This is a genomic window from Pontibacter litorisediminis, assembly GCF_029360645.1.
Classification (GTDB): domain Bacteria; phylum Bacteroidota; class Bacteroidia; order Cytophagales; family Hymenobacteraceae; genus Pontibacter; species Pontibacter litorisediminis.
This window is the reverse complement of sequence record NZ_JARDUA010000001.1, coordinates 574,672-632,116: the sequence shown is the minus strand read 5'-3', so window position 1 is coordinate 632,116 and position 57,445 is coordinate 574,672. Positions and strand designations below refer to the sequence as shown.

The 57,445-nt window shown below is 53.5% G+C and carries 52 protein-coding genes and 1 other RNA gene (1 of these 53 cut by a window edge); 25 read left to right on the top strand and 28 right to left on the bottom strand.

Annotation, left to right across the window (positions count from 1 at the left end):
* A protein-coding gene (locus PXG97_RS02760; protein WP_276496192.1) for an ATP-binding protein crosses the window boundary here: on the top strand, positions 1–2,030 show its 3' portion. 205 nt of this gene lie to the left of the window's left edge; the window shows 2,030 of its 2,235 coding nt (coding positions 206–2,235); its start codon lies beyond the left edge, outside the window; its stop codon occupies positions 2,028–2,030.
* 37 nt (positions 2,031–2,067) lie between these two features.
* On the top strand, positions 2,068–2,364 hold the full coding sequence (locus PXG97_RS02755; RefSeq protein WP_276496191.1) for an antibiotic biosynthesis monooxygenase family protein: 297 nt from the start codon (positions 2,068–2,070) through the stop codon (positions 2,362–2,364).
* A gap of 863 nt (positions 2,365–3,227) precedes the next feature.
* On the opposite strand, the gene PXG97_RS02750 is transcribed toward PXG97_RS02755, so the two are convergent.
* Entirely contained in the window at positions 3,228–3,560 is a 333-nt protein-coding gene (locus tag PXG97_RS02750) for a tetratricopeptide repeat protein (RefSeq protein ID WP_276496190.1), read from the bottom strand.
* Between the two features lie 65 nt (positions 3,561–3,625).
* Between PXG97_RS02750 and PXG97_RS02745 the strand changes: the two genes are divergently transcribed.
* The 4 genes from PXG97_RS02745 to PXG97_RS02730 all read left to right on the top strand — a co-directional run bounded on the left by PXG97_RS02745 (position 3,626) and on the right by PXG97_RS02730 (position 7,384).
* Positions 3,626–4,366: an electron transfer flavoprotein subunit beta/FixA family protein gene (locus PXG97_RS02745; RefSeq protein ID WP_276496189.1), complete on the top strand. Its 741-nt coding sequence runs from the start codon at positions 3,626–3,628 to the stop codon at positions 4,364–4,366.
* 2 nt (positions 4,367–4,368) lie between these two features.
* Entirely contained in the window at positions 4,369–5,349 is a 981-nt protein-coding gene (locus PXG97_RS02740) for an electron transfer flavoprotein subunit alpha/FixB family protein (protein ID WP_276496188.1), read from the top strand.
* Between the two features lie 19 nt (positions 5,350–5,368).
* A complete protein-coding gene (locus PXG97_RS02735) occupies positions 5,369–5,971 on the top strand; it encodes a bifunctional nuclease family protein (protein WP_276496187.1) in 603 nt (200 codons plus the stop codon).
* Between the two features lie 111 nt (positions 5,972–6,082).
* Positions 6,083–7,384, top strand: a complete 1,302-nt coding sequence (locus PXG97_RS02730; RefSeq protein WP_276496186.1) for a NupC/NupG family nucleoside CNT transporter — start codon at positions 6,083–6,085, stop codon at positions 7,382–7,384.
* Between the two features lie 82 nt (positions 7,385–7,466).
* On the opposite strand, the gene PXG97_RS02725 is transcribed toward PXG97_RS02730, so the two are convergent.
* Entirely contained in the window at positions 7,467–8,246 is a 780-nt protein-coding gene (locus PXG97_RS02725; RefSeq protein WP_276496185.1) for an ABC transporter ATP-binding protein, read from the bottom strand.
* A 69-nt stretch (positions 8,247–8,315) separates the two neighbouring features.
* Complete coding sequence (locus tag PXG97_RS02720; RefSeq protein WP_276496184.1) at positions 8,316–9,047, bottom strand: MlaE family ABC transporter permease; 732 nt, start codon at positions 9,045–9,047, stop codon at positions 8,316–8,318.
* Between the two features lie 111 nt (positions 9,048–9,158).
* Between PXG97_RS02720 and PXG97_RS02715 the strand changes: the two genes are divergently transcribed.
* The 6 genes from PXG97_RS02715 to dnaN all read left to right on the top strand — a co-directional run bounded on the left by PXG97_RS02715 (position 9,159) and on the right by dnaN (position 15,467).
* Complete coding sequence (locus tag PXG97_RS02715; protein ID WP_276496183.1) at positions 9,159–9,866, top strand: SDR family oxidoreductase; 708 nt, start codon at positions 9,159–9,161, stop codon at positions 9,864–9,866.
* Between the two features lie 118 nt (positions 9,867–9,984).
* Entirely contained in the window at positions 9,985–10,689 is a 705-nt protein-coding gene (locus PXG97_RS02710) for an SDR family oxidoreductase (protein WP_276496182.1), read from the top strand.
* Between the two features lie 142 nt (positions 10,690–10,831).
* Positions 10,832–11,749, top strand: coding sequence for a gliding motility-associated ABC transporter ATP-binding subunit GldA (gldA, locus tag PXG97_RS02705; protein ID WP_276496181.1), 918 nt, complete (start codon positions 10,832–10,834; stop codon positions 11,747–11,749).
* A gap of 72 nt (positions 11,750–11,821) precedes the next feature.
* Positions 11,822–12,550: a gliding motility-associated ABC transporter permease subunit GldF gene (gldF, locus tag PXG97_RS02700; RefSeq protein WP_276496180.1), complete on the top strand. Its 729-nt coding sequence runs from the start codon at positions 11,822–11,824 to the stop codon at positions 12,548–12,550.
* Complete coding sequence (gene gldG / locus PXG97_RS02695) at positions 12,544–14,235, top strand: gliding motility-associated ABC transporter substrate-binding protein GldG (protein WP_276496179.1); 1,692 nt, start codon at positions 12,544–12,546, stop codon at positions 14,233–14,235. Before gldF ends, gldG begins: the two co-directional genes overlap by 7 nt.
* Before the next feature lie 107 nt (positions 14,236–14,342).
* Entirely contained in the window at positions 14,343–15,467 is a 1,125-nt protein-coding gene (gene dnaN / locus PXG97_RS02690; RefSeq protein ID WP_276496178.1) for a DNA polymerase III subunit beta, read from the top strand.
* A gap of 108 nt (positions 15,468–15,575) precedes the next feature.
* Here dnaN and PXG97_RS02685 read toward each other — a convergent pair whose 3' ends face one another.
* Positions 15,576–16,643, bottom strand: a complete 1,068-nt coding sequence (locus PXG97_RS02685; RefSeq protein ID WP_276496177.1) for an endonuclease/exonuclease/phosphatase family protein — start codon at positions 16,641–16,643, stop codon at positions 15,576–15,578.
* 52 nt (positions 16,644–16,695) lie between these two features.
* On the opposite strand from PXG97_RS02685, the gene gldC reads away from it, so the two are divergent.
* A complete protein-coding gene (gldC, locus tag PXG97_RS02680) occupies positions 16,696–17,049 on the top strand; it encodes a gliding motility protein GldC (RefSeq protein ID WP_276496176.1) in 354 nt (117 codons plus the stop codon).
* Positions 17,050–17,150: 101 nt separating this feature from the next.
* Here gldC and PXG97_RS02675 read toward each other — a convergent pair whose 3' ends face one another.
* From PXG97_RS02675 to guaA, 5 genes are all read right to left on the bottom strand, one after another.
* The gene (locus PXG97_RS02675; RefSeq protein WP_276496175.1) at positions 17,151–17,606 is read right to left on the bottom strand and encodes a hypothetical protein; all 456 of its coding nucleotides are present in this window, start codon (positions 17,604–17,606) and stop codon (positions 17,151–17,153) included.
* A gap of 177 nt (positions 17,607–17,783) precedes the next feature.
* On the bottom strand, positions 17,784–18,320 hold the full coding sequence (dcd, locus tag PXG97_RS02670) for a dCTP deaminase (protein WP_276496174.1): 537 nt from the start codon (positions 18,318–18,320) through the stop codon (positions 17,784–17,786).
* 120 nt (positions 18,321–18,440) lie between these two features.
* Positions 18,441–19,739 carry a glutamate-1-semialdehyde 2,1-aminomutase gene (gene hemL / locus PXG97_RS02665; RefSeq protein WP_276496173.1) on the bottom strand — a complete coding sequence of 433 codons (1,299 nt, stop codon included), beginning with the start codon at positions 19,737–19,739 and terminating at the stop codon, positions 18,441–18,443.
* A 32-nt stretch (positions 19,740–19,771) separates the two neighbouring features.
* Positions 19,772–21,472: an ABC transporter substrate-binding protein gene (locus PXG97_RS02660; protein WP_276496172.1), complete on the bottom strand. Its 1,701-nt coding sequence runs from the start codon at positions 21,470–21,472 to the stop codon at positions 19,772–19,774.
* A gap of 98 nt (positions 21,473–21,570) precedes the next feature.
* Positions 21,571–23,100, bottom strand: a complete 1,530-nt coding sequence (guaA, locus tag PXG97_RS02655) for a glutamine-hydrolyzing GMP synthase (protein ID WP_276496171.1) — start codon at positions 23,098–23,100, stop codon at positions 21,571–21,573.
* A gap of 899 nt (positions 23,101–23,999) precedes the next feature.
* Between guaA and ffs the strand changes: the two genes are divergently transcribed.
* The 4 genes from ffs to PXG97_RS02635 all read left to right on the top strand — a co-directional run bounded on the left by ffs (position 24,000) and on the right by PXG97_RS02635 (position 25,881).
* An RNA gene (gene ffs / locus PXG97_RS02650) (signal recognition particle sRNA small type) lies at positions 24,000–24,094 on the top strand.
* Between the two features lie 110 nt (positions 24,095–24,204).
* Positions 24,205–24,861: a fructose-6-phosphate aldolase gene (gene fsa, locus PXG97_RS02645; RefSeq protein ID WP_276496170.1), complete on the top strand. Its 657-nt coding sequence runs from the start codon at positions 24,205–24,207 to the stop codon at positions 24,859–24,861.
* A 96-nt stretch (positions 24,862–24,957) separates the two neighbouring features.
* Entirely contained in the window at positions 24,958–25,161 is a 204-nt protein-coding gene (locus tag PXG97_RS02640; protein ID WP_092103929.1) for a fructose-6-phosphate aldolase, read from the top strand.
* A 9-nt stretch (positions 25,162–25,170) separates the two neighbouring features.
* On the top strand, positions 25,171–25,881 hold the full coding sequence (locus PXG97_RS02635) for a cell division ATP-binding protein FtsE (protein ID WP_276496169.1): 711 nt from the start codon (positions 25,171–25,173) through the stop codon (positions 25,879–25,881).
* Between the two features lie 43 nt (positions 25,882–25,924).
* Here the strand turns inward: PXG97_RS02635 and PXG97_RS02630 are convergent, their stop codons facing one another.
* Positions 25,925–26,605 carry a hypothetical protein gene (locus tag PXG97_RS02630; RefSeq protein ID WP_276496168.1) on the bottom strand — a complete coding sequence of 227 codons (681 nt, stop codon included), beginning with the start codon at positions 26,603–26,605 and terminating at the stop codon, positions 25,925–25,927.
* Positions 26,606–26,761: 156 nt separating this feature from the next.
* On the opposite strand from PXG97_RS02630, the gene PXG97_RS02625 reads away from it, so the two are divergent.
* Positions 26,762–27,883, top strand: coding sequence for a DegT/DnrJ/EryC1/StrS family aminotransferase (locus PXG97_RS02625; protein WP_276496167.1), 1,122 nt, complete (start codon positions 26,762–26,764; stop codon positions 27,881–27,883).
* 37 nt (positions 27,884–27,920) lie between these two features.
* On the opposite strand, the gene PXG97_RS02620 is transcribed toward PXG97_RS02625, so the two are convergent.
* The 10 genes from PXG97_RS02620 to PXG97_RS02575 all read right to left on the bottom strand — a co-directional run bounded on the left by PXG97_RS02620 (position 27,921) and on the right by PXG97_RS02575 (position 41,567).
* Positions 27,921–29,408: a lipopolysaccharide biosynthesis protein gene (locus PXG97_RS02620; RefSeq protein ID WP_276496166.1), complete on the bottom strand. Its 1,488-nt coding sequence runs from the start codon at positions 29,406–29,408 to the stop codon at positions 27,921–27,923.
* Between the two features lie 191 nt (positions 29,409–29,599).
* On the bottom strand, positions 29,600–31,387 hold the full coding sequence (locus PXG97_RS02615; protein WP_276496165.1) for a LamG-like jellyroll fold domain-containing protein: 1,788 nt from the start codon (positions 31,385–31,387) through the stop codon (positions 29,600–29,602).
* A 41-nt stretch (positions 31,388–31,428) separates the two neighbouring features.
* Entirely contained in the window at positions 31,429–32,706 is a 1,278-nt protein-coding gene (locus PXG97_RS02610) for a glycosyltransferase family protein (protein WP_276496164.1), read from the bottom strand.
* Between the two features lie 3 nt (positions 32,707–32,709).
* Positions 32,710–33,753 carry a pseudaminic acid synthase gene (gene pseI / locus PXG97_RS02605; RefSeq protein ID WP_420851752.1) on the bottom strand — a complete coding sequence of 348 codons (1,044 nt, stop codon included), beginning with the start codon at positions 33,751–33,753 and terminating at the stop codon, positions 32,710–32,712.
* Between the two features lie 13 nt (positions 33,754–33,766).
* Positions 33,767–35,278, bottom strand: a complete 1,512-nt coding sequence (gene pseG / locus PXG97_RS02600) for a UDP-2,4-diacetamido-2,4,6-trideoxy-beta-L-altropyranose hydrolase (RefSeq protein WP_276496162.1) — start codon at positions 35,276–35,278, stop codon at positions 33,767–33,769.
* A complete protein-coding gene (gene pseF / locus PXG97_RS02595; RefSeq protein ID WP_276496161.1) occupies positions 35,271–35,963 on the bottom strand; it encodes a pseudaminic acid cytidylyltransferase in 693 nt (230 codons plus the stop codon). Before pseF ends, pseG begins: the two co-directional genes overlap by 8 nt.
* On the bottom strand, positions 35,960–37,153 hold the full coding sequence (gene pseC, locus PXG97_RS02590) for a UDP-4-amino-4,6-dideoxy-N-acetyl-beta-L-altrosamine transaminase (protein WP_276496160.1): 1,194 nt from the start codon (positions 37,151–37,153) through the stop codon (positions 35,960–35,962). The genes pseF and pseC overlap by 4 nt, the downstream gene beginning before the upstream one ends.
* Positions 37,154–37,243: 90 nt before the next feature.
* Complete coding sequence (pseB, locus tag PXG97_RS02585) at positions 37,244–38,263, bottom strand: UDP-N-acetylglucosamine 4,6-dehydratase (inverting) (protein WP_276496159.1); 1,020 nt, start codon at positions 38,261–38,263, stop codon at positions 37,244–37,246.
* A gap of 168 nt (positions 38,264–38,431) precedes the next feature.
* Positions 38,432–40,048, bottom strand: coding sequence for an AMP-binding protein (locus PXG97_RS02580; protein WP_276496158.1), 1,617 nt, complete (start codon positions 40,046–40,048; stop codon positions 38,432–38,434).
* A 193-nt stretch (positions 40,049–40,241) separates the two neighbouring features.
* Complete coding sequence (locus PXG97_RS02575; RefSeq protein WP_276496157.1) at positions 40,242–41,567, bottom strand: glycosyltransferase family 4 protein; 1,326 nt, start codon at positions 41,565–41,567, stop codon at positions 40,242–40,244.
* Between the two features lie 192 nt (positions 41,568–41,759).
* Here PXG97_RS02575 and ffh point away from each other — a divergent pair, with 192 nt between their 5' ends.
* The gene (gene ffh / locus PXG97_RS02570) at positions 41,760–43,097 is read left to right on the top strand and encodes a signal recognition particle protein (RefSeq protein WP_276496156.1); all 1,338 of its coding nucleotides are present in this window, start codon (positions 41,760–41,762) and stop codon (positions 43,095–43,097) included.
* A 171-nt stretch (positions 43,098–43,268) separates the two neighbouring features.
* Here the strand turns inward: ffh and PXG97_RS02565 are convergent, their stop codons facing one another.
* Positions 43,269–43,754, bottom strand: a complete 486-nt coding sequence (locus tag PXG97_RS02565; protein ID WP_276496155.1) for a nucleoside deaminase — start codon at positions 43,752–43,754, stop codon at positions 43,269–43,271.
* 75 nt (positions 43,755–43,829) lie between these two features.
* On the opposite strand from PXG97_RS02565, the gene PXG97_RS02560 reads away from it, so the two are divergent.
* Together PXG97_RS02560 and PXG97_RS02555 are read left to right on the top strand one after the other, a co-directional pair.
* Complete coding sequence (locus tag PXG97_RS02560) at positions 43,830–44,279, top strand: hypothetical protein (protein WP_276496154.1); 450 nt, start codon at positions 43,830–43,832, stop codon at positions 44,277–44,279.
* A gap of 337 nt (positions 44,280–44,616) precedes the next feature.
* Positions 44,617–45,225, top strand: a complete 609-nt coding sequence (locus PXG97_RS02555; protein ID WP_276496153.1) for a hypothetical protein — start codon at positions 44,617–44,619, stop codon at positions 45,223–45,225.
* On the opposite strand, the gene PXG97_RS02550 is transcribed toward PXG97_RS02555, so the two are convergent.
* From PXG97_RS02550 to PXG97_RS02535, 4 genes are all read right to left on the bottom strand, one after another.
* On the bottom strand, positions 45,222–45,815 hold the full coding sequence (locus PXG97_RS02550) for a hypothetical protein (RefSeq protein ID WP_276496152.1): 594 nt from the start codon (positions 45,813–45,815) through the stop codon (positions 45,222–45,224). The two genes, PXG97_RS02555 and PXG97_RS02550, sit on opposite strands and share 4 nt — an antisense overlap.
* 347 nt (positions 45,816–46,162) lie before the next feature.
* The gene (locus PXG97_RS02545) at positions 46,163–47,365 is read right to left on the bottom strand and encodes a threonine synthase (protein ID WP_276496151.1); all 1,203 of its coding nucleotides are present in this window, start codon (positions 47,363–47,365) and stop codon (positions 46,163–46,165) included.
* Positions 47,366–47,431: 66 nt separating this feature from the next.
* Complete coding sequence (locus PXG97_RS02540) at positions 47,432–48,340, bottom strand: LysR family transcriptional regulator (protein WP_276496150.1); 909 nt, start codon at positions 48,338–48,340, stop codon at positions 47,432–47,434.
* 54 nt (positions 48,341–48,394) lie between these two features.
* Positions 48,395–48,928: a DinB family protein gene (locus PXG97_RS02535; RefSeq protein WP_276496149.1), complete on the bottom strand. Its 534-nt coding sequence runs from the start codon at positions 48,926–48,928 to the stop codon at positions 48,395–48,397.
* 234 nt (positions 48,929–49,162) lie between these two features.
* On the opposite strand from PXG97_RS02535, the gene PXG97_RS02530 reads away from it, so the two are divergent.
* The 3 genes from PXG97_RS02530 (at position 49,163) to PXG97_RS02520 (ending at position 51,581) form a co-directional block, all read left to right on the top strand.
* Complete coding sequence (locus tag PXG97_RS02530) at positions 49,163–49,870, top strand: class I SAM-dependent methyltransferase (RefSeq protein ID WP_276496148.1); 708 nt, start codon at positions 49,163–49,165, stop codon at positions 49,868–49,870.
* 46 nt (positions 49,871–49,916) lie between these two features.
* Complete coding sequence (locus PXG97_RS02525; protein WP_276496147.1) at positions 49,917–50,591, top strand: nitroreductase family protein; 675 nt, start codon at positions 49,917–49,919, stop codon at positions 50,589–50,591.
* 81 nt (positions 50,592–50,672) lie between these two features.
* A complete protein-coding gene (locus tag PXG97_RS02520; RefSeq protein WP_276496146.1) occupies positions 50,673–51,581 on the top strand; it encodes a YihY/virulence factor BrkB family protein in 909 nt (302 codons plus the stop codon).
* A gap of 79 nt (positions 51,582–51,660) precedes the next feature.
* Here PXG97_RS02520 and PXG97_RS02515 read toward each other — a convergent pair whose 3' ends face one another.
* Both PXG97_RS02515 and murB read right to left on the bottom strand, forming a co-directional pair.
* A complete protein-coding gene (locus tag PXG97_RS02515) occupies positions 51,661–52,167 on the bottom strand; it encodes a hypothetical protein (protein ID WP_276496145.1) in 507 nt (168 codons plus the stop codon).
* Between the two features lie 112 nt (positions 52,168–52,279).
* Positions 52,280–53,296 carry a UDP-N-acetylmuramate dehydrogenase gene (gene murB / locus PXG97_RS02510; protein ID WP_276496144.1) on the bottom strand — a complete coding sequence of 339 codons (1,017 nt, stop codon included), beginning with the start codon at positions 53,294–53,296 and terminating at the stop codon, positions 52,280–52,282.
* A 268-nt stretch (positions 53,297–53,564) separates the two neighbouring features.
* Here murB and PXG97_RS02505 point away from each other — a divergent pair, with 268 nt between their 5' ends.
* Complete coding sequence (locus tag PXG97_RS02505) at positions 53,565–54,749, top strand: THUMP domain-containing class I SAM-dependent RNA methyltransferase (protein WP_276496143.1); 1,185 nt, start codon at positions 53,565–53,567, stop codon at positions 54,747–54,749.
* Between the two features lie 121 nt (positions 54,750–54,870).
* Here the strand turns inward: PXG97_RS02505 and topA are convergent, their stop codons facing one another.
* Positions 54,871–57,312 carry a type I DNA topoisomerase gene (gene topA / locus PXG97_RS02500; RefSeq protein WP_276496142.1) on the bottom strand — a complete coding sequence of 814 codons (2,442 nt, stop codon included), beginning with the start codon at positions 57,310–57,312 and terminating at the stop codon, positions 54,871–54,873.
* Between the last annotated feature and the right edge of the window lie 133 nt (positions 57,313–57,445).

Genomic DNA, 57,445 nt, shown 5'->3' with positions numbered 1-57,445 from the left:
CAGAGGAGGAGTATAAACAGTTGGAAATGCAACTGGCACAGCAAAGAAGCGGCATTCATACGGAACTGGTGCACCTGCAGGGGAAGCAGTTCTTCGGGTTTTTGCATGAGTCGCAAGGGCATTTGGTGCTGGAGTGTGAGCCGTTTGAAGAACAGGTGGCGGGGCAGCAGCAGCTCGAAATTACAGCTGCCTACACACGCTTCCTGCGGGAGCTCGACGAGCAGGACTCTGTCTTGGCGCAGGCGCAGCTAACCTGTGAGTTTGTGCAGCAGGCCATCGGTTATGACCAGGTGATGCTGTACCGTTTTGACGAGGACTGGCATGGGGAGGTGATCGCCGAAAAGGTAGTGCCGGGGCTGCACTCTTACCTGCACCACCACTTTCCTGCCACAGACATACCGGCACAAGCGCGCGCGCTGCTGCTCCTGAAACCAATACGCCAAATTGCGGACGTGTCGGCCACGGCCGTAAGGATAACCCCCTACTTCAACCCGGTCACCGGCCAGCCCTCCAACATCATCTTATCGGAGCTGCGCAACCCATCAGAGATCCACCTGGAGTACCTGGGGAACATGGGGGTTCAGGCCACGCTCTCAATTTCCATCATCGCGAACGGAAAATTGTGGGGCATTATTGCCTGCCAGCATAAGTCGCCAGTGTTTATCAGTTTCTGGATGCGGCAGCTTTGCCTGAACGTGGCGCAGGCATTTGCGAACGGGCTGCTGGCGCATCAGGAGCGGCGCGACCTGCGGCAGCTGGAGGAGCTACGCCGGCAGGAGGAGCAGTTGTTGCGCCAATTGGAGAAGAGCCCAAAGCTTGACGAGGAGCTGCAGGCGCAGTTGCCTGCCATCATGGGTCTGACAGAGGCCTCAGGGGTAGCGCTGTTGTTGGGTGGCAAATGCTATACTTACGGTGATGCCCCTAACGAGGCGGAGCTGAGGACTTTAGTTGGCTGGGTGGCTAAGGAGGCAGAAGGCAGCACTTTTTATACACGCAGCCTCTCCAACCTGCACCCTGCCTCCGCTACCCTGCACGGGCAGGCAAGTGGGCTCCTAGCGGTCGAAATATCGAAGCTTAACCGGGAGTACCTGCTGTATTTTAAGCCTGAGCTGTCTGAGAAGCGCATCTGGGCGGGAAAGCCGGAGAAGAAGACGGAGGAAAATTCGCAGCGTATACACCCCCGCAAATCGTTTGCCCGCTGGGAACAGGTGATCCGTGGCAAATCGGCGCCATGGGGCCTGAATGAAGTTGAGATTGCGCAGACCCTGGTGAAAGACCTGATCTCTGTGGTGCTTCGGAACCAGAAGGAGCACCTGCAGGAGCTAAACAGCAAGCTTACCCAGACATCAGAGATCGTAGAGGCCAAAAACCGCCGCCTGGAAGACTTTGCCCAGATCATCGCGCATAACCTGCGCTCGCCGCTCAGCAACATGAAGGGCTTGCTTAACCAATATCAGGCGCAGCCAACCCCAGAGACGGCAGAGCAGGTGATGCAGCTGATGGAAAAGATGGTGCAGAACATGGCCACTACCCTGGATGACCTGAACATGATCCTGGAGAGTGAGCTTGGCCAGAAAATGGAGCAGCAGGATGTCTTGCTGCCGGAAGTCATCGGCCGTGAACTGCAGAACCTGCAGGCTACCATCCTGGAGACGAACGCAAAGATAGAATTGGATCTGAGGGTGCATGAGGTATCCGCCCCCAAAGTATACTTAGAGAGCATTGCCCACAACCTTATCTCCAATGCGTTAAAGTATAGGTTCCCCGAGCGGCAGCCGTTTATTGTGGTAAGGTCGTGGCGGGAGCAGGAGCATGTTTGCATCTCGGTAACCGATAACGGTCAGGGAATAAACCTGAAACGCTATGGGCACAAGATCTTTAACCTCTATAACACCTTTCATAAAAACAAAGACGCCAAGGGCCTGGGCCTGTATATTACCAAGATACAAGCCCAGGCATTGGGAGGCAGCGTGCACGTGGAAAGTTCACCCGATGTGGGATCTACGTTTACCGTGTGCCTTAAAGTATAAATCAAATTAAGAAAAGGCTTAGCCTAACCCATACCGTATGTTTATCGCATCCAGCACCTTTACCATTGCCAATGACATGGCACCCGAAATACGAGAAGCGTTCATTAACCGCCCGCACCTGGTGGATAATGCTTCTGGCTTTATTAAATTAAACGTGATGGTGCCGCAGGATAACCCCAACGAAATCTGGCTCTTAACTTATTGGGAAGACGAGGAGAGTTATCTGGTATGGTATAAAAACCACATGAAGGAATCACATGCAGGCATCCCTAAAGGGGTGAAGCTCGTGCCGGGAAAAACGAAAGTCCGCTTCTTCGAACTAGTAGGGGAGTAGGGTAAAGTACATACCCCTCTGACCACACTTCTTTCCCATGCTTAAATGGGGTCGGGGCAGCCATTGTTAGATCTATCTGTTATCTGCTCCAACCACTCCTGCCATCCATGGCTTTTTCGAGGGCTCCTACCCCAGGAGGGGAGCTCTGTTATTACTCATACTGAGAAGTTTCATGGCTGCTGGTATCTACAACCTGTCCCTACAGGTGTAAACCCACCACTAGCCCCTCTAAGAAGGGAATTGTCCGCAGCACCGGGTCCAACCACCTAGCTCTGTCAGCAGCAGCAGCAGCAGCTATTGGACCTGATCCCAGTCTTTGGGTTGAGCGCCTTCTAGATTTCCGGTGCCGAAGGCATTGCGACGTCAGGAGCAAAGGAAATGTAGACAGCGCGATGCCCGAAGACGAGCCCTCTCGGGCTAGAGAGCACCAAAGCTAGAAATGAAACGAGCCGCTTGTAAGACTGGAGGTTCAGCTGTAGCTAGTAAGGATAGCTTGGTTCAGGTTGCAGGAAGCAGCGGCTATGAAAAGGCACACGCGGACGCTTGCGCCAGGGAAGCATACAAAGCCTAGGTTACAACCTCGCGCCAGCGAGAAAACCAACAGTAGCGACTAGCTGGACAATAGCTTGTTTCAGGCCGGCAAAAACAAACGGCTAAAACAGTAAGCTGCCAGCCTCCGCTTACGCCGCTTCTTTATACCCATTCAGGAGATTTTCCCGCAACGCTACCCCCCTCTAAACCAAACGCTCACTCCGCTGTTAGAAAATAAACCGTAACCGTAGCACCAAGTATAAAGTATACTTGTAAATATGATGCATGCATACTATTTTTGATGCAAGCGGCAAAGGAGGGTTAGCGGCCGGTTAATCGTCCTCGTAGTCCAGGCCCATCATTTTGTTGTAGGCCTGCTGCAGCTCCGCAAATGCGTGCATGTTTCCCTCGCGGCGGCTAATGAGCATTCCTTTCTTATAAGTTTGCTCGGCTACATCGTTTTGGCCCAGCTCCTCGTATAGCTTGGCAGCATGATAGTAGGTGCCCACGTAGTTCTCGTGCTCGCGCAGCAGTTTTTCATAGTATTCCAGCGCTTTCTGCGGGTTTTCCTTACGGTATTCGGTGGCTATGGCGTATAGTGTAAATGCGTCGTTGGGGTCGTCTTCCAGAAATTTGAAGAGCTGCGCTAATCTGCTTTCGTTCATTTCGAATTGGCTATATTTTATTAACTTCGCACAAATCTAAATTTTAAAAGCTAACATTTCTAACCATGAAAATATTAGTTTGCATCAGTAACGTACCGGATACCACATCCAAGATAAATTTTACGGCTGATAACAAAGAATTTGACAAAAACGGGGTGCAGTATGTCATCAACCCATGGGATGAGTACGCACTGACCCGCGCCATAGAGCTGAAAGAGGCGAAAGGCGGCACTGTAACAGTATTGAACGTAGGCGAGGCCGACGCTGAGCCAAACATCCGCAAGGCGCTGGCCATTGGCGCTGACGATGCCATCCGCGTAAACGCAAAACCGGTGGACGCTTTCTTTGTGGCGCAGCAGATCGCTGCCGTGGCCAAGGAAAATAGCTATGACATGATTCTGATGGGCAAAGAGTCGATCGACTTCAACGGCTCTCAGGTGCATGGTATGGTAGGCGAGCTGCTGGGCATCCCATCGGTGGTACCTGCCTTTAAGTTGGATATGGTGGATGACTCCACTGCCCGCCTGGAGCGCGAGATAGAGGGAGGCAAGGAAGTGGTAGAGGTGAAGCTGCCGTTTGTTGCCAGCGCACAGCAGCCTATGTCTGAGCCCCGCATCCCGAACATGCGCGGCATCATGACGGCCCGTACCAAGCCGTTGGCCGTGAAGGAGCCGGTTGGCGCAGAGGCCAAGGCCGAATACGTGAACTTCAGCAAGCCTGAGAAAAAGGGCGGCGTGAAGATGATCGACCCGGAGAATGCCGGAGAACTGATAACATTATTGAGAAACGAAGCTAAAGTACTATAACCATGTCTGTATTAGTATTTGTAGAAGGTCTTAACGGAGAGATCAAAAAGTCCTCACTGGAGGCTGCATCCTACGGAAGCCAGGTAGCGCAACAGCTCGGCACCTCTGCCACTGCCGTTGCCATTGGCGAGGTGCACGAAGAGGCGCTGGCCAAACTGGGCGAGCAGGGCATCAGCAAAGTGCTGTACGACGCGGACGACCGCCTGAAGCAGTTTGTGGCCGATGCCTATGTAAAGGTAATTGCCAAAGCGGCACAGCAGGAAGACGCCAAAGTGCTGGTGTTCTCTAACTCGAACATTGGTGCCGCGGTGGGCGCCAAGCTGGCGGTTCGCCTGAACGGCTCGCTGGCCACTAACGTAACGTCGCTGCCTAAGACCGACGGCGGCCAGTTTGTGGTGACGCGCGGTGTGTTCTCCGGCAAAGCATTTGCCGATGTGAACCTGGCGGCTGCTGTGAAGATCATCGCAGTGAAGAAAAACTCTTTTGAGGTGAACCATAATGCCGGCAACGCTGCCACGATAGAGAAATTCTCGGCAGAGCTGACCGATGCTGACTTCGCAGCTGCCCCTAAGGAGACGGTGATGCAGGAGACGGACGGAGGCGTGCTGCTGCCAGAGGCGGAGGTTGTAGTGTCTGGAGGCCGTGGTCTTAAAGGCCCGGAGAACTGGCACCTGGTGGAGGATCTGGCTAAAGCCCTTGGCGCGGCCACTGCCTGCTCCAAGCCTGTTTCGGATATGGACTGGAGACCGCACCACGAGCACGTGGGCCAGACAGGGATCACCGTTAGCCCAAACCTATACATCGCCATCGGCATTTCGGGTGCCATCCAGCACTTGGCCGGGGTTAACTCTTCTAAAGTGATTGTCGTTATTAATAAGGATCCGGAAGCACCGTTCTTCAAAGCCGCCGACTACGGCATTGTGGGCGATGCGTTCGAGGTTGTCCCTAAACTAATTGAGGCTGCCAAAGCTTTAGACAAATAGACTTTAGAAGAAAGATACTGTGGATAAAATTCAGTTAGAGATACTCGGCCTTTCCTCCAGCCAGTCGCAGACGGGGTCGTTTGCGTTGGTGCTAGGGGAGAAAGAGGGGAACAGAAGGCTGCCTATCATCATCGGCATGTTTGAGGCGCAGTCCATTGCGATACAGATTGAGAAAATAAACCCTAACCGCCCGCTCACGCACGATTTGTTTAAATCGTTTGCCGAGGAGCTGGACGTGCGGGTAACAGAGATACTGATCTCAGACCTGAAGGAAGGTGTTTTCTACTCCAAGATAATATGCACCAACGGCGAGCGAGAGTTTGAGTTGGATGCGCGTCCTTCCGACGCCATTGCTATCGGGCTGCGCTTCGGTGTGCCTATTTATACGGTAGAGAGCGTGCTTTCGGAGGCTGGTATTATTCTGAGCGATCTGGAAGAGGAAGAGGATGAAAACGAGGAAATGTCTGTCAAGAGTAGCTCCTCTGTCTCAAGTTCCGGCACGAAAGAGTCGTTGAGCCAAACCTCTGTGGATGAGCTGAACAAAATGCTGAACGAGGCCCTTGAAAAAGAGGACTACGAGAAAGCAGCCAAAATACGAGATGAGCTGAATAAGCGAAACTGATATACCTGAAGTATAAATTAAGAAGGTTCGGTGCCGTGTGGTGCCGAACCTTTTTGTTTTGAAATATATTCGGCTTAATTTTGACCGTTTTTGTCTTTCAACCAAGTATAGATGTACGATATTCTTAGAGGTGCCGGCGGCCTGCTGGTATTAGTAGGTATTGCTGTCCTTTTCTCAAGAAACAGAAAAGCCATCGACTGGAAACTGGTAGGTTTTGGTTTGTTCCTACAAATTCTGTTTGGTGTGCTGGTGACGCAGGTGCCTTTAGTAGCGGATGGTTTTGCCTTTGTGAGCAGGCTGTTTGTGAAACTGCTCAGTTTCTCTCAATCCGGTGCCGAGTTCCTGTTCGGCAACCTGGCAAATCCTTCCAATAATGGTGGCCTTGGGTTTATCTTCGCCTTCTCGGTGTTGCCGACCATTATCTTCTTTTCCACGGTTTCAGCTGGCCTTTATTATCTGGGGGTGCTCCAGAAGATCGTTTTTGGCATTGCCTGGGTTATGTCGAAGGGCATGCGCCTGTCAGGTTCCGAGAGCTTGTCGGCGGCAGGCAACATCTTCCTGGGCCAGACAGAGGCGCCGCTGCTGGTGCGCCCGTTTATTTCCCGCATGACCCGGTCGGAACTTATGTGCCTGATGACGGGTGGCATGGCAACACTGGCTGGAGGTGTTCTGGCGGCGTATGTGGCCTTCCTGGGCGGCGATGACCCGGCACAACAGGCAGTATTTGCGGCTCACCTGCTGACGGCCTCCATCATGAACGCGCCGGCGGGTATTGTGCTGGCGAAGATCCTGGTGCCGGAAACAGAGCCGGAGAAAATTAATACTGAACTGGAGGTGAACGAGGAGCAGCTGGGCGTGAACCTGGTGGATGCCCTGAGCCGCGGCGCTGCTGACGGCCTGAAACTGGCTGCCAACGTAGGCGGCATGTTGTTGGCCTTCATCGCTGTCATCGCGCTGCTTAACTATGTTCTCATCAAAATTGGCGGTGTTACCGGCCTAAACGATTTTGTGGTAGCTAGCACCAATGGGCAGTTCAATGGCTTCTCGTTCCAGTACATCCTGGGTCAAATCTTTAGAATATTTGCCTTTATCATGGGAGTGCCGTGGCAGGATACGCTGCAGGTGGGTAGCTTGCTTGGGCAGAAGACAGCCGTAAATGAGTTTGTGGCCTACCTGGACCTGGCCAACATGAAGGCGGCGGGCACGCTTGGAGACAAGGCGCTGATCATGTCGACGTACGCGCTCTGCGGGTTCTCTAACTTTAGTTCTATTGCCATCCAGATTGGTGGTATCGGAAGCATGGCGCCTAACCAGCAGGGTAACTTGTCGAAGCTGGGCTTTTTGGCCTTGTTAGGCGCCTCACTGGCCTGTATGATGACGGCAACCGTAGCCGGTATGCTCTACGTGCTGTAGAAGTATAAATTCAGTTATATAAGTATAAAAAAGCGCCTCCTGTCAATAGCAGGAGGCGCTTTTTTATACTTAGTGAGGCGTCTTATTCTGCCTGGCTCCGCTCTTCTCCCTCTTCTACTTTCTTGGCGTCTCGCATCAGGCGGTTTGCGAAGATAAACTCGTTCAGCTCCGGTACATCAGAGTCCAATATGTTGTCGCTGGTGCCTTCCCACAGTTTCTTGCCCTCGTACAGGAACATGATGTTGTCGCCGATCTCAATCACAGAGTTCATGTCGTGCGTCACCACAATCGTTGTGATGTCGTACTCCTCGGTTATTTCCTTTATCAGCCTGTCTATCTTTAGGGCGGTTAGGGGGTCAAGGCCAGAGTTCGGTTCATCGCAGAAAAGGTACGTACACTGCGGAGCAATGGCACGGGCAATGCCTACGCGTTTTTTCATGCCCCCGCTCAGCTCCGACGGCATTTTCTTGTTGGTTCCGTCCAGGCCTACTCGCTGCAGGCAGAAATTAACGCGGTCCAGGCGCTCATCCTTGTGCATGTCAGTCAGCATCTTCAGCGGAAACTCCACGTTTTCCTCCACCGTCATGGAGTCGAAGAGGGCAGAACCCTGGAAAAGCATGCCAATCTTGCGCCGTATCTCCTGCCGTATATCCAGCTTGTTGTTGGTGAAGTAAGTGCCATCGAAGGTAACGCTGCCGAGGTCCGGCTTGATGAGCCCCACAATGCACTTGAGCAGCACGCTTTTGCCGGTGCCGCTGGCGCCAAGCAGCAGGTTGGTTTTGCCGGTCTGGAAAACACCGCTAATGCCATCCAGTACGGTTTTGCCGTTAAAGCTTTTGTGTATGTTGTGTATCTCAATCATGAAGGATGATCTGTAATAAGTATGAAGTGTGGCCTTTGCTGCACAGCTGCCCCTGTAAGGTTTAACGTATCAAAGCAAAAGCTGGGCACTGAAGAAGTCGGCAATCAGCACGGCGATAACGCTGTGTGTAACGGCCGTCGTGCTGGCTGCCCCTACCTCCAGCGCGCCGCCTGAGGTATAGTACCCTCTAAAAGAAGCGATGGAGGAGATCAGGAAAGCGAATATTACTGACTTTATGAGCGCAAACGCGATGTTATAAGGTATAAAGTCGATGCGGATACCGGAGATATATTCCTGTGCTGTGAGCTCACCGGTCACGGTGCCGGCAATATAGCCTCCTAACAGCCCCAGGAACATGGCGATGATCACCAGCAGCGGGAAGACCAAAAGGGCGGCCAGTATTTTAGGCAACACCAGATAGGAAATCGAGTTGATACCCATCACCTCCAGCGCATCCACCTGCTCAGTGATCTGCATGGTGCCCAGACCGCCCGCTATACTGGAGCCGACTTTGCCTGCCAGCACGATGGACGTGATGGTGGGGGCCAGTTCCAGGATCACCATCTCCCGGACAATAAAACCGATGGTAGAGCGCGGAATAAGGGCATTCACCATGTTGTAAGACACCTGCACAGTAGACACTGCACCGATGAACGTGGAAACAAGGGCAACGATGAAAATTGAGTTAATACCGATAAGTATAGCCTCATCCATGGTGCGCTTAAACAAGATTCTGGGCGATTCTCCCCGGATGACGAGGCTCTTCATGAAGAGAAGGTACTTTCCGAAATTTTGCAACATTTTGCGGTGCTCAGGGTTTGAAACAGGGTAAACTACGCGTTTTTAAGCAAAAATACTGTTAAATAACTATATTACGGATAAAATTGAAAAACATACAAAACTGAGCATCCCATGCATAGATATATTTTGGTGACAGGTGGCACAAAGGGCATCGGCAGGGCCATTATTGAGCAGTTCGCTAAGGAGGGCTTCCACATCATCACCTGCTCCAGGAATGAGAAAGAGTTGCAAAAGCTGAAGCTAGAGATAGAGCAGAACTATACTTTTTCGAAGGTCTTTTACCAGGAGGCAGACCTGAGCGACCGCGACTCCCTGAAGCGGTTTATAACTTATGTGCAGGGGCTGGGCGTTCAGGTGGATGTGCTGGTGAACAACAGCGGCCTGTTTATACCGGGCAAGGTAACGGAAGAAGACGAGGAGGCACTGCCTTTCATGATCAACACCAACCTCTACAGCGCCTATTACATCACGCGGGCTTTCGTGCACGGGATGATCGCGCGCCGCAGTGGCCATATCTTTAACATGTGCTCCACGGCAAGTATAACGGCCTACACCAACGGTGGCTCCTATTGCATCTCTAAGTTTGCCATGTATGGCATGACCAAGGTGCTGCGCGAGGAGCTGAAGGAGCACCGTGTGCGCGTGACGGCTATCCTGCCGGGGGCAACCCTTACCGCCAGCTGGGAGGGGGTAGACCTGCCGCCGGAGCGCTTCATGAAACCGCAGGACGTGGCTATGTCGGTTTGGGGTGCCTATACGTTATCAGAGAACAGCGTGGTAGAGGAACTCCTCATCAGGCCGCAGCTGGGAGATCTATAAAGTTAGAAAGTTAAGGAGATGGAAAGCATAAGAGTCTCAACATGAAGATTGCTTTTCCTTTCTAATCCCTTAAATCCTGATACACACATTTGCACAACCACAAATAAGCCATAAAACTATGAATTTAGAAGGTAAAGTAGCGGTAGTTACCGGCGTGAGCAAAGGCATTGGCCTGGCCACGGTGAAGGCACTGCTGGAGAAAGGGGCCATCGTGGCGGGTTGGGGACGCACCGCGCCGGACCTGAAGCATGAGAACTTCCATTTTTTCGAGTGCGATGTGCGCTATAGTGAGTCGGTGCAGACGGCATTTGACCAGACGATAGCCCATTTGGGCACGCATGTGCAGGTGCTGGTGAACAATGCCGGACTTGGGTTAGCGGGTTTGCTGGAGGATATGAGCCTGGATGATTGGCACCTGATGTTCGAAACCAATGTGAACGGCATTTTCTACTGCACGCGGTTGGTACTGCCAGGCATGAAGGAGCTGGAGGAAGGGCACATCATCAACATCTCCTCGATTGCCGGCACCACTGGCATTGAGCAAATGGCGGGCTACTGCGGCACCAAGCATGCAGTGCGCGGCATTTCGCACTCGCTCTACAAGGAGGTGCGCAACTATGGCATCAAGGTTACCTGCATCTACCCGGGCTCTGTACAAACCAATTTTTTTGACAGCATCGAGAGTGTGACGGTGAACGAGAACATGATGCGGCCAGAGGATATCGCCTCGACCATCATGCATGCGCTGGAGTCGCACCCAAACTACCACCACGTGGACATTGAGGTGCGCCCGCTGATGCCGAAGGGAAAGCAGCAGAAGTAGCAGCAGTTACGGCAGCTGGCATAAGTTTGCTGTAATTTCTGAGTTTGCTATACTTTGTTGCATTCCTATCAGTTATTTTTGCGGCCGCAGGCATGTGTTAGCCCTGCGGCTGATCAGAAACAAAGTATAAAGGACCACGCAATTGTCTGTAGAAGTAAAGAACCTTACCAAGATTTATGGCGCCCAGCGGGCCGTGGATGATATTTCCTTCACGGTGGAGCAGGGGCAGATCCTGGGGTTTCTGGGCCCGAACGGAGCCGGAAAATCCACGACCATGAAAATTGCGACCTGCTACCTGCCTCCTTCTGCCGGAACGGTGCTGGTGGCTGGCCACGACGTGGTGCAGGACCCGATCGCCGTTCGCCGCAACGTAGGCTACCTGCCGGAGCACAACCCGCTCTACCTGGATATGTATGTGCATGAGTACCTGCAGTTTGTGGCTTCTGTTTACGGCTTGAAAGGGAAGCTTGGCCGAGCACGGGTGCAGGAGATGGTGGAGCTGTGCGGCCTCACGCTGGAGCAGGGCAAGAAGATCGGGGCTTTATCCAAAGGCTACCGCCAGCGGGTGGGGCTGGCACAGGCCCTGGTGCACGACCCGCAGGTGCTGATTCTGGATGAGCCGACCACCGGCCTCGATCCGAACCAGATCGTGGAGATCCGCTCGCTCATCAAGCAGATCGGGCAGAACAAAACCGTGATTTTCTCCACCCACATCATGCAGGAGGTAACCGCCATCTGCGACCGTGTGGTCATCATTAACCGGGGAAAACTGGTGGCGAACAGCGATGTAGCCAGCTTGCAAAAGGGGGGAAGGGACGAGAAGGTGACGCTCGTGGAGTTTGAGGCACCGGTGGAGATAGAGGCGCTGCAAAGTATACCCGGTGTGCTGCAGGTAGAGCTGAGTCAGAGCCACACCTACCGCATCACCTCCAGCAAAGAGGCTGATGTTCGCTCCAATGTTTTTAGGCTGGCTGCCGAGCGCAACTGGCCGCTGGTGGGCCTCAAGCAGGAGGAAAGCTCCCTGGAGCAGGTCTTCCAGCAGCTTACGCGGGAGAACTGATTCCTGTCCAGAAGCAATCCATCTCACAACCATTCCCATACATCACACAGCATTCACAGTTCAGAAAGATTAATGCTAGCAATCTTAAAAAAAGAGTTTAACGGCTTCCTTAACTCGCTCATCGCCTATATAGTGATCGCGGTGTTTCTGGTGGCCATCGGTATGTTTATGTGGGTATTCCCGGAGAGCAGCGTGTTGGAGTATGGCTTTGCCGATATGCAGACGCTCTTCGCCATGGCGCCCTTTGTGTTCCTCTTCCTGATTCCGGCAATTACCATGCGCACCTTTGCAGAGGAGAAGCGGGAAGGCACTATTGAGCTGCTGCTCACCAAGCCCATCACCGACCTGCAGCTTATACTTGGAAAATATTTTGCGGCGCTGCTTTTGGCGCTGTTTGCGCTGCTGCCAACACTGCTGTACTACTATTCGGTTTATGAACTGGGTAACCCGCAGGGCAACGTAGACTCTGCCGCGGTGGTGGGTTCCTATTTAGGGCTTATCTTTCTGGCCGGCGTGTTTGCGGCTATCGGCGTTTTTGCCTCCGCTATTTCCGACAACCAGATCATCTCCTTCGTGATCGCGGTTTTCCTGTGCTACATCATCTACACGGGCTTTGACCTGATTGCCTCCATACCGGTATGGGGCGGCTACAGCTACTTTATTAGCCAGTTGGGTATCTCATACCACTATGCCTCCATCAGCAAGGGCTTGGTCGATTCGCGGGACGTGTTATACTTCCTGAGCGTGATCGCTATCATGGTGTTGGCCACTAAACTTGTATTGAGGAGCAGAAAATGGTAACGGAGCAGAACAAGAGCAGGCGCGGCAGCGATATCCTGGTGTTCCTGGCCTCGGTGGCCGGAATCATCCTACTGAACCTACTGGCGGCCAACTATTTCTTCCGCCTCGACCTGACCGAGGACAAACGCTATACCATTGCCCCGGTTACCAAGCAGATGCTGGGCGACCTGCAGCAGGAGGTAGTGGTAGACGTGTACCTGGAGGGGGATTTCCCGGCAGGTTTCAAGCGCCTGCAGCAGTCGGTGCGCGAAACACTGGATGAGTTCCGCATCTACGCTGACGGCAACCTGCGCTATAACTTTATCGACCCAACAGAGATCAGCGATGAGGAGCAGCGGAATGAGTTTTATACTTCCCTGGCCAAGAAAGGCATCATGCCTACCAACCTGCGGGCCACCGAAGAGGGCAAGCAGGTGGAGCGCCTGGTGTTTCCAGGGGCAGTGGTAAAGTATAACGGCAAGGAAGCTGCCGTAAACCTGCTGAAGGGCAACCTGGCGGCCTCGCCGGATGAGCGCCTGAACCAGTCGGTGGAGGGGGTGGAGTACGAGCTGGCAGCGGCTATTCGCAAACTGGCGTTCCAGGGCGGCAAGATCATCGGCTACATGGAGGGGCAAGGGGAGTTGGAGCAGCTGCAGGTGGCCGACCTGATCGGTTCGCTGCAGGAGTACTACCGCGTGGCCCGCGGCGACTTGGCCCAAATCCCATCGCTGGAGCGCCTCGACCTGATTATCGTGGCCAAACCTACGAGCGCTTTCAGTGAGGCGGACAAGTATAAGCTAGACCAGTTCATCATGAAGGGCGGCAAGGCGGTGTTCTTTGTGGACCCTATGAACGCCAACATGGACAGCGTGGGGGCAGGAGGGACCTTTGCCATGCCTTACAATCTGAACCTCGACGACCTGCTGTTCCGCTACGGAGTACGACTGAACGCGAACCTGATTATGGACCTGAACTCCGGCTTCATCCCACTGGTGACCGGCTACATGGGCGACAGGCCGCAGACAGAGATGGTGAACTGGCGCTTTTACCCGCTCCTCAATAATTTCGCCAAGCACCCGATTACACGCAACCTGGATGCGGTGTACTCCAAGTTTGTCAGTACAATGGACACTGTGAAGGCCGACGGCATCCGGAAAACACCGCTGCTGTATACCTCCACCTACTCCCGTGTGCTTGAGGCGCCGGTACCCCTTACGCTGGAGGAGGCGCGCATGGAGGTGAACCCGCAGCAGTACCAGGCGGGCCAGCAGCCAGTTGGCTATCTGCTGGAGGGTAAATTCACGTCGCTTTTCCGCAACCGCAGGGCACCGGCCGGCGTGCAGAACACCAAAGTGCAGGAGCAGGGGGTAGAGACTAAAATTGCCGTTTTCTCGGATGGCGACCTGGTGCGCAATGATGTGAACCCACGTACGGGGCAGGCTTATGAGCTAGGCTTCGACAGGTTTAACAACATCACTTTCGCTAACAAAGAACTGGCCATGAACACGATTCATTACCTGCTGGATGCCGAAGGGTTGATCAATGTCCGGAGCAAGGAAATTGCCCTGCGTCCGCTCGACAGAGTGCGTGTGCGGGAGGAGAAAACTTATTGGCAGTTGCTTAACCTGGTCGCCCCGATCGTGGTGCTGGGGCTGTTTGGTGTGGTGCGATATTACCTGCGCAAGCGCAAGTACGAGCGCTTTTAAAATTATCTGCTTCTAACACAGCCTGCCGCGAAAAACGAGAGGCAAAAGGCTTAGGAGAAAAACGAAATATTTTTAACTTTGCCTAAATAACATTATAGGTATACATAATGAAATTCATCGTCTCTTCCTCTGCTCTTCTGAAGCAGCTATCCAGCATAAACGGTGTGGTAACCAACAATCCGGTTGTCCCCATCCTAGAGAACTTCCTGTTCGAGATAAACAACAGCAAGCTTACCATCACAGCCAGCGACCTGGAGACTTCCATGATCACGGAGTTGCCGGTGGAGGCAAAGGAGAACGGCCGTATCGCTGCTCCCGCCAAAATCTTGCTGGAGACGCTGAAAAACCTGCCAGACCAGCCGGTTACTTTCACGATTGACGAAGAAACGTATACCATCGAGATCAGCTCCTCCAACGGACGCTACAAGCTATCCGGCGAGAACGCTACGGACTTCCCGCGCGTGCCGGTGGTGCAGGGCGGAAACGCCATAGAGATACCATCTAACGTGATGGCCCGGGCGATCAACAAAACCATATTCGCGGTTAGTAACGATGAGCTTCGCCCAGCCATGACAGGTATTTTTGTGCAGTTGCGCAGTGAGAGCGTAACGTTTGTGGCGACTGACGGGCACCGTTTGCTGCGCTACCGCCGCACAGACGTAGGCACGGACCAGGAGGCATCCATCATCGTGCCGCGCAAAGCCTTCACGCTGCTGAAGTCTACGCTGCCATCGGAGGCAACGGCCGTGCGTATGGAGTTCAACCAGTCCAACGCCTTCTTTAGCTTCGACAACATCCGCATGATTTGCCGCCTGATTGACGAGCGCTATCCGGATTATGAGAACGTGATTCCGGTGCAGAACCCAAACAAACTGGTAATCGACCGTGCGGACCTGCTGAGCTCTGTAAAGCGTATCTCTATCTACTCCAATAAAACCACACACCAGATCCGCCTGAAACTCTCTGGCTCTGAGCTGCAGGTATCGGCTGAGGACCTGGATTTCTCGAACGAGGCGAACGAGCGCCTGACCTGCCAGTATGATGGGGAGGACATGGAGATCGGTTTCAATGCCAAGTTCCTGATGGAGATGCTCAACAACATTGACTCTGACGAGATTACGTTTGAGCTGTCTACGCCGAACCGTGCAGGACTGCTGATGCCAATCGTAAACGAGGAGGCTGAGGATGTGCTCATGTTGGTGATGCCGGTAATGCTGAACAACTACGTGTAGCAAAAGTATACTTATTGATATGGGAAAGGCGAACTGCAACGGTTCGCCTTTTTTGTTTCATCCTGATCATAAAGCATGAAGCACGGTAGCTGGCTAGCAGTGTTAAGCTTACCGCACCCGCCTTACCTGTATAAACACCGGAAAATGGTCGGAGTAGCCTCCTAAGTAACTCCTGCCACTAAACGTGCTTTTGGGCGCTTCTTTGAACTTGCCCAGGGTATACTTTATCGTTACCGGGTCATAAATCTTGGCCGAGCCCCGCACGTATTCCAGGCCCTCTTTTGGGTCAATAAGCGATTTGGAAACGAGCACCTGGTCCAGCATCTGGAAGTCGCCCCGGTAGACGTAGCTGCCCAGCCCGTTTACAAATGAAATATAATGCGTGTTGAAGAGTTCCTCCTGGTAGGCAGGGTTAGGCCTGCCCGTTGCCTTGAGCGTCTGCTGCATCACCGCCGAGCGTGGTTCGGCATCGTAGTCCCCGATGGCAATGATCCTTACGTTTGGGTCGGCTTTCTGCTGCTTGTCTATTGCCTGGCGTAGGGTGGCTGCGGCGGCCTGTAGGCGGCTCTCATCTTGCCTTCCACGGCGGGACCTGCCGCGCGGGGGCCAGTGGTTGACGTAGAGCGTAACCAACTCGCCCTGCAGTTCCCCCTTCACCTGTAGGATGTCACGGGAGGAGTAGTTCCGCTCCTTAAAATCGATCTTTATGTAATCGGTGGCAGTTGGCTTGAACACCTTGGGTTTGTAGAGCAGGGCAATGTCTAGCCCCTGCTCGTCCTTCATGTCCTGGTGTATGATCTTGTAGCCCAGCTTGCGTAGAGGAGGGGTATTGATCAGGTCCTCCAGCACCTGTCGGTTCTCGACCTCGGCCAGCCCTATAATGGCGGGGCCGTTATCGCCGCCAATGCCGGCTATAACGGTGGCAATGTTTTTTAATTTTAGCTCATAACGTTCCTGTGTCCAGTTCATTTCCCCGTTCGGGGTGTACGGGTCATCATTTGTTTGAGGGTCATCCTTGGTATCGTAAAGCTTTTCTGTGTTGTAAAAAGCGATGGTATGCAACCGCCCCTTTTTAGAGGTGACTGGCATTTTAGCGCATCCGATAAGGGTGAGGATGGTAAAAAAGAAGAAGAGGGTTTTAATTCCGTAGCGCATCGTGTAACTTTGTGCTGTCATATGTTTAGCCATATTACGAGAACACTATACAATAAAGTTTAAAATTGAACTCATGAAGAAGTCAGAAATATACTTTAGCATTGCCCTGGATGACAATCACGTGCCGGAAGCCATTAGCTGGCGTGCCACAGATGCAGGGGAGAAGATACACTTTGCCAAAGCCATCAACATCTCTCTGTGGGATCGGGATGAGGCTGGCACGATGAAAATAGACCTTTGGACTAAGGATATGCCGGTAGATGAGATGAAGTACTTTTACATTGACACCATGGGAGCTATGGCGCAAAGTATTGCAACGGCTACCAGCGACCAGGTAATGGCTCAGAAGATACGCGCTCTTTGCCAGGAGCTGAACGAGCATGTGGAGCAGGACCGCCTGAAGAACGACCCGGGAGCCATCAAGTAAGCTTCCTATAAAGTATAAAAACAGCGAAGCCGCCTTTTCTTAAGGCGGCTTCGCTGTTTTTAAGTATGTCTGATACTAGTGGTAAAGCTTTGCAAGAAGAATTAATCGATACTCACAGTCGCCTGGTTGGCGGCACTGTTATCGGCTACGGCAACGCTACCAGCATTCTGGTTATCGAAGCTAGCCATAAATTTCTGGTCGGCGGCACGGTAAACTTTACGGTCACCGAAATAGTGGTTATACTGTACCGTGCTTAGAACATTCTCTAGCAGCATATCGCGCTCGGCGAACACGCTCTTGCAAAGCTCCTCCACTTTCTGCTGATTGCTGGCATACTGCGCCTCAATGGCAGTTACCTGCTCTGCAACCTGCAGGTTGATCTCTCTTATTTTCCTTGACTGGTAGTTGTTCAGACGCAGATCCTTAATCATCTGGTCTGATAAATGCTGTGCTCTGGCCTCTGCTACTGCTTTCAGCTTAGACGATTTATCGCCTGTAGCTTTCGCTGCGAACACACATCCAAACACCATGCAAATCATTACCAATAGCTTTTTCATAATCTTATTCCTTTCTTCGTTTTATTTTGTGATAGTTATACTTACAACGAGGCAAAATGGGTAAAAAATTCCGGCTGCTGTAATTATTTTTTCTACCTAAAATAGTGCAGATACCATGCCAAAAAGCCCGCTTAAAACAAATTAAGCGGGCTTTTTACTGTTTTTCAGCGGTTTAACTTACCACTCGTTCATCCACATCATAGACTCAACCGGCGTGATAGTGCGATGGTTATACTTGGCGTTTTGCTTCTTGTTGTAGTAGTTCTCGATGCCACCTTTCACCTCAAAGTAAATCAGCTGCCCAATCGGCATGCCATAATAAACGCGTACTTTCTGCGAAACGGAAATCTCCAGTGTCCAGGTGTTGCAGAAGCCTACGTCGCCTTTGCCCGCTGTGGCGTGTATGTCAATACCCAAGCGCCCCACGCTTGATTTACCCTCCAGAAAAGGCACGTGTGCGTGCGTTTCGGTGTACTCCAGCGTTACGCCCAGGTATAGCTTGCCCGGCTCCAGCACAAACCCCTCCTCCGGAATCTCAAATACATCAATCTCGTTGTGTTTACGGGCATCCAGCACCTCGTCTTTGTACCGAGCCAGATAGCGGCCCAGGTGTACGTCGTAAGAGTTGGTGCCAAGGCAGGAGCGGTCGAAAGGCTCCACCAGAATGGTGCCCTTATCTATTTCCTCCAGTATCTGTTTGTCTGATAAAATCATGTTGGTGGGTATTTAGAAACGTAAAAGTAAACAGAAGCGCTTTATGTATCAAACAATATAAAGCAAAAGCGGCAGCACCATTCAACCGGTGCTGCCGCTTTTGTGTAGCTATGGAGAAGGCTAAGCCTCTAGCGCCTCCTGCAAAGATTCGTAGCTAGCCTGCACGTACTGCTCCACCATGGCATCCGTGATGGCGGCAGACACAAACAGGGTCTCGTACTGCGAAGGGGCCAGGTATACACCGCGCTGCAGCATGGCATTGAAGTAGCGCCCAAACAAGGCCGTGTCGGATGTTTTGGCTGTCTCGAAGTCGTATACAGGCTTATCGGTAAAGAAGATGCTGAACATAGAACCCACGCCGTTGATCGTGTAGTTGACGCCTAGCTTCTGCAGGTTCTGCTGCATGCCTTCTACCATGCGGGATGTGGTGCTCTCCAGCTGCGTGTACACTTCCGGGTGCTCCTTCAGGTACGTGAGCATGGCCATACCCGCCGCCATGGCGATGGGGTTGCCCGAGAGCGTGCCGGCCTGGTAAACCGGGCCTGCCGGTGCCACAAAGTCCATGATCTCCTTTTTGCCGCCATAGGCACCTACTGGCATGCCGCCGCCAATGATTTTGCCCATGGTGCTCATGTCCGGGGTCACGCCGTAGAGCTGCTGCGCCCCACCTGCCGAGAGCCTGAATCCTGTCATCACTTCATCGAAGATCAGGACAATGCCCTCTTTGTCGCACAGGGTGCGCAGGCCTTGCAAAAAGCCTGCTGCCGGGGTTACCAGGCCCATGTTGCCTGCCACCGGCTCCAGGATGATTGCAGCCACCTGCCCACGGTTTGCATCCACCAGCGTTTGCACAGCCTCCAGGTTGTTGAATGGGGCCGTAAGGGTGTCGTTGGCCGTGCCTTTGGTTACGCCGGGGCTGTCTGGCACGCCAAGCGTAATGGCGCCGCTGCCCGCGGAGATCAGGAACGAGTCGCCGTGGCCGTGGTAGCACCCCTCAAACTTAATGATCTTGTCGCGGCCGGTATAGCCACGCGCCACACGAATGGCCGACATGGTGGCCTCGGTGCCCGAGTTTACCATGCGCACCTTCTCTATACTTGGCATCATGCTGATGATCAGCTCTGCAATCTCTACCTCCTTACGGGTAGGGGCACCAAAAGAGAGGGAGTTCGGTATGGCCTTTATTACGGCTTCGTTCACCACATCTGCCGCATGCCCCAGGATCATCGGGCCCCAGGAGTTGATCAGGTCCAGGTACTGGTTTCCGTCCTCGTCGAACATGTAGGGGCCTTTAGCCGAAACCATAAAACGCGGATTTCCTCCTACGGCCCTGAAGGCACGGACAGGGGAGTTCACTCCGCCTGGTATAGAACGCTGAGCCCTTTGGAATAGCTCTTCGCTAATAGGTGCGTGTATCATAAGTATAGTCAGTCTTGATGGATGATCTAAAATTAGAGTGCAGGATTTACCACGGTCAGTTCCAGGTTCTCCAGCTTTAGTATAGGGACATACTGGTTATCGGGTTGCAACTGCCGGCGCTGGCTTTGGTCGATGTAGCCTATGCCGTTGAAGAACACCCCTGGTTTAATGCCTGCTGCGGCCAACTGGCCGTTAAACTGCGGCCCGTACTGCTGCATGAGCTGTCCAAAGTAGAACAGCAGCTCGTATCCGGTATACGCATACTGCGATGGCGGCATGTTATACTTGCTGGCGAACTTCTCCCGAAAGCTCTTGTTCACGGGGCTCAGCTTGTTTATGTACTTGGGGCTGATGAAGTATACTTGCAGGTGATCTAGCTGCTGCAGGGTAATCTGGTTGATGTCCAGCCATTTGTCGTAAGTAACAAGCGGCAGTTCCGGCGCCTTGCTCTGCACCAGGCTGGTAGCGTTCATGGCAGCGGTCATCTTATCGGAGAAAACAGCCATGTGCCCCACGTTTTCCAGGTTTAACCCCCGAAAGGTTGTGGCCGTGGCGGAAGCCTCGGCAGAGTTAATCTTCTTGAACACCTTTATCTTGCCGCCTAGTTGCTGGAACTGCCGGCGGTAATGGTTGGCAAAGGTGGTGTCTTCTTTGGTGTTATCGTATAGAATAACCGCTGTCTTCGGGGAAAAGTTTTGGAAAGCATAGGTGGCCGCCTGTCGGGCCTGTGTGGCCACCGAAGACTCAAACAGAAATACATTGTCGTTCCCGGCCGCCATGTCCAGGTCCTGCGTAAGCGGGTTGATTACATTGATGTTATTCTGCGCACCAAAGCGGGCAGCTACCTTGGCCGTGGACTTGTAAACCGGGCCGATGATCAAGTCCATGCTCTTCATCTCCGGGGTATTCAGCACCCGCTTTACCGTGGTGGTGTCGGCACCCGCGTCGTATGTATAAAGGTTAATATGGATTCCCTGCTGTTGCAGCGAGTCCTGCGCCAGTAGCATACCGGCGTACATATCGGTAATAAACTGGCTTTTTCGGGCGGTGGTGGCATAATCTTGCTTCAGTTGAAACGGGAACAAGACGGCCACATCCAGGCCCTTTGTTTTAAGGGCATCCTTACTCAGGTAGCGGTTGCGGTCCAGCTTAAACTCCTGCACCAGGCTCTCCAGCAGCTTACGGTCTTCCGGGCGGTACCAGCCCCCAACCAGTTTATCGGCAAAAGTCTGTGCCACGGTTCTGTCGGAGCCGAAGCGGCGCATCAGCTGCTCATACTTCGGTCGGTCGTTCAGGCGGGTCAGGTAATACCTTTTCAGACCTTCCGCGTCGCTTGCCAAAGGTGTTCCCTGCAACTCCTGCAATTTGCTCAGGGCGCGCTCATACTCGCTCTGCTCAAAAAGCACGTTGGCCAGCAGGTAATCGGCATCGGCCATGCCACCCCAGCTTGGGTGCTGGTTCTGCAACTGCAGCAGCATCTGGTATGCCTCTTCTGTTTTCCCGGATTTAAGGGCAGCGAGGGCGTATAGGTAAGAAGCCTCCGGGGCATAGGTGCCATTTTGGGCAGTTAGCGGTTTCAGCTCTGCCATAGCCATGTCGTAGCGCTGCTGCTGTAGCAGCACCTTGCCGTTGCTATAAGTCGTGGCCGCATCCTGCGTTTGGGCCATGGCAGGCAATGCCAGGGTGCTAAGTAGCGCAAAGCCTGCTATTTTCTTACGGAAGCTTCTTTTCATGCAATCAATCTTATTAACGGACAAAAGACAAAGGACAAAAGACCTTGGCTGTTCCAAAAAGTCCTTTATCCTTTGTCTTCTTATTCATGTATCAAAAATTATTCCCACTCAATAGTGGCCGGTGGCTTAGAGCTGATATCGTATACAACTCGGTTGACGCCTTTTACTTTGTTAATGATCTCGTTCGACACATCGGCCAGGAACTCGTATGGCAGTCGACTCCAGTCAGCGGTCATGCCGTCCACGCTGGTTACGGCGCGTAAGGCCACCACGTTCTCGTAGGTACGCTCATCACCCATTACGCCTACCGATTGCACCGGTGTCAGGATCGCGCCTGCCTGCCATACTTCATCGTACAAACCGGATTTCTTCAGGTTGCTGATAAAGATATGGTCTACCTGCTGCAACACGTGTACTTTCTCCGGCGTGATGTCGCCGAGTATACGGATGGCCAGGCCTGGGCCCGGGAACGGGTGGCGGCCAATGATGATGTCGTCGATGTGCAGGGCTTTACCTACCAAACGAACCTCGTCCTTAAATAGTGTTTTCAGTGGCTCCACTACCTTCAGCTTCATAAAGTCTGGCAAACCGCCCACGTTGTGGTGCGATTTAATGGTGGCAGACGGCCCCTTCACGCTCACCGACTCGATCACGTCCGGGTAAATGGTGCCCTGCGCCAGCCACTTCACATCCTCAATTTTGTGCGCCTCCTCATCAAATACCTCTATGAAAACGCGGCCAATCGCCTTGCGCTTTTGCTCCGGGTCAGTCAGTCCGGCAAGGGCACTATAAAACTTCTCCTTTGCGTCTACGCCTTTTACGTTCAGGCCCATGTGCTTGTAAGAGTCCAGCACGGTTTCAAACTCGTTCTTACGAAGCAGTCCGTTGTCTACAAATATACAGTACAGGTTCTTGCCGATGGCCTGGTGGATAAGCATGGCAGCCACGCTCGAGTCTACCCCGCCAGATAGGCCAAGCACGACTTTATCGCTGCCTAGTTGCGCTTGCAGCTCGGCCACGGTGGAGTCAATAAACTGCTCCGATGTCCAGTCCTGCTGGCAACCGCAGATATGCACCACGAAGTTACGAAGCAGGGCTTTACCTTCCTCTGAATGCGTTACCTCCGGGTGGAACTGGATACCGTACGTTTCCTGGTCTTTTAGCTTATAAGCGGCCACGCGCACGCTGTCGGTGCTGGCGATTACCTCAAAATTAGCCGGCACTTCCTTGATAGTGTCGCCGTGCGACATCCATACCACAGAGCCCAGCGTCAGTTCTTTCAGCAGGCGGTCGTGGTTGTGCAGTTCGCTCAGTCGGGCACGGCCGTACTCCCGTATGGTGGAAGGGGTTACCTCTCCGCCCTGCTCGTGGGCAATGAGCTGCGCGCCGTAGCAAACACCTAAAACTGGTAGTTTGCCCAGGAACTGCTCTAAATTGATGGTGGGATGTTCGGCATCGCGTACCGAGCAGGGGCTGCCCGACAGGATAACGCCTTTTACTTCGTCTGTGATCTCCGGCACATGGTTGTACGGATGAATCTCGCAGTAAACGTTAAGCTCGCGAACCCTTCTGGCAATTAGCTGGGTGTACTGCGAACCAAAATCGAGGATGAGAATTTTTTCTGGCATGCGCAAAGGTAAGGTAGTTTGGGGGTATAAGGCAATTTATTTTGATGTTTACTCTCTTCGGGTATGTTTTCCGGAGTGGGAGGGGGGAGTAAACATCTACATGAGCTTTATTTCTTTGAATCGAGGCTTCAGGACTAAGCTTTTGTGTTTTATGCTTATACTTAGGCTTCGCTTTATACTTCCTTCGCTTTCCTTGGCGCAAGCGTCCGCTTATGCCTGTGCTGCTGCTTCCTGCAACTGGACACATAGCCGCCCTTACTAGCTTCCGTTCACCCACGGCCTTAATAACCTACTTGTTTCAACTCTGTCTTTGGCTCCCTCAAGCCAGGGAGGGCTCGTCCTGGGGGTAGGGGCCCTCGATAAGGGCATCGCGCTGTGTTCCCTTCCTGCCCTCGTGCCTCGGGCTGCCCTTTCAGGGCACCGGAATCTCACAAGGCGCTCAACCCAAGGACTGGGATCTGGTTCGATAGCCAGAGCTGACGGAGCTTGAACCGAACTCCCTTGTAAAGGGCAGGATCATTGTCTGCCGTGCAATTCCCCTCCTCTGGACTCGCCAAAACGCCTGTTTTGAGTTAGTGGGTACAGCTCACTGGGGGCTACTTTTGCGGATGCTATTAGTATCTATAAAGCTTATACTTCAACTAGCGTAATCATGTAGATGCATTGTGGGCTCCCTTTCCGGATAGAAGGAGCCAGTGATGAAAACTAAGCGATGGCGTGCGCTTAATTCAGGGGAAGGCCAAGGGGCACCGGGCTCACCCGAGATCCTGCTCTTTCTGATATGGATGATCAAAATTTAATCCTTTCACCTTCAGCAGGATCGGTCTTCTAATGGCCCCTGAGGATTATTTTTTCTGCTTTGGGCTTGCACTTGGGATTATTCTTCGTACTTTTGTATCGGCAAGCCGGCACGGCCAGCTCCCGCTGAACTCCCCCAGGACCGGAAGGTAGCAAGGGTAGGCGGTTGAAGCGGCGCGATGTTCGGCTTGCTATTTTTTTTGCCCCTCCCTCAACGCTTCCGCAGCCCGCAAATTTCTCACATTTCCTTCCGGATTCTGGATTAATGCTTTAGCTTTGTATGTATAACTATAAGCATCTGTAACTATGAAATTCTTTATCGATACAGCCAACTTAGACGAAATCCGGGAGGCCCACGACCTGGGCGTGTTAGACGGCGTTACGACTAACCCTTCGTTGATGGCGAAGGAAGGCATCACGGGACACGATAACATCATTGCCCATTACAAGAAAATCTGCGAGATCGTGGATGGCGACATCAGCGCGGAAGTAATTGCCACCGACTTTGATGGTATTGTACGAGAAGGCGAGTTCCTGGCAGAGTTGCACCCAAATATCGTGGTGAAGGTTCCGATGGTACGCGATGGCGTAAAGGCAATACGCTATTTCAGCGAGAAGGGCATCAAGACTAACTGTACGCTGGTATTTTCTGCAGGTCAGGCTATACTAGCTGCTAAGGCGGGGGCAACGTATGTTTCTCCGTTTGTAGGGCGGCTGGATGATGTCTCAACGGATGGAATGCAGTTGATCGATCAGATTGTGCAGATTTACGGCAACTACGGGTACCAGACGCAGGTATTGGCAGCCTCTGTTCGCCATGTGATGCACCTGGTGCAGTGCGCAGAGGTGGGAGCTGATGTGGTAACTTGCCCGCTGAACGTGATCACCGGATTGCTAAAACACCCGCTTACAGACATTGGGCTGGAGAAGTTCCTGGCAGATCACGCGAAAGGAAATAAATAATTGCAGCATGCGCACCTTCTTTTGTCTAGCCTGACCGGAATAAATGTCCGTTTGGCTGGTTTACGGTGCGTCACCCTTGGTTCGTAAAAGATACAGATGTATATCATCAAAGTTAAAGGCAAAGCCAAAATTCCGGACTACATTCAGCTCCGAGATGAGAATTTTGTGCTGATTGCCTACTTTAGGGCCGACCGTCCGCTCAAGAACCTCGACCGCTACGGGTTGGAAGGAAAGGAAGAAGCGCTGGCCGCCCTGATCGACTCGCTTGAGTTCGGTAAACTACAGAAATTAGATATTTAAGGAGTACGTATGAGTTTTTCCTCTTCACCGGTGGTTTCGCTGCGCGATGTCACTATCTTCCAAGACGTAAGCACTATCCTGAGCAACGTGAATTTTGATGTGGAGAAAGGTGAGTTTGTGTACTTGGTAGGGCGCACAGGAAGCGGTAAAAGCTCGCTGCTGAAAACCCTATATGCTGATTTGCCCCTGCAGACCGGAAACGCCGCTGTGGCTGAATTTCAGCTAGGCAAGTTGCGTAGAAAGCAGATCCCGTTCCTGCGCCGGAAAGTAGGCATTATTTTTCAGGATTTTCAGTTGCTTTTCGATCGAACGGTGGCAGAAAACCTGGCCTTCGTGTTGAAGGCAACCGGCTGGAGCGATAAATCAAAGCGGAAGCAGCGTATCTCTGAGGTGTTGATGCGGGTGGGGCTGGATGCTGCGGCCAACAAGATGCCGCACCAGCTTTCAGGCGGGGAACAGCAGCGCGTGGTGGTGGCTCGCGCCCTGCTCAACGAGCCTGTCATCCTTTTTGCTGACGAGCCGACCGGTAACCTTGACCCTGCAGTGGCAGACGGTATCATGAAACTCTTCCAGGAGATAAACAACCAGGGAACGGCCGTGCTGATGGCCACGCACAATTACGAAATCATACAGCGTTACCCGCAGCGCGTGCTGAAGTGCGATGCGGGTCGTGTACTGGACTCCAAGGTGGAGGAATTCAACCTCGTGAACGGGTACTAAGGAGCCAAGTATAAAAGGTTCTGCAGAAAGCCCTCAGCCGTCGTTACGGCTGAGGGCTTTCTGTTTGCTGTTCGCTCGTTTCCTCCTGCGGCCTTATGGCCTGGTACTGTTGCTGAGCCTGTTGCACCGTTTTCTTCACCTGGTCTGATAGACTACCTTCAATTGTTCGGTAGCGGCTGTTTAGGGCACTCCACCAGCCTTCGATCAGGAGCCAATCACGGTTGTCGTAAGCAGCTGCGTTCTCTTTTACGTTGGACGCAAAGCGGGTGTAGGTCTGGCCGATGTTGCCGGCCGTTACCTCGCTCATGTCATCATCCGCAATCTCTAAGCCCAAAAGCTCCCGGCGCAATTTATAGCGACGGCTAGCATCCTGGTACTGCTGCTGCCGGCTTTCAAGGGCGTTCTTATACCTTTGGTCTAACTGGTCAGCCTCTGCACGCTGCTCCGGGGTCAGGTTTTCTTGCGCGTCCTCCAGGCGCTGGCGTTGCGCCTCATACTCTTCCTGCATAGTAGCCTTGGCTTCTTGCCAAGCCAGAGAGTCATTTTCAGCTTGCTCCAAAGCGCGCAGTTCTACTTCACTCAGGCTATCCTGCTCAAACTTGGTGACATAATCGCGATACTCTGTGATCGCCTGTTCGCTGGCTGCGGCTCTTTCTGCCTCTTTTCCGTTGCAGGAGAAGAGCAAAAGAGGCAGGGCAAGCAGTACATAACTTAATTTATACATAGCTACATTTATCTGTTTTAGTAGGGTAAACGCGGCAGCCATAATAGGGGTTGCAGGAGGTAAGTATGCGGTGGGGAAGTGTAAAGCTGCTCCCCTCTGCGCAAAGCCTGCTGTTTTCCTTATATTTGTAGCACATCAGCTGTAAGAAATAACACCATGGAAGATATCAGGATGACCTCCACCAAAGCCCTCTATGCCAGATTGAAGCCGGAGCTGGATGCGGCTTTTAGCGGTGTGATGGCAAACATGGGCCAGGAAAAGGGAGAGGAGGTAGCGGCTTTTGCCCAAAGTATAGCGCAGTACCTGCAGGTGCAGTATGCCTGGCCTTGTGCCAATGGGGCAGATGCCCTACAACTGGCCCTGCTGACGCTACAGCCGCCTGCCGGTGCTGAGGTAATACTTCCTGTTTTCTGCCATGAAGCAGTAGCCGATAGGGTAGTGGCTGCAGGGTTGGTGCCCGTGTTTGCGGATGTGAATGCCGAAACATTTACCTTGGACCCAGCCTCTGTGGAGCGTAAGGTCACCCCGGCTACGGCTGCCGTTGTAGCGGTGCATTTGTTTGGGCAGTGCGCGCCCATGCAGGAGCTGATGGAGCTGGCGCAGAAATATAAGCTGTGGGTGTTGGAGGATGTGACGCAGGCGCTGGGGGCAAGGTATGTAGGGGCGGATGGAAAGGAGCAGAAGGCAGGTACTATGGGGCATATAGGTTATACTTCTTTTTTCCCGACAAAGCCTGCTGCTGATGCAGGAGAGGGGGGAGCGGCTTTTACCAGCGATGCGGAACTGGCGCACCGTATGAAGCAGATTACGAAAGACGGGATGGAGGGCAGGTATACGTTTGCATCTCGCCTGGATTCCCTGCAGGCTGCCATGTTGGAGGTGAAAATAAGACACCTGGACGAGTACAATGAGTCGCGGCAGGAGATAGCCCGCTTCTATGATAACGCCTTCGCTGAAACGGAGCTGGTGCAGGCGCCCCAGCGCGCCACTTACAGCTCGCACACGTACCAGCAATATGCCATACAAGTAAGCCCCAGCATCCGAGATGGATTGAGGCAGCACCTAAGCGATAATTTTATACCCAATGCGATATACTATCCGCAGCCGCTGCACCTGCAGGAGAAATATAGGGCGCTAGGCTATGCCCCCGGCAACCTGCCCGTGGCGGAACTGCTTTGCCAAAGTGTACTATCCCTGCCCATGCACTCAGAGCTGAAAGAAGACCAATTAACCTATATTTGTCAGCATGTGGTAAATTATGTTAAGCAGTTTAGCTGAGGCTACTAAAGCATGCTTCCGGTGATTTGATGTCAGCCTATAGTTTCCAGCCGGTGATGCCGTAGATCACCTTGCGCAGCCAGGCGTTCATCTCCGGGTAGATGCTGAGGTTGAGCGCCAGCCCCATGTATACTGCCGTGATGAGCACGGAGCGCGTAATCAGATCGAGAAACACATTGCCCAGGTAGGGCAGGAGGTAGGAGCAAGCCAGGGAAACGGCGGCTATTGCGGTGATTCCTAAAGCGCTCCAGGTAAAAGGCTGAATATGGTAGATGAACTGCACGAAGAGCAGACGGGCAATGTTCATGCTGACCAGCGAGATCATGGAGGCCAAAGCCGCACCTTCTATGCCATAGCGCGGGATAAAGTACCAGTTCGTCCAGATAGTGAGGCCAGCCAACACCACATTGAACCCGAGGTCCCACTTATACTTGTCGGAGGTGGCCAGAATGGCCCCGTTCAGGCTCGTGGCCAGGTCCACGAGGCGGGCCAGGCCCAGGAACAAAACCACATACTTGCCACTACGGTAACTTTCGGGCATGAAGTCATAGAGGTTATCAATGTTGGCCCAGATGCCAATAAAAAGCAACAGCCCCACAATCAGGTTGATCATAGTGACGTGCTGGTACAAGTTGCTCATGCCGTTCATATCCCGCTCTTTCCAAAACTCCGCCACCTGCGGGTGCGCAATTTTAAGGATAGACCGGCCCGGTACAAGTATGGCACTCGTCATAAAGAAGGCGGTAGTATAAATGCCGTTGTCGGCGAGGCTGTAGGAGGAGATCATCACCTGGTCCACGGTGGTGATGATGGTGGTGGAGATGTTTCCCAGCAAGGTAAAGAAGCCATAGTAAAACAGTTCCCGGAGCGGTATGATGCTCATGACCGCCAGCGAAGGCTTCAGGTGTAGCTGTTTGAGCCAGATTGTATAGCCCACCAGCACCAGCGCCCCCACTGAGTTCACGATTATGTACAGCAGCACAAACGTGTGGAACTCCATCCCCCCCAGCGCATAGGCGCTGATTAGCACAGTGGTAAGTATGCGCAGCAGGAAATCCTGCACGAAGGAGGAGACAATTGTCTTGTAAAGCGAGCGCAAATACGCCGTGAACATATTGAACAGCAGCGCGAAGAGCGACAGAGGGATCAGGTAATAGTAATAGTCGATGATGAGCGGCGAGTTCTCCAGGTAATAGCCTACCACTGCTGGCTTAAAGAGCAGGAAAAGTGCCGTGGTAAGAACGAATCCCAGCAGCGGCACCGACAGCAGCAGAAACAGGAACCCGTTGTGCTGCTTCTCCGGGTCACGGAAATAAGGAAAGTAGCGCACGCTCATGTTCACAAAGCCCAGGGCTGAGAACTGTGCGTACATGACCGAGATCGACAGCAGCAGGCGCGTGAGGCCTACCTCGGCCTCATCCAGGAAATTAGGAAAGAGCAGCACCGTGTTCACATACCCGATCAGGATGCCGGCATACGAAATGGTGGTGTTCCAGATTCCTTCGCGCTGTAAGGTTCTGCTCATGGGCTATAGGGTGAAGCGCAAAAATAGCATATATGGTGGTTTATTGTTGGTAGCTACCGTGCAGTTTATACTTGTCTCATGTTGAAAGTCCCCCAGCGGGTGTTCTACTGCATTTTGCCCGTGTGGGTGGTATTGAATCATGCCGCTCCCACAGACCCGCTATGGGAACTATAGCTGATCCTCCATGTCTGTTACTTCATTACTTCGAGCCAGCCTTTGTACACTTTTCGCGTACGGCTGCTGGTGAATTGGTAGTAATACACGCCTGCCGACAATCCTGCTGCCGTCCACCCGTTGTCATATTGGTCGGATTGATAAACTGATTTTCCCCAGCGGTTAAAGACCTTCAGTTCCAGTGTGCCTGCCTCGACCCCCTGTACCGTAAATGCATCGTTTTTCCCATCCCCGTTTGGCGTAATGATGTTTGGGATGACGGGGCATTCGTCGCTGGAGACAATAGCCTCCTTCAGGTATGAACAGTCAGCTGTGGTGATCGCGACGGAATAAACGCCAGGCGCTGATACTTTGATAGAAGGAGTGGTTTGCCCGTCGCTCCACAGGTAAGTGGCTCCATTGGTAGTGGCATCCAACACCACCGGCTCGCCGGGGCAAATGAATGCCTCTGCCGGAAAATGAGCGGCAGGTTCGGGAGCAGAGGCTATGGTTATTTCATCTCTGGAAGTACATCCGTTCGGACTAGTCACCTCAACCCAATAGGTGCCAGCGGCAGCAACAACTGTGGTTGTGTGGGTAGCGCCGTTGCTCCACTTTATGCTGCCATTTCCGGTGTTGCTCACACTTAGGTTGGCCGTAGATCCTGGGCATAATATTGTAGGGCCGCTAATATGCACTGCTGTTGGTGCATTGGAGGTAGCTACAAACTCACCATAATTGTCGGATGAAGTGTACAGCATGATGGGAGAGGCAACCGTATCTGCTACTTGGCTCCAGTGAGTATAGGTGTTATCCTGCCTGCGGAAGAGGCTGCTTCCGCAGACTAAGCCATACTGTTTGAAGTACACTTTATACTTTTTGGATTTTTCGCCGACCTTGAACATACCATAGTATTCCTTTACCTCCTGAGAGTTATTTATGCCGCTGGTGGAGGCTGGAGGGGACTGGACGGTATACAGATGCAAGCCCTGTATAGCAGGATCAACTTTGGTTATAGAAAAATTAGCCCTGTCAGTAACTAGTTCAAGAGGGGCGTTCCAGTCGGAGGTGTACCTGTAAACGCTTTTATCTCCTATCGGGGCACCGGAGGAAACAGCAGCTACGGAAGGCGAGGTGTTTTGTAGTGTCCCGTCTATTTTTTTACTGCTTTGGTCTTTGATCACGCCATCTGTAAAGCTGTCTAGTTTGAAGTAGCCTATCAAATCTGGTGAATCAGGAGGTATGGAACGGCACATGTTCTGTCTGATCTCACTTACAGTTAGTGCTCTTTTCCATAGTTTTACCTCATCAACCTGTCCGCTGTAGAAGTGGTTGCCCAGAAACCTGTAGTAGTAGTTCCCTATAAGCAGTTTCTCGCTGCTGCTGAGTATTGTACGAGTATAGCCTGTCTCAGACTTTTGCTCTAGTACCCCGTCTACATAGATCATCCAAGTACCATCCTCTACGACGCCTGCCAAGTGGTGCCAGTTATCATCTGCCACAATGGTGTAAGAATAGCCTGAGGTTCTGTAGTTGCCTGATCCGTCTCTGCCGGCAATACAAGCTTTTCCGTTCTGGATTAAGAGTTGGAATCCTTTTTCCGCATCGCGGTCATACTTCGATATGATGTGGTCATGTCCGAGAGAGCTTGTTTTAATCCAAGCCTCTACTGTTAGCGTATTGGTGAGCCCTCTGTTGTCCTCGCCAAAGTCAACGTAATCATTTATACCGTCAAGCTGGAGTGCCTGTTTGGGTCCTTGTGCGTAACAATTGAAAGCGAGAGATACAGAGAAAAGGGTGAGTAGGCAAGGTAAAAGTTTGTTCATAGGCGTTTGTGAAGCGAATATGGATCAAGTATAGCAATAATTTAATGACTTAAGAAGTCAGTCATTAGCTTTAGGGCAAGCGTGCTGCTTCGGCCGTCATAAGGTGTTCCCACCGTGGCGTTGTAGTATTTTGCTTTCTCAAACACATCTGGTTTAGCCTGCCGCTGGGCTTCAAGCAGCTGCACTAAATTTGTTGGGGTAACTGCAGCATCTATCAGCCCTCTTTGTATGAAGCCATAGTAGTCTTCTAGTTTATGGCTTGGGTTGAAGTCGTAGAAGATAGACCAGACGTTTAGCAGCACAGCCTCCAGGTGAATGCCGGAGTTGCCGCTAACCTGCACATCGATCTGGCGCAGGTATTCAAAGGTGGGGGTCGTGCGGCTGTCGGATAAACTGATTTTGGGTCCTATACTTCTAAACTTTTCGAAGTTGCGCGTATCTCGTGGGTGGGGCCTTAAAACAATATGAAGGTCTGGCAGTGCCTCCGAAATTGCAACCACTAGCTTACTAACCTCTGATAAATCATCCATCAGGTTACAGCCAAGCCCAATGGTTTTAATTGTTCTGTTGGTGTTCCGGTAAGGCACATACGCGTCGGCTTTGGGCATGCCGATCAGTTCTACCTTTCCTTCTACCGGTCCGCAGCGTTTATACTTATCCAGCGCATCCTGGCCCTCCAACAGGTTCAGGTCAAACTGCAGGGGCGGGAACATAGTGCTGACGCTAGCGTGCTGTATGTAAACGGTTTTAACGCCGAGGCTTTTAGCAGCCAGTAACATGGCGCGTGCATCGGCATTGTGGTCGTTGGCAAAGATGATGGCCTTTGGCTTGTATCTTCTCAGCTTGCGCAGGTACACCTCATAGAAACCCACGGCATCATAAAGCACGTCAAAGAAGCGCAGGGTACTGGCTTTTTTATACTTTAGAAACTGCAGCAGAAGCAGCGGGAACTTATAGTAGTACAGCAGCTTCTGCCGTAACGAAAGTCGTTGAACCACCTCGTTATACTTGCCAATCTCTTTGCTTTGCCCCGCCACAAAGACAGTTCCAGGGAGTGCTGCTTCGATAAAGCTCAGGCTATCATAATTATTCTGGCTTACTACGTATAGCCATACTTTCCCCTGAAGCTTTTCTTTGTTTTCAACGGATTTAAAGAGGTTGCCAAACAAGCGCAGCAAAGTATAACCCGCTACTTTGCCCAGGCGCATCAGCGGGTTTTTAGGTGATACAGCACTTTTGGCACTTTCCGGGAGCTTTAAAAACGCCTCTGAAAAGTGCAGGTGAAGTATGTTATCGTAAAGAGTGAACCACTTGCGCATGCGCTAAACCAAATCCCAGTTGAGGGGTGTCCCGGCCTGGATGTCCTGCCTGGCCTGCTTGCCCAGCAGCGTGTCGTAGTGCTTGGGCGCCAGCCCCAGGCCCGGGCGAATGACGCGGATGTTCTCCTTTGTGAGCGCCTCGCCCGCCTTGATGTCCTTGGCCGCGTAGACCGAGCGCTTGAACAGGCGGCTCTTTTCCTCGGCCCGCTGCACCCCGTACTGCACGCGCCCCAGCGCCAGCCGCGCCCTTTCCGTCTCCACCACCAGCGTGTGCAGCTCCTCGGGCTCCAGCGAGAAGGCCGAGTCCACGCCCCCGTCGGCCCGGCGCAGCGTGAAGTGCTTCTCCACCACCGTCGCGCCCAGGGCCACTGCGGCCACTGCGGCGCCTACGCCCATGGTGTGGTCCGATAGGCCCACCTGCACCCCATAAAGCGCGCGCATGTGGGGGATCGTCAAAAGGTTGGTGTTCTCCGGCGTGGCCGGGTAGGTGGAGGTGCACTTGAGCAGGATAAGCTCCCGGCACCCTGCCTGCCGAAGCACCTGCACTGCCTCGGCCACCTCCTGCACGGTGGCCGCGCCGGTGCTCATGATCACGGGCTTGCCCGTGGCCGCCACGCGGCGCAAGAGCGGGTGGTCGGTGTTCTCGAAGGAGGCGATCTTGTAAAGAGGCGCCCCCAGCTCCTCCAGAAAGTCCACGGCTGTCTCATCGAAAGGGGAGGAGAAGGCGATCATTCCGCGCTCCCGGGCCCTGTCGAAGATAGGCCGGTGCCACTCCCAGGGGGTGTAGGCCTCCTGGTAGAGGTCGTAGAGCTCCCGGCCCTTCCACAGCGAGCCTTCATCCTCGATAGTGAAGGCACCCGGCAGCGTCATGGTGTCGGCCGTGTAGGTCTGCAGCTTGATGGCGTCCGCGCCCGCGTCGGCGGCGGCGTCCACAATGGCCAGCGCCCGCTCCAGCGACTGGTTGTGGTTGCCCGACATCTCGGCGATGACAAAGGGCTTGTGGCTGGGGCCGACCAGGCGGCCGGCGATGTTGATATCGTTGATCATGTTTCTTCTGTTTTTATACATTGCTTTCTGATAGCCTCAGCACGAAGCAAAATGCCTCGGGGTGCTCCGGGGCAGGCGCGCCATAGGAGAAGCCGGCTTTCTCAAAAGCCCGGACCGAGGCGATGTTCTCATGCTGCACCAGCCCCTCCACAAGGGTTACCTCAGGGCACTCCTGCCTCAGCCTCTCCACCCCCTTCAGCAGCACCACATGGCCAAGCCCCTTTCCCCGGTACTTTCTGGCGATGAGGTAGCCCAGGGTAGCCTGCCCCCCCGAGAGGTTAAAGCGAATCTGCCCGGCGGGTTCCCCGGCAACTTCAGCGATGTAAACCGGCGTGCCTGTGTCCTCCAGCCTTGCCTTGAACCAGGCCTGGTGGCTGGCCAGCGGAATAGGCTTTGGGTTAAAGGAGCGCTTGCGCACCTCCGCATCGTTGTTCCAGTCATAGACCAGCAGCACGTCCTCTGCCGTGGCTCGTCGGAGCTTGAGGCTGGCCAAGAGGCTGAGCCTGTGGAACTCCCCGAGCAGCCGCTCACCGCTTTTGCCGTCGAGGTACTGCCGCTGCACCTGTACCTGTTGCTGGAAATCGGTGGCTATACTTGCCGAAGCTATACTTTGCGGCCCCTCATACTGCCGGGCCACGCCGGTGCCTGTCAGGAACCTGTAAAGCCCCTGTTGGTTGTCTGCCGTCTGCAGCACACAGAGCAGGCCACCCACGGCGGCGTACTCGTAGGCCACGCCGCTGGCTGATGTCACCGCCACGGCACAACGCCGCATCAGGCGGCACATGCCCTCAGCATCCAGGTTTTGGTGCAGCTTCACGCGCTCCTTGCCCTGCAGCCACCCCTCAAGCTCCGGAAGGTGCCGGTAAGCCCCGCCTACCACTAGCTCGATACAATCGAAGCGCTGACTGGCATGCAGTTCCTGCGCCAGCCGCAGCGTGTGGTTCCGGGGATCCGCGCCGCCCAGGTTCAGCAGTAGTCGCAGCCCTTCATCCGGCAGTTCCCGCTCTTCGCTAGCGGCCTTCAGGAAGGGCGGGCGCAGCAACGCATACGCCGGGCCGAGCAATAGCCTGGTGTAGGGGGCGGCCTTATACTTCTCTTTTTCCACGCCGCCCGCCATGTTTAGCACCGCATCGGCCACGAAGGGGTAGGCGTGGATGTCGTCGATGCAGACAAGGGCACAGCCGTGGTGCTTGATGACTTGCTGGTAGGCTGTGTCGAAGCGGTACCCGTCGAGCACCACCACGTCGCTTGGCCGCAGCACCTGCCCACATAGGTAGGTAGCTTCCTGCTCGTTTATCTCCTGAGCTTCCAGCACGATCACCTCTTCGCAAACATGCTGTAGCTGCCCCAGCAGCGACTCCTCCGGCTGTTGCACAGCGAACACGCAGCGGAACTCCTCCTTGAGCATCTGGGCCAGCGCCAGCGAGCGCACCACGTGCCCCAGCCCAATGCGGCTGTTGCCGTCGGCGCGGAAGACGATGCGGGATTTGTTGGTCTGTGCTATGTCCTTGCTTGTATCAGTCAACGTTGTGCAGCAGTTTAAACTTCAGCTCGGCCAGTTTCCAGTCCGTCTCGCTGTCGATGTCCTGGGCCTCTAGCTCTGAGAGCTCCACCACTCCGGAGTTAGGGGTGAAGAGCCTTTTGCTTTCCAGGAACCTGTCCACGCGGAACCAGTAGAACTGGCCGGCGTCGTGGAAAGCGGCCGGCAGGTCCTGGGAGCGCGAGTTCAGGTGCTCGGGCCAGTTCAGCACGGCTTTCCCGTGCTCCACCTTCAGGCTGCGCCAGATCGGGTAGCTGTACCTTAGCACCGGAAACACTGTGTCAAATCCGTCTTCGGTGAGCATGCTGTAGCCCTTGCGCAAGGTATCACCCGTTATGAAGGGGGCAGTGGGATAGAGGCAGCAGGCCTCATGGAAGGACTTGCCCCGCTCTTTATACTTGGACAGCACCTCCTCCAGCACCTGGGCCGTGGTGGCGAAATCAGTTGATGCCTCCGTGCCTCTCAGAAACGGCACGCTCGCGCCACGCTCCCGCGCCACCTGCGCAATCTCCTCGTCATCCGTGGAGACCATGACCTCCTCAAACAGCCCGGAGCTCAGGGCCGCCTCGATGGAGTAGGCGAGGATGGGCCTGCCCAGGAAATTCCGGATGTTCTTGCGGGGGATGCGCTTGCTGCCTCCCCGGGCCGGTATAATGGCAAGCCTGCTCACCGCTGCACAAACTCCTTCACCTTCTCAATCACAAACTCCTGCTCCTCCTGCGTCAGCGTCGGGTACATCGGCAGGCTCAGGCATTCGGCATAGTACTGCTCGGCATGCGGGAAGTCCCCCTTGCTGTAACCGAGGTCGCGGTAGTAGGGCATCGTGTGGGCCGGGATGTAGTGCACCTGCGCAAAGATGCTATGCTCCCTGAGGTAGTCGTAGAGCCCCTTGCGGTCCGCTACCTTGATCACGTAGAGGTGATAGGCATGGCCGGTCTCCTCCCCGTGCAGCGCCTCTGCCGTGGTCGTTAAGGTTTCGAGACCTTCCACGCCAGCGAAGGCCTCATCGTACACTTTGGCGATGCCCCTGCGGCGGGCAAGGCCGGCGTCGGCGCGCTCCAGCTGCGAGAGGCCCAGGGCGCAGAGCATGTCGGGGATGCGGTAGTTGTAGCCCAGCTCCTGCATCTCCATGTACCAGCCGCCGTGGTGCTCCTCCAGCAGCGCCTCATCGCGGGTGATGCCGTGGGTGCGGTAGAGCAATAGCTTTTTGTACAGCGCCTCGTCGTTGGTGGTCACCATGCCGCCCTCGCCCGTGGCGATGTGCTTGACGGGGTGGAAGGAGAAGATGGCCAGGTCGGCATACTTGCCGTTGCCGCACAGCTGCTTCTCGCCCCGGCTGTCAGTAAAGTAGCCGCCGGGCGAGTGGGCCGCGTCCTCCACGAGCCACAGGCCGTGGGCGTCGGCCAGCTGGCGGAAGGCCTCCAGGTTCACCGGGTTGCCGGCAAAGTCCACCGGTATGATGCCGGCGTAGTAGCCCTGAGGCTTGCTTTCTATCAGTTCACGCACCTTCTCCACGTCCAGCAGGCCCGCGGCAGGATCGATGTCGGCGAACTCGACCTGGCCGCCGCAGTAGCGCACGCCGTTGGCCGAGGCCACGAAGGTGATGGGCGTGGTGATGACCCTGGAGCTCTCGTTCACGCCCAGGGCCAGTGAGCACAGGTGCAGGGCGGCCGTGCCGTTGGCGCAGGCCACGGCGTAGCGGGCACCCACGTAGCGGGCGAAGGCCGCCTCGAACTCGGCCACCTTCGGCCCCTGCGTCAGGTAGTCGGACTGCAGCGTCTCCACCACCGCCCGGATGTCCTCCTCGGTGATGTGCTGGCGACCGTAGGGAATAGGGTTTATGTTTTTAGCTTCTGACAATGGAGTTAGAGAGTTAGTAGGTTAAAAAGTTAGAAGATCGACCATGGAAGACAGCTTCATTATCAATCACTCTTGCACTCACCCGGTCGTTCACGCATTAAAATTCGGGTCCACGTGCTGGCGGATCTGCTCTCTTAGTTGTTCTACGGTAAGCCAATCGGTGTTGGTGCCGGAGTTATACTTAAAGCCCATTTCTACCATCTTACCCTTGTGTGCTGCCAAAAATTCGTCTGTATTCCAGATTGGGGTGGATGGGAGTATCACGTAGTATTTATCCAGTTCCACTGTGTTCAGAGAGTCTGTTTCGGTGATCATCTCCTCGTGCAGTTTTTCGCCCGGGCGGATACCTACCACCTCCTGCTCACAGTTCGGGCCGATGGCCTCGGCAACGTCGGTGATGCGGTAGGATGGGATCTTTGGCACAAAGATCTCGCCGCCCCAATGGTTCTCCAGCGCATGAAACACCAATTCCACGCCCTCTTCCAGGGATATGTTGAAGCGGGTCATGTCCGGGTGGGTGATGGGCAGTATCCCGTCGGCGCGCTTCTTCAGGAAGAAGGGCACCACAGAACCTCTCGAACCGATCACGTTGCCGTAACGCACCACCGAAAAGCGGATATCGCGTTTGCCGCGCATGTTGTTAGCTGCCACAAAGAGCTTATCGGAGCATAGTTTGGTGGCGCCGTACAGGTTGATCGGTGCTGCGGCCTTGTCTGTAGACAGCGCCACTACATCCTTCACACCACAATCCAGGGCGGCATTAATCACGTTTTCGGCACCCAGCACATTTGTTTTGATGCACTCCATGGGGTTATACTCGGCGGCAGGTACCTGTTTCAAGGCAGCGGCATGCACAATGATGTCAATTCCCTCGCAAGCGCGCTTAAAGCGGTCGCCGTCGCGCACATCCCCGATAAAGTACCGGATAGAGTTATACTTGCTGTGCGGGAAAACCTGTGACATCTCGAACTGTTTCAGCTCGTCACGGGAGTATATCACCACTCTTCTCACGTTCGGGAAGCGGGCGTATACCATCTCCACGAACTTTTTTCCGAACGAGCCCGTGCCGCCCGTTATCAGTATAGCCTTGTTGTTAAGGTCTAATGCCATGCTGTGTTTTTTGCTTTATACTTTGGGTGCAAATTGGTCACCCAATCCTGCTGCAAGATACTTATTTTAGCGGAAGCCTGCACGGGTGTAGAAAGAGGGAGTATACTTTCAAACGAAAGGCGGCCCACACCGGAGCCGCCTTGCTTTTTTTCTTCACACCTGGGGTGATTATTCCGACAGGCCCAGTTCCTTTGCGGATAGCTCCCGCATCTCTACCTTTCGTACTTTTCCGGTTACGGTCATGGGAAACTCATTCACAAATTTCCAGTAGCGGGGGATCTTCACGGTGGCAATCTTTCCTTTGCAGAAGGCCGTCAGTTGCTCGGGTGTGGCGGCAATCCCTTCTTTCAGCTTTACCCAAGCCATTACCTGCTCACCATACTTCTGGTCCGGCACTCCGATCACCTGCACGTCCACGATAGCCTCGTGCGTCATCAAAAACTCCTCCACCTCTCGAGGCGCTATGTTTTCGCCGCCCCGGATGATCAGGTCTTTGATGCGGCCCACGATCTTTACGTACCCTTCTGCGTCCATTACAGCCAGGTCGCCAGTGTGCATCCAGCCGTTGTGAATAGCTTTGGCCGTCGCCTCTGGCATGTCCCAGTAGCCCAGCATGACGGAGTAGCCACGGGTGCAAAGCTCTCCCTGCTGGCCTCGCGGCACTACCTGCCCTGTCTCCGGGTCCACGATCTTCACCTCCAGGTGCGGGTGCACGGTGCCTACGGTGGAGACGCGCTTGTCCAGCGGGTCGTTCGTGCGGCTCTGGAGCGATACTGGGCTGGTTTCGGTCATGCCGTAGCACACCGTCACCTCCTGCATGTTCATCTTTTGCTGCACTTTTTTCATCGTCTCTACGGGGCAGTTGGAGCCGGCCATAACGCCGGTGCGCAGCGTGGAGAAATCATACTTTGGGAAGCTTGGGTGGTCCAGCTCGTCAATGAACATGGTGGGCACGCCGTAGAGCGAGGTGCATTTCTCCGCCTGCACGGTATGCATGACCTGCTCCGGCTCAAAATATGCCCCCGGAACCACCATGCAGGAGCCATGGGTGATACAGGCCAGGTTGCCGATCACCATGCCGAAGCAGTGGTAAAAGGGCACCGGAATGCACACGCGGTCCTGCTCGGTATACTTCAGGACCTCACCTATAAAAAAGCCGTTGTTCAGGATGTTGTGGTGCGACAGGGTGGCGCCTTTAGGGTAACCCGTGGTGCCGGAGGTATACTGGATGTTGATTGGGTCGTCGAATTGCAGTGCCTGCTCTCGTGCCTTTAACTCTTCGTCGGGTATACTTTCGCCGGCCTTCAGGAAAGTGTCCCAATCGCGCTCAAGTATCACGGTTTGCTGCGGGTAATCGCAGGTGGGGCGGATCTCCTCCAACATCGCCACATAATCTGTCTGCCGGAAATTAGGAGCGGCAACTAGCAGGTTTATCCTGCTCTGGCGCAGGGCGTACTGCAGGTCGTTGGTTTTATAGCCAGGGTTGATGGTGACCAGGATGGCTCCCACCCGGGCGGTGGCAAATTGTACCAGCACCCACTCATAGCGGTTCGGCGACCAGATGCCTACTCTGTCCCCGCGCTGCACGTTAAGTGCCAGCAGGCTTTTGGCCACCTGCTCCACCTGCTCCCAAAACTCGCGGTAAGTGGCCCTGTAGTGCTGCGACACCACCACTAGGGCGTCTCGGTCGCCATATTTAGCTACTGTGTTTCTAAGGCTTTGGCCAATGGTCTCGCCACGCAGCGGAGTCGTGCTGGCGCCATGGCTATAAGATAGGGTATGCATATGCTGTGAAGAATATTAGATCCCCAAATTTCAGCATACGAGACCTGTCGCCGTTTGGAAAGCACGAATCTGCTACGATTTCTAAGAAAGAGTATCTACGCTTTAGAAAAGTATCGCAGAAGCGGTTAAAAGATGATCCATGGCGCAAGAACTACGATTTCAAACCGCTGGCGGAGGAGGGTAGGCGAGAAGCCTACCTCTTTACCAGCTTCTTGATCACGTTGGCCAATTCCTCTGTCAGCGCTTCCCGGGAGAAGCGGGAGTGGTTGATGTAGGGCAGGTCCAGGTTCGGGTTTATCTTCCAGGCTTTGCTCCACTGGTTCATGTGGTCAAGCATCAGGTCATAGGCGGTGTAGTGGAACAGGCGTCCGGCGCCACATTCGTCTATGATGCGGTCCATGTCGGAGTGCACCGGGCCCAGCGCGATGATCGGCTTGTTAGAGGCCAGGTACTCGAACAGTTTGCCCGGCACGTTGGCGTATACGTTCTCCACGTCGGCAATCGCCAGAAACAGCACGGTGCTCTCCATCATATACTTAATGGCCTCCTGGTGGGGCACGTAAGGTATGAACTCCGTAATGCCCAGCACACCGGCCTTCTCAATCCTTTTCTTCACGCCTTCGGATACCTTGCCCACAAAGCGAAGCTTGTAGTTTATCTCATTATGGATGGAGAGCAGATGTGCCAGCACCTTCAGGAACACATCGATATTGTACTGCTCGGTGATCGTGCCGGTGTAGGTGATCAAAAACTCGTTTTTCGGCGGCTTGCTCTGGTAAACAAAGTCTTGGGCATCGTAGCCGTTCGGTATTACATGGATCTTGCGCCCGTCTATACTGGCCGGCTTGTTCAGGAAGAGGCGTTTGGTGTCCTCGCTCGTCACAAGGATGGCATCTGCCTGCTCCAGCACCTGCCGCTCATACTTCTCGTCCAGGCGCTTGGCAATCGGGGTGTGCAGCAGCTGGTCGTAATAGTGTATGTTGGTCCAGGGGTCGCGCAGGTCAGCTATCCAGGGCAGGTTATACTTCTGCTTTAGCTTCAGCCCGATCAGCTGTGTAGAGTGGGGCGGGCTGGTGGTGACAATGGCTTTATACGTGCCGTCCTGCAACAATTCCTCGGCCTTGCGTATAGCATGCTTGTTCCAGCCCACACGGGCATCGGGTATAAACAGGTTGCCACGCACAAACTTAAACAGCTTGTCCAGCAGCGTGTCTTTCGCCTGCTGGTTGGCAAAGCCGCTGTACGGCACTTCCTTTTTGCCGGATAGCTTCTTGTAGTATTCAAAAGGCTCTGAGGTGGCCGTGCGGTATACCTGCAGCCCTTCGGGAACTTCCTGGGCAAAGGTTTCGTCCAGAAGAGGGTAGGACGCCTGTTTTTCGTCTACGGTGAGCACTGTGGGGCGCACCCCGAACTGAGGCAGGTACTTGCAGAACTTCAGCCCACGCTGCACACCCGGCCCTCCGGACGGTGGCCAGTAATAAGAGATGTAAAGTATATCGGTCAGGTCAGTTTCTTTCAAAGCGATCGGTACTATGCAATTCTTTTCAAATATAGGGAATAAAACATTCCGATAATGGCTTTACGCGGCATTGGGTCTGCTGTTGTATTTATGCTTTTAAAGCAAGTATAGCCAAGCAAGGCGATGCCGTACATTTAAAGTAGTAAGTTTTGCTGATAATCCGTATTTTTGTAGGTAAATCCAGAAAAGAACATGTTCGATAATTTAAGTAACAAGTTAGACCGTGCCTTTAAAACGCTGAAAGGCCAGGGAAGCATTACCGAGATCAACGTGGCCACCACCATCAAAGAGGTGCGCCGTGCCCTGGTGGATGCCGACGTAAACTATAAAGTTGCCAAAACGGTAACCGACAACATCAAGGAGAAAGCCCTTGGCCGTGACGTGTTGATCGCTGTGTCTCCGGGCCAGCTTATGGTGAAGATCATGCACGAGGAGCTGACCGAGCTGATGGGTGGCGAGAAGCAGGACATCAACCTGAAGGGCGACCCGGCGATCATCCTTATCTCTGGTCTGCAGGGTTCTGGTAAAACCACCTTCACGGGCAAACTGGCCAATTACATCAAGAAGCAGGGCCGTTCGGTGATGGTGGCAGCCTGCGACGTGTACCGTCCGGCCGCGATCAACCAGCTGCAGGTGCTGGCCGAGCAGGTGGGTGTGGAGGCGTACACCGAGCCGGAGAACAAGAACCCGGTGCAGATCGCCCTCAACGCCATTGAGCACGCCAAGAAAACACATAAGAAAGTAGTTATCATCGATACCGCCGGCCGTTTGGCCGTGGATGAGGCGATGATGAAAGAGATAGCCGAGATAAAGAAGGCCATTAACCCGACCGAAACGCTGTTCGTGGTAGACTCCATGACCGGCCAGGACGCGGTGAACACGGCCAAGACCTTTAACGAGCGCATCAACTTCGACGGCGTGGTGCTGACGAAGCTGGACGGTGACTCGCGCGGTGGTGCGGCCCTTTCGATTCGTGCCGTGGTGGAGAAGCCAATCAAATTCATCTCTACTGGTGAGAAGATGGAGGCGCTGGACCTGTTCTACCCTGATCGTATGGCGCAGCGTATCCTGGGCATGGGCGACGTGATCTCCCTGGTGGAGCGCGCGCAGCAGGCCTTTGACGAGGATGAGGCGAAGCGCATCAACAAGAAAATTCGCAAAAACCAGTTCAACTTCGACGACTTCCTGACGCAGCTGGAGCAGATCAAGAAAATGGGTGATATCAAGGACCTGGTGGGCATGATCCCCGGCGTGGGTAAGGCCCTGAAGGATGTGGAGATTGACGAGAACGCCTTCAAGCCAATCGAGGCGATCATCAAGTCGATGACACCTGCTGAGCGTGAGAACCCAGATATGATCAGCGGCAGCCGCCGAGCCCGCATTGCCAAAGGCAGCGGCACGGATGTGACGCAGGTAAACAACCTGATGAAGCAGTTTAACGACATGCGCAAGATGATGCGCTCGATGAACAAGATGGCTGGCAAGCGCGGCGGCCTGGGCAACATGGCCAACCTGCTGAAACAGCGCTAGGTTCCTGACAAAGGAATCTAAGTCAAAAGATAAATAACCCGCTCCGCATAGGTGTCGGGCAGCAAAAAACCGCTGGTTATACTTTGAAAAGTATGGCCAGCGGTTTTTTTGTACCTAATACCAGGTTACCAAGTATACCTTAACTCTCTAACTCTCTAACTCTCTAACTCTCTAATACGGCTGCTTGTCTTCCTTTTGCTCCCACAGCTTGAAAGCCTCCCGTGCCTCCTGTGGCAGGAGCTGCTCCATTGGAATGCGGCGCTGCTCTAGGGGCTTTTCCAATTCCTCATAAATAAACGAGTCGTCGAAGCCGATACGCGCTGCCTCCTGGTGTGGGTTCCCATAGTATACTTTGCGGAGTCGGGCCCAGTAAATGGCGCCAAGGCACATTGGGCAGGGCTGGGAGCTGGCGTAGATCTCACAGTCGGAGAGGTCGTGGGTGCCGAGGGTGTGGGAGGCGGAGCGAATGGCCTCTACTTCGGCGTGCGCCGTAGGGTCGTGGGTGTGCAGCACGTTGTTGTAGCCGCGCGCTACCACCATGCCGTTGCGTACAATCACCGCTCCGAAGGGCCCGCCAAACCCTTCCTTCATTTTTTCGATAGAAAGGCTGATTGCCTCCCGCATGAAAGCTTCATGCTTTGCCTGGTTATTTTCCATATTTTCTTGCAGGGTTGTTGCGCAAACGTCTCGTTTTGCGTACGTTATACTTGTGCAGACCAAAATTGATGATCCATGTTGTCCACACTGATTTTATTTCTGACTCTTACTGTAAATCCGGCGCCAAAGTTCGCTTTCGACCCGCTGCAGACACAGCTGCCCCAGACGGACTCTGTGGCCTTGCTCTCTAACACATGGGTGCTGCGCGAGCAGTTCCATGCCCACAACGGAACGCTGGAGCCGGTGTCGCCCTATGAGAAGTTAGAGCTGACCTTCCGGAAGAACGGCACCTACACCCTGAGCCGCCACTACGGAGCCGCCGGAGCAGGCAGTGTGGAGGAAGGTCGCTGGCAGTTGGATGCTTCCAGGGGGGAGATACACATGCAGACAAGGGAGGTGGACGGCAGGTCTATACTGAGCACGATGCTGCCCCGCTGGGAGATAAAAGAACTGAAAAGAGACAAGTTGGTGCTGCGGTTCTTCGCCATGAGTGGTGCCTACTTGGTACTGGAGGCCAAAAATTAAATAGCTTATACTTCACTTGTGCGGTGTTAATGCATACTCGAAGTATAAGCTATTGCAATTGTTGCCCCTTAAGAGGGTTGATGTCTGTTCCTAATGTATTAAGGTCAGGTGATATACTTATGTCTTTATATTGTATAATTATTTCTATTTTGTATTGTTTACGAAGTTGTTAGGGGATGGTTTTTACCTTTTACAGGTTTTATGTCCAAGGCTTTTAAATAAGGTGTAGAAGAAGGTGTTATTTAGATGAGCCATATTTTGCTGTTGATCTTTAATATCTTATAAGTTGTATGTGCCGTATGTGGGAGAGATGATAGAACCAAAACGACCAAATAACATGAAAAGGACTTTTCACATTTTAACAGCCATACTTTTTTCTGCCAGCGTTATGCTTGCTTCCTGTTCAGCCACAAAAGAGCAGCAGGTGGAAGACGATTTAGCGGATTTTAGGGTATGGGTGAACAACGCCACCTCTAATGTGGCAGAACGTACAGAGGAGGACTGGAAACGCGCCCGGGAAGACTTCAGGATGCGCACACAGGAACTGGATCGTAAGCAGGAGAACTTTACGGAAGAACTGAAACAGGATTACCAGAATCTGAAGCAAGAGTTTCAGGATGCAGACGAAGAATACCAGCGCAGCCTGGAAGGGGAGGACTTGTCGGAGTGGGAGCGGAACTTACTGGGGCGCTGGGCTGACTATGCAAGTATAGACGAGAACAATGTGCGTGATGTGTACATTGCGTTTATGGAGAATGTGCGGGAGCAGAAGGAAACATGGAGTGACGCGGACTGGGAGATGGCAAAACGCGTTCTAGAGAAATTAAACGAGCGCAAAGCCGAAATTGAGGGTAATATACCAACAGATGCAGAAGTGAAAATAAAGGCGCTGCAGATGGAGTTCCGCACCCTCGAAACCGCGGCCGATGCGACAGACGGGAACTAAACTATGATGCGACCCTCTCTTGCATCGCCATAAAGCTTAGAATTATGAAGCTTATGCCTGTATCCTGATAGCCAGCATAGTATGGCATCTATTTGATGCCAATTTTGAGGTGCGTTTTCAATAGGATAGTTTACCAGGTCCTGCAGTGCCTCCGCATAAGCCGGAAGCGCAGCAGGGTCTTTTTTATATCCCTGCACATGAGGCAGCAGGAGTTTGTTTGCCTGAGCGGGGTAGGTCTCCAACATGGCTGTTCCTTTAGAGGCCAGCAAAGTGCGCATACGTATGGCCCTGGCAGTAAGCCCGCCAAGGAACATCGGCGACATAGCCTGCACTTCACGGTCTGCCTGCCGATAAAAGAAGTCCGCCTCTGGCGTAGGCGCCTCCATGCTATAGACCTTCGGCAGCGTAAGGGGAGCATCCACATATACTATTGTCGGGCTGTGCTCCAGTATCAGCTCCAGCAGCCACGCATCGGCATCCTGTCCGGGTTTGCTTTGCCACAGGCATAGTTTCCCGTTCTGCACCATGGCTGCTGCCGTTGTGCCCGCCAATTTAGATCCATAGTCTACCCCAAGGTGATTACTTACCATATAGTGCTTGCGTTTGGCTGCTTTGCCAGCCTAGCCTGAATTTTATACTTGCTTTATAAGGTAAAGGATAGGGGCAGGAGTCCTTATCTGTCTGCTTCTGTAGATTATCTACCCATATGACTACAGCTTTTTTGTGCTGTTACCCGTGTGAAAATCTAGACCGATTTATCTGAATCAGAACTTTAATAAATAAGTTACAAACAACTGGATAGAAAGGATAACTGTATAAAATTACGGTTGTAGAATCATCAAGTGACTCTTAGAGCTGGCTTGCCTCTATGGATGGCTGAAGGCATATGTAAGTATGGGCAGCAGATAGGGTTGAGTTTTTTTACAAGCCACGTTAGCTAAGCACTGTACCGACCCTTAATGTTATCCATGTATTTTTGGCCGGAGCCGGTATTCAGCAGCAGGATGTTTTCAGAGGCAGAGATTGTACCGTTGCAGCGAAGCTTACGAGCGGCCATCCAAACGGCAGCTCCCTCCGGAGCAACAAAAAGGCCCTCCTGCCGGCTCAGCTCCCGTAGCCCCTCCAGCATTTCCTCCTCAGTAACGCTCACAGCTGTTCCACCGGACTGGTGCAGTACCTGCAGCATCATTTGCTCACCGATGGGGCGCGGCACGGCCAACCCATTGGCTATGGTAGGTTGCCCCACGTACTGCTGCGCGTTTGGCTGACGCCCCAGGTATGTTTCTACCAGCGGCCTACAGTTGGCTGCCTGCACGGCCACCATGCGCGGCAGTTTAGCACCTTCCTCCAGCCAGCCCAACTCCTGTAGCTCTTGAAAAGCTTTCCAGATGCCGATCAGACCGGTGCCCCCACCCGCAGGGTACAGTATAACGTCAGGCAAACTCCAGTCCCATTGTTCAGCAATCTCATACCCCATGGTCTTCTTGCCTTCGAGGCGGTAAGGCTCTTTCAAGGTCGACGCGTCCAGTAGCCGGCCATTAGCATTCATCTCTTTTACTTTTGTGGCGCAGTCGTTGATCAGGCCATCCACCAGCACCACCTCTGCACCGTACCAGTAACACTCCTCTTTAAACGCCTCCGGCGTATGGCGCGGCATCACCACCACGGCTTCTAGGCCAGCCTTAGCGCAATAGGCGGCAAGCGCCACGCCGGCGTTGCCGGCAGTAGGAACAATGCATCCTTCCACCCCCAACTCCTTTGCCTTGGACACGGCCATGCTCAGGCCTCTTGCTTTAAAGGAGCCGGTAGGGTTCTGCCCTTCGTCCTTCAGCCGCAGGCTGCGCAGGTTATAGCTCTTGCCAAGGTTCTGAAGCTCCAGCACCGGCGTAAACCCTTCGCCAAGACTTACGACATGCTCCTCATTTAAGACAGGCAGCAGTTCACGGTAGCGCCACATGGTAGCCTGCCGCTGCGCCAACACTTTCTTTTTTAGGGGCGTGCTCAGGTTATACTGTGCCGCCAGCGGCAGATGGCAGCAGGGCGACAGGGTGTGTTCTTGAAACGGTGAGTAGGAGGCGCCGCAGTTAGAGCAATTTAACTGCTGTAGGCGGCTGAGGCGGGTAGTAGTATCGGTATCCATAGCTATAATTTACTACGGCAAGAAGCTGCCTAGCTATGAGTAAGCAAAATGGTATTTAGGAATAGCCTATTCCTTTTTGGAATAATAGCCTTTGGTAAAGCGCAGGAAGTTTTTGAACAGCTGATCGTTCTCGGTGCCTTTGCGCTGAATAAAGTAAAAGGTGCGGCCTATCCGTAAGCCAGCGATGTTCAACTCCACCAACTCACCAGACTCCAGTTCCTTAAGCACAGCGGGCCTTGGCAGGAAAGATAGGCAGGAGTGGTTGGCACGCACAAAATTTTTCAGGGCCTCCGTGCCGCCCAGCCTTATCTTTACGGGCACGTCGTGCAAGCGAATTCCTTTTTGCATGAGGGCCTCTTCCAGCACAGCCAGTGTGCCGGAGCCATGCTCGCGCAGGGCCAGCGGTATGTTGTACAGGTCCTGGTACCGTAGTTGTTGGTAGCGCAACGGGTTCTGAGCCGAGCATACCGGTATCACCTCGTCTTCCATAAAGGGCGTATAGCTCACCTGGCTCACTTTACTGACACCCTCAATAATGCCCAGGTCTATCTCATGGTCTAGCAGGGCTTTAAGTATGTTCTCAGAATTCCGGTTCTTCAGCGTGATCTGAACGTTCGGGTTGTGGGCCAGGTAAGCAGAGAGTACCGGCGGAAGGATGTACAGCGAAATCGTGGTGCTGGACCCGATGATCATTTGGACCTGCGGGGCAAAGTCGGGGCTGATATGCCGGAGTTCCTCGTATAGTTCGTGCTGCAGCTGGCGTGCCTGCAGCAGCTTCTGGTAGAGCAGCTTTCCGGAAGGTGTAAGGCTCACGGTGTTGCCATGGCGGTGGAACAGCCCTGTTTTGTAAAACTCCTCCAAAGCCTTTACATGTTTGCTGATCGCCGATTGGCTGATAAACAGCGTTTGGCTGGCTTTGGTAAAGCTGAGGAGCCGGGCCACCTCAATAAAGACTTCATGTCGCTGAGAAAGCATGTAAGACAGGGCTTGGGCGAAGAGTTCAGGTTTGAGTAGTTGCAGGCGCCAATTCTACCCCACCAGTGCCTGCTTATGTGCCTGCATAATGTGCTTGTGATGGATGAAATGGTCCTGCAAGAAGTTCAGTGCCTGGCCTATGGTGAGGTAGCCAATCATAGGGTGCTTAAAAACGCCTTTCTCAAGCAGGGGCTGCGGGAAAGAGGTCAACTCATCTTCCAGCTCAAAGCGCACCTTGTCCCACTGTTGCCGCAGCTCCGGCAGGTGGCATACTTCGGGTACCGACACCACCACAGGGGGCGCCACAAACTTTCGGCCGGAGTGGAGCGCCACTTTTACCAGCAGGAGCTTTGCCTCCTGCGCCAGGCCTACGTCCTGCAGCTCTTCCTGCCGTTGCAGCTTATAGCGCACGTTGTCCAGGGCGCGCTCCTCCACCAGCACCAAGTGTGCCACGTGCTGGTTTATGCTCCACTTCTCAGGGGCCGGAGCCTTGTTCAGCTGCGCATCATCAAGGCCTGCCAGTTCATCCAGCAGGCGATTGCGTAGCTCTTCCAGGCGCAGGTATTTATCTTCCAGTTTGGGGTTCATAAGCAGGTTTTGGCTGAAGGCGTTTGCATCCATTGGCTTATTTTCTAAAAACAGAGGCTAAAGCTACAGAAGTTAAGCAGATATGCAATATCTTGATACTACTATTTTATAGGTAAACGCTTGATGCTGTGTTTGCTGTATAAGCTTGTGATGTTAATTTTCATTTGATAAGTATAAAATCTGTTTGTCAGGAAGCCAAATGTGCCGAACTTGCAGCTACTAACATACTTATACATGAAAAACGACCCAATTGGCGCAGCCCTGCTGGACTATCTGGAAGGAGCCGAGGATGCAGAGATAACGGTGGCAAGCAACCTGACAGAAGATGACTATATACCAGTAGCATACTTGTTCCGGACGGAAGAGGAGATGCCTGAGATGGAGGTGCTGGCGCTGGATAAGTGCCGAGGCGCCGTACTGGATGTGGGCTCGGGGGCTGGTTGCCATGCCTTGGCGCTGCAGCGGCGCGGGAAGGAGGTGACAGCCCTGGATATTTCGGCAGGGGCGATGGAAGCCATGCAGCGGCAGGGCATAAAGCAGTTGCTGCACCAGGATTTCCTTGAGCTGAAAGGCGCTGCCTATGACACGCTGCTCATGCTGATGAACGGTGTTGGCATTGCCGGTACCCTTGCCGGATTGGAGCGCTTTCTGGAGCACGCAAAATCCCTGCTGAAGCCAGGCGGGCAGATCCTGCTGGAGTCTACGGATATCCTGTACATGTACGAAGATGAAGACGGGTCGGTGCTGCTCGATCTGAATGCCGGTTATTACGGTGAGGTAAAGTATAATATGACTTATAAGGGCCAGGAAAGCGGCTGGTTTAACTGGCTCTTCATTGACCCTGCCATTTTAGAGGATTATGCCGTGCAGCATGGCTATACATTCGAGTTGCTACTGCAAGGAGATGCCGGCAACTACCTGGCAAGGCTGGCTGTAGTGTAGAAATAAGAGCAAATGTAGTAGTATTCGTAAACTAAATCATCGTGCCATGACAAACAGGAGCTACCCGTACGTGCCTTACCAGGCTGTTTCTTACCCAGACCAGGAGATGCTGGAGCGGGCACGGCAGTTTCATCACTTCATGGACAGACGCCGTTCTGTCCGGGGGTTTTCAGACAAGCCTGTTCCGCGCGAGCTGATAGAGCAGGTGCTGCAGACGGCTTCTACGGCACCCTCCGGGGCGCACAAGCAACCCTGGACCTTTTGTGCCGTGTCTAACCCCGACATAAAAAAGCAGATACGGGAGGCAGCCGAGAAGGAGGAGTACGAGAGCTACCAGCACCGCATGAGCCCGGAGTGGCTGGAAGACCTGGCCCCGCTGGGCACCGACTGGCACAAGCCTTTTCTGGAGGTAGCCCCGTGGCTCATCGTGGTGTTCAAGAAAGTATACGATCTTCGACGTGACGGCAGTAAGCGCAATAACTACTATGTTGGGGAGTCGGTGGGGCTGGCCAGCGGATTCCTGATCTCGGCCATACACCATGCCGGCCTTGTCACGCTTACCCATACGCCCAGCCCGATGAACTTTCTGTCAAAGCTGCTCAAGCGCCCTGAAAACGAGCGTCCTTTCCTGCTGCTGCCTGTTGGCTTTCCTGCCAGCGAGGTGCAGGTGCCGGACCTTCGCCGCAAGCCGCTGCAGGAGGTAAGCGAGTGGTATACCTGATTACTGTAGTATCATACTTAAAAAGTCGCCGTACAATAGGAGCTGTATACTTGCTAAGCGCAGGTTAAAGCGAAATGGCGCATGAACAAAAAGATAAAGTTAGGCTGGGCGCTAACCAAGCGTACCTTCAAAGAATTCAGTGACGACAGGCCCCTCGACTGGGCTGCCATCATCGGCTTTTACACGATTTTCTCCTTGCCTGCCGTGCTCATTATTACTTTGCGCATCGCCGGTGTCGTGTTTGGTGAGGAGGCGGTGCAGGGCGAACTGACCAGGCAGATAAGCGGCATTGTTGGTCAGGAGGGGGCTAGCCAGGTTCAGAACATCATCGAGAATGCCGATCGTTCCGCTTCTACTACGATAGGTACCGTGATAGGTGTGTCTACCATGATTTTCTCGGCCACCACGGTGTTTGTGGCACTGCAGGACTCGCTAAACGCCATGTGGGAGGTAAAGGCTAAACCAGAACTCGGGCTGCTGAAGCTGGTGGTAGACCGTATCCTGTCGCTGGCGATGGTGGTGAGCATGGGCTTTCTGCTGCTCGTGTCCCTGTCCATTGACATCCTGATGGGGTTAGTGAATGATTTCCTGCGGCAGGAACTATCGGGTATAGCCGTTTACCTGATCACAGCGGGCAATGTACTGGCATCAGTCCTTATCAGTATCGTTATATTCGCAGCCATTTTTAAGGTGCTTCCGGATGCTAAAATCCGTTGGCCTAATGTGTGGGTCGGGGCCACGGTCACGGCGATTCTCTTTGTGCTTGGCAAATTTCTCCTCAACATTTACTTTCAGCACGACCCGTTGGCCGATACGTATGGTGCCGCCGGCTCACTGGTGCTTATCCTGGTGTGGGTATATTATGCCGCCATTATTTTTCTGCTGGGGGCTGAGTTTACGCAAGTATACTCCAGAGAGCACGACCGGGGCATTCGGCCGCAGGATAACGCCGTGAAGGTGGAGACCAAGGAAGTGGAGAGGAAGGAGTAAGCATAGTATGAAATGCCTACAACAAAGAAGCCCCGGCGCTTATCTGGCGCCGGGGCTTCTTTGTTGCGTTGCGGGGCTGTTACCGTACAAACCTTAACTCAGCGTTCACGTCATTGCCTCCCGTAAAGGCAGCAATCAATCTGCGGTCCACGCCGATGATATCACCCAGCAGGTTCAGGTTATCTATGCTGATCGTGGTAGTTAGGTCCATGTTCTCCATGGTCAGCCGTTTTATATCCATTTCCCCGAGGTTTTCCAGTGTGATTTTTGTTTCGTTGCTGTTAAACGACCAAGAGCCTTCATAGGTCTGTTGCTGCCCGCTGGCCAGAAATGTGGCTGTATAGGTTTTGTCTTCCCTTACATTGAGCCGAAGCGTTTGGAAAGTAGTGGCGTTTTCACCCACGCCGGGTATGGCGGCTACGTCAATGCTGTTAAGCAGAACCTTGTCTCCCTTCCATTCGCCAGCTGTAATTAATTCTGTATTAGTTGGTTCTGGCTGGGCGTCATCATCGTCATCGCTGCAAGAAATAAGCAGGTTCAGGGACAACAATAGGACTAAGTAGAGTATGAAGTTTTTTGCGTGCATAGTTTTAACTTGTAAAAGGTCATATAGTGGAGGAGTAATAGACCTTATAGCGCAGGATTCTACAAATAGTTAGGCTAAAACAAGTATAAATTTTCTAAGCACTTAGCCTGTGTTACATGATATTCACCTCCGGGCTCAGGCGAATGCCAAATTTCTGTTCCACCGATGCAATCACCTCATATGCCAGCTTTTGGATGTCTGCCCCTTTGGCCCCGCCGTAGTTTACCAGCACCAGCGCCTGGTTTTTGTGCACGCCATAGTTGCCCAGCACTTTGCCTTTCCAACCACATTGTTCTATCAGCCAGCCAGCCGGCACCTTTACAGTCGTTTCAGAGACGGGGTAGGAGGGAATAGCTGGATATTGCTTCTGCAGTTCCTCGTATTGAGCCAGCGGAATTTCCGGGTTTTTAAAGAAGCTGCCTGCGTTGCCGATCTGCTTTGGGTCCGGCAGTTTGCTTTGGCGTATGTGGCACACGGCCGCGCTCACATGCTGAATGCTTGGCTCCTGCACCTGCATCTCTTCTAAAGTAGATTTTATGGCTCCGTAGGAAGTGTTTACGTGATGCTTCTTGTGCAGCCTGAATGTTACGTGCGTCACGATGTACTGCCCCTTCAGCTCATTTTTGAATACGCTCTCGCGGTAGCCGAACCGGCAGCTTTCATTATCAAACACTTTTACCTCACCTGTTTCGATGTTTACCGCCTCCAGTTCCTGGAACACATCCTTCAGCTCCACCCCGTAGGCGCCGATATTCTGCAGCGGAGCGGCCCCAACCGTGCCCGGTATCAGCGAGAGATTCTCTACGCCACCCAGGTTCTGGTTTAGCGTGTGCAGCACGAACTCGTGCCATACTTCGCCGCCGCCAGCCCTGAGGTACACGTGCTCCTCGTCTTCAGCTGTTTTCTCTATTCCTTTGATGCCGTTCTGCAGCACCACGCCGTCAAAATCCTTGGTAAAGAGCAGGTTGCTGCCGCCGCCAAGTGTAAGCTTCTGCTCGTGCTGTAGCGCTGGGCTTTGCAGTAGCTCCTGCAGCTCTTCTACAGAGTCGAAACGGGCGAAGAGCTTGGCTTTCACCTCTATGCCAAAGGTGTTGTAGGGTTTTAGAGAAAAATCGGTCTGCAGTCTCATAAGTGGGTAATTTGCGGTAAAGATAGACATTTTGGGTTTAAGAGTTAGAGAGTTTGGGAGTTAGAGAGTTTAGGAGCCAATAAAGGGAGAAACTTTCTTTGATGACAAAGTAGTCCCTTCTATTTTGAATGATGTCTGTACTTTCTATCTTCTAAATCAAGAACTATAAAGCTGACAGGTATTGCCTCAGCACAACTCCTAAACACCTAAACTCTCTTACTCTTTAACTCGCAAACCCCTATCTTTGCAGCTGAATAAAGAATGAAGTATGGCGAAGAAAGCACCCACCGAGAATTTTAACATCATAGCCACCACACTCTCCGGCCTAGAGGAAGTGCTGGCACAGGAGCTGCGCGACCTGGACATGGAGTATGTGAAAGCTGGAAACCGCGCCGTGACCTGCTCCGGTAACATGCGCCAGCTGTACGAAGCCAACCTGTGGTGCCGCACTGCCATACGTATCTTAAAGCCTATTCGCCAGTTCAAGGCCCGCGACGAGAAGAGCCTGTACGAGCAGGTGCAGAAGACAAACTGGTCGGAGGTGCTGGACGTGGACATGACTTTCGCCATCGATGCCGTCGTGAGCCACTCCACCTTCGAGCACTCGTTGTATGTGGCGCAGCTCACTAAAGACGCCATCGTAGACCAGTTCCGTGCAAAGACGGGGGAGAGGCCTTCGGTGGACAGAATCCGGCCTGATGTGCGTATCAACCTGCACATGCACGATAACCAGGTCACCCTCTCGCTCGATTCTTCGGGTGACTCGCTGCACCGCCGGGGCTATCGCCTGCAAACCAACGTAGCGCCTCTGAATGAGGTATTGGCGGCCGGCATCATTGCTTTGTCGGGCTGGAACAAGAAGTCTCCTTTTATAGACCCAATGTGCGGGTCGGGCACTTTCCTGATAGAGGCAGCTCTAATGGCGCAGCACATCGCACCCGGCCTTTTCCGCCGCGACCCATACGGGTTCGAAAAGTGGAAGGATTATAACGAGCAGCTTTTCGAGATGGTCTGGAACACCGCAGAGGCCAAGGAGAAGCGCACCCCGCAGGCGCAGATCATCGGCTACGATCTGGACCCGGACTACATCGATGCAGCCCTCCATAACATTGAAAATGCCGGGCTTGAGAACATTATCCGGGTGGAACAGGCGAACTTCTTTGAGACGCAGGCGCCGGAAGAACATGGCGTGGTGGTGATGAACCCGCCCTACAACGAGCGCATTCAGTCCGAAGACATCAACCAGCTATACAAAAATATAGGCGACACGCTGAAGAACAACTACCAGGGCTACGATGCCTTTGTTTTTACCGGTAACCTGGAGGCGGCTAAGAATGTAGGCTTGCGCACTTCGCGCCGTGTGCCGCTGTACAATGGCGCTATTGAATGCCGCCTGCTCAAGTATGAGCTGTACCGTGGCTCCCGTAAAGGAGGGGAAGAGGCTGCGGAGTAGCTATAGAAAGCTACCATGCCTGGCTTAGGCGCACATCTGTACCGCCTTCACTGAAACGGAGTATACTAAAACAAAAAGAGCACCTTATCCAGGTGCTCTTTTTGTTTTAGTATACTTTAGACTATGCCTTTTTCTTTGGCGAAGCCTTTTTGGCTGTCGTGGTTTTTTTAGCTGTGGAAGCCTTTTTTGCCTTGGTAGCCGTTTTCTTCTCGGCTGCCGGCTTATCGGCATCGGCTTTCTTTTTAAAGCCGCCACGGCCTTTCTTCTCCGGCGTCGCCTCAGCCAGCTCCATGCACTCCTGCAAGGTCAGCTCACTAGGCTCTTTCCCTTTCGGAATCTTCACGTTCTTTTTGCCGGCCACAATGTAGGGGCCATAGCGTCCGTTCAGCACCTGGATGTCCGGGTTCTCCGGGAACGTTTTGATCACTTTCTCCGCATCCGCCTTGCGCTTGGCCTGTATCAGTTCAACAGCCTCCTCTGCGGTCACCTCCAGCGGGTCCAGGGTTTTAGGTAGCGAGTAGAACTTGCTGTCATGGCGGATGTAAGGGCCGAAACGCCCAATGGCCGCTGTCATGTCCTTGTCCTCGAACGTGCCCACAATGCGTGGCAGCTTAAATAGCTCCAGCGCATCCTCCAGCGCCAGGCTCTCTATAAACTGGCCTTTGCGCAGGCTGGCGTAAACCGGCTTTTCGCCTGTTTCTTCGTTCTCCTCTCCCAACTGCACGTATGGCCCGAAACGGCCAAGCTTGGCCACCACTGTTTTGCCTGTCACAGGGTCCGTTCCCAATTCGCGGGCCCCGGAGACATCGGCCCTGGAGATGCTCTCGCTCGACTCAATGCGCTTGTGGAACTTCTGGTAGAACTGGTCCAGCATGTCTTCCCACTCTTTCTGGCCCTGTGCAATCTCATCAAACTCGGCCTCCACACGCGCGGTGAAGGAATAGTCGATCACGTTCGGGAAGTGCTCCACCAGGAAGTCGTTCACCACCATGGCTGTATCCGTGGGGAAGAGTTTCGCCTTCTCGGCACCCGTAATCTCGGTTTTTGTTTGGGTGGTGATGTTGTCGCCCTTCAGCGTGAGCACCTGGAAATTACGCTCCTTGCCCTCGCGGGAGTCTTTCTCCACGTAGCCACGCTTTTGTATGGTCGAGATGGTAGGGGCGTAGGTAGAAGGTCGGCCGATGCCCATTTCCTCCAGCTTCTTCACAAGGCTTGCCTCTGTGTAGCGGGCCGGCGGGCGGCTGTAGCGCTGCGTGGCCAGCATCTGGCGCAGGTTTATACTTTGCCCTATGCTCAGCGGCGGCAACATGCCTTTCACATCCTCGTCAGCCCCTTCTTCCTCATCGTCCTTAGACTCAATGTATACTTTCAGGAAGCCCTCGAACTTGATCACCTCCCCGGTGGCCTGCAGCTTCTGGTCCGGCTGCGTGGAGATGCCGATGGTAACGGTTGTTTTCTCTATCTCAGCGTCGGCCATTTGGGAGGCGATGGCGCGTTTCCAGATCAGTTCGTAGAGGCGCTGCTCGTTGCGGTCTGAACTAGCGGTCATCTGCGAGAAGTCCGTTGGGCGAATGGCCTCGTGGGCTTCCTGTGCTCCCGATGTCTTGGTTTTAAAGCGCCTGGTCTTCACGAACTTCTCCCCAAAGGAACGCTGGATCTCACGGCTTGCACCCTGGATAGCCTCGTCGGAAAGGTTCAGCGAGTCGGTACGCATGTAGGAGATCTTACCGGCCTCGTAGAGGCGCTGCGCGATGGTCATGGTCTGGGCTACGGAGAAGTACAGCTTGCGGCTGGCCTCCTGCTGCAGGGTAGAGGTGGTAAACGGCGGAGCGGGGCTGCGTTTGAGCGGCTTTTGCTCCAGGTTCTCGATCTTATACTCGGCGCCGATACATTTTTGCAGAAAGGCCTGGGCTTCCTCCTCCGTCTTGAACTTTTGCGGGAGCTCGGCCTCCAGCGTCCGGCCCTGTACATCAAACGAAGCCGTGATGCGGAAAGTGGCTTCCGCTTTGTGGCGCTCAATCTCCCGCTCGCGCTCCACTACCAGGCGCACCGCCACCGACTGCACACGACCGGCCGAGAGACCGGTCTTGATCTTCTTCCACAGCACCGGCGACAGTTCGAAACCCACCAGGCGGTCCAGGATACGGCGTGCCTGCTGTGCGTTCACCAGGTCCATGTCGATCCCGCGCGGGGAGCTGATGGCGTTAAGAATGGCGTTCTTGGTGATCTCGCGGAAAACGATGCGGCGTGTCTTGGCGTCGTTCAGGTTCAGGGCCTCGGTCAGGTGCCAGGAGATGGCTTCTCCCTCGCGGTCGTCGTCCGACGCGAGCCAGACAGTCTCGGCCTCCTTCGCTAGCTTGCGTAACTGCGCCACCACTTCCCGCTTATCGCTGGAGATGACATAGGTCGGCTTAAAGCCGTGGGCTATGTCGATGGCGTTGTTATCCTTAGGCAGGTCGCGCACATGGCCGAAGCTGGACTTCACAACGAAATCCTTCCCTAAATATCCCTCTATCGTTTTTGCCTTGGCAGGCGACTCTACTATGACTAGGTTTTTTATCATCCTTTATATTTACAGGCGAAACAGGCCAACTTTTGCCCAAAGTTCAAATTTTTTTTTCAACAATTACAACCCAATACGTATAACAGGGGTTTAACTACGCGAGAAATTCCGGCGGGCTCCCTAGGTTGGCCGG

Bases quoted from the DNA above. Each gene is read 5' to 3' on its own strand.
- PXG97_RS02755 (WP_276496191.1), top strand. From the start codon at position 2,068: ATGTTTATCGCATCCAGCACCTTTACCATTGCCAATGACATGGCACCC.
- PXG97_RS02750 (WP_276496190.1), bottom strand. From the start codon at position 3,560: ATGAACGAAAGCAGATTAGCGCAGCTCTTCAAATTTCTGGAAGACGAC.
- PXG97_RS02745 (WP_276496189.1), top strand. From the start codon at position 3,626: ATGAAAATATTAGTTTGCATCAGTAACGTACCGGATACCACATCCAAG.
- PXG97_RS02740 (WP_276496188.1), top strand. From the start codon at position 4,369: ATGTCTGTATTAGTATTTGTAGAAGGTCTTAACGGAGAGATCAAAAAG.
- PXG97_RS02730 (WP_276496186.1), top strand. From the start codon at position 6,083: ATGTACGATATTCTTAGAGGTGCCGGCGGCCTGCTGGTATTAGTAGGT.
- PXG97_RS02725 (WP_276496185.1), bottom strand. From the start codon at position 8,246: ATGATTGAGATACACAACATACACAAAAGCTTTAACGGCAAAACCGTA.
- PXG97_RS02720 (WP_276496184.1), bottom strand. From the start codon at position 9,047: ATGTTGCAAAATTTCGGAAAGTACCTTCTCTTCATGAAGAGCCTCGTC.
- PXG97_RS02715 (WP_276496183.1), top strand. From the start codon at position 9,159: ATGCATAGATATATTTTGGTGACAGGTGGCACAAAGGGCATCGGCAGG.
- PXG97_RS02710 (WP_276496182.1), top strand. From the start codon at position 9,985: ATGAATTTAGAAGGTAAAGTAGCGGTAGTTACCGGCGTGAGCAAAGGC.
- gldF (WP_276496180.1), top strand. From the start codon at position 11,822: ATGCTAGCAATCTTAAAAAAAGAGTTTAACGGCTTCCTTAACTCGCTC.
- gldG (WP_276496179.1), top strand. From the start codon at position 12,544: ATGGTAACGGAGCAGAACAAGAGCAGGCGCGGCAGCGATATCCTGGTG.
- dnaN (WP_276496178.1), top strand. From the start codon at position 14,343: ATGAAATTCATCGTCTCTTCCTCTGCTCTTCTGAAGCAGCTATCCAGC.
- PXG97_RS02685 (WP_276496177.1), bottom strand. From the start codon at position 16,643: ATGACAGCACAAAGTTACACGATGCGCTACGGAATTAAAACCCTCTTC.
- gldC (WP_276496176.1), top strand. From the start codon at position 16,696: ATGAAGAAGTCAGAAATATACTTTAGCATTGCCCTGGATGACAATCAC.
- PXG97_RS02675 (WP_276496175.1), bottom strand. From the start codon at position 17,606: ATGAAAAAGCTATTGGTAATGATTTGCATGGTGTTTGGATGTGTGTTC.
- dcd (WP_276496174.1), bottom strand. From the start codon at position 18,320: ATGATTTTATCAGACAAACAGATACTGGAGGAAATAGATAAGGGCACC.
- hemL (WP_276496173.1), bottom strand. From the start codon at position 19,739: ATGATACACGCACCTATTAGCGAAGAGCTATTCCAAAGGGCTCAGCGT.
- PXG97_RS02660 (WP_276496172.1), bottom strand. From the start codon at position 21,472: ATGAAAAGAAGCTTCCGTAAGAAAATAGCAGGCTTTGCGCTACTTAGC.
- guaA (WP_276496171.1), bottom strand. From the start codon at position 23,100: ATGCCAGAAAAAATTCTCATCCTCGATTTTGGTTCGCAGTACACCCAG.
- fsa (WP_276496170.1), top strand. From the start codon at position 24,205: ATGAAATTCTTTATCGATACAGCCAACTTAGACGAAATCCGGGAGGCC.
- PXG97_RS02640 (WP_092103929.1), top strand. From the start codon at position 24,958: ATGTATATCATCAAAGTTAAAGGCAAAGCCAAAATTCCGGACTACATT.
- PXG97_RS02635 (WP_276496169.1), top strand. From the start codon at position 25,171: ATGAGTTTTTCCTCTTCACCGGTGGTTTCGCTGCGCGATGTCACTATC.
- PXG97_RS02630 (WP_276496168.1), bottom strand. From the start codon at position 26,605: ATGTATAAATTAAGTTATGTACTGCTTGCCCTGCCTCTTTTGCTCTTC.
- PXG97_RS02625 (WP_276496167.1), top strand. From the start codon at position 26,762: ATGGAAGATATCAGGATGACCTCCACCAAAGCCCTCTATGCCAGATTG.
- PXG97_RS02620 (WP_276496166.1), bottom strand. From the start codon at position 29,408: ATGAGCAGAACCTTACAGCGCGAAGGAATCTGGAACACCACCATTTCG.
- PXG97_RS02615 (WP_276496165.1), bottom strand. From the start codon at position 31,387: ATGAACAAACTTTTACCTTGCCTACTCACCCTTTTCTCTGTATCTCTC.
- PXG97_RS02610 (WP_276496164.1), bottom strand. From the start codon at position 32,706: ATGCGCAAGTGGTTCACTCTTTACGATAACATACTTCACCTGCACTTT.
- pseI (WP_420851752.1), bottom strand. From the start codon at position 33,753: ATGATCAACGATATCAACATCGCCGGCCGCCTGGTCGGCCCCAGCCAC.
- pseB (WP_276496159.1), bottom strand. From the start codon at position 38,263: ATGGCATTAGACCTTAACAACAAGGCTATACTGATAACGGGCGGCACG.
- PXG97_RS02580 (WP_276496158.1), bottom strand. From the start codon at position 40,048: ATGCATACCCTATCTTATAGCCATGGCGCCAGCACGACTCCGCTGCGT.
- ffh (WP_276496156.1), top strand. From the start codon at position 41,760: ATGTTCGATAATTTAAGTAACAAGTTAGACCGTGCCTTTAAAACGCTG.
- PXG97_RS02565 (WP_276496155.1), bottom strand. From the start codon at position 43,754: ATGGAAAATAACCAGGCAAAGCATGAAGCTTTCATGCGGGAGGCAATC.
- PXG97_RS02560 (WP_276496154.1), top strand. From the start codon at position 43,830: ATGTTGTCCACACTGATTTTATTTCTGACTCTTACTGTAAATCCGGCG.
- PXG97_RS02555 (WP_276496153.1), top strand. From the start codon at position 44,617: ATGAAAAGGACTTTTCACATTTTAACAGCCATACTTTTTTCTGCCAGC.
- PXG97_RS02550 (WP_276496152.1), bottom strand. From the start codon at position 45,815: ATGGTAAGTAATCACCTTGGGGTAGACTATGGATCTAAATTGGCGGGC.
- PXG97_RS02545 (WP_276496151.1), bottom strand. From the start codon at position 47,365: ATGGATACCGATACTACTACCCGCCTCAGCCGCCTACAGCAGTTAAAT.
- PXG97_RS02540 (WP_276496150.1), bottom strand. From the start codon at position 48,340: ATGCTTTCTCAGCGACATGAAGTCTTTATTGAGGTGGCCCGGCTCCTC.
- PXG97_RS02535 (WP_276496149.1), bottom strand. From the start codon at position 48,928: ATGAACCCCAAACTGGAAGATAAATACCTGCGCCTGGAAGAGCTACGC.
- PXG97_RS02530 (WP_276496148.1), top strand. From the start codon at position 49,163: ATGAAAAACGACCCAATTGGCGCAGCCCTGCTGGACTATCTGGAAGGA.
- PXG97_RS02525 (WP_276496147.1), top strand. From the start codon at position 49,917: ATGACAAACAGGAGCTACCCGTACGTGCCTTACCAGGCTGTTTCTTAC.
- PXG97_RS02520 (WP_276496146.1), top strand. From the start codon at position 50,673: ATGAACAAAAAGATAAAGTTAGGCTGGGCGCTAACCAAGCGTACCTTC.
- PXG97_RS02515 (WP_276496145.1), bottom strand. From the start codon at position 52,167: ATGCACGCAAAAAACTTCATACTCTACTTAGTCCTATTGTTGTCCCTG.
- murB (WP_276496144.1), bottom strand. From the start codon at position 53,296: ATGAGACTGCAGACCGATTTTTCTCTAAAACCCTACAACACCTTTGGC.
- PXG97_RS02505 (WP_276496143.1), top strand. From the start codon at position 53,565: ATGGCGAAGAAAGCACCCACCGAGAATTTTAACATCATAGCCACCACA.
- topA (WP_276496142.1), bottom strand. From the start codon at position 57,312: ATGATAAAAAACCTAGTCATAGTAGAGTCGCCTGCCAAGGCAAAAACG.